Raw genomic sequence first — 48327 nt, forward strand, 5'->3', positions numbered from 1 at the left:
TGGAAAGCTCCGGGGTGATCAGCGGCTACGGGGTAAGGCTGGGCCAGCACGCACTGGATGGCGGCTTGCAGGCTTACGTCGGCATCACCGTGCAGCCGCGCTCCGGCAAGGACGTGGTACGGCGCCTGAGTGGCATGGCGCAGGTGCAGCAACTGTGCGCCGTCAGTGGCGAATTCGATTACGTGGCCTGGCTGCGCACCGATTCGCCGGAACAGCTGGATGAGCTGCTGGACCAGATCGGCAGCGTCGACGGGGTGGAGAAAACCACGACCTCGATCATCCTCAGCAACAAGGTGGACCGCCGGGGTTGAGTGCAAGTAGGCACAATGCAGCAACGACGCATCCAATCGACCGATAAAACGTCACATCGACGACACTTTGCGTCTTATTTACCGCAGCGCCCTTGCCTAGAATGAACGTGCCTTTTCTTCGTTCAGCCTCAGCCAAGGTCCCCCATGAGCCCAACTTCGCGTCACCCCGCCGACGGCAAGAAGCCCGTCACCGTTTTCGGCCCGGACTTTCCCTTTGCTTTCGACGACTGGATCGAGCATCCGGCCGGGCTGGGCGTGATTCCCGAGCATCACCATGGGGCCGAGGTGGCCATTGTCGGCGCCGGTATCGCCGGGCTGGTGGCGGCCTACGAGCTGATGAAGCTGGGCCTGCGGCCGGTGGTCTATGAAGCCTCGAAAATGGGCGGGCGCCTGCGCTCGCAGAAGTTCGAGGGCACCGAGGAGATCGTTGCCGAGCTGGGTGGGATGCGCTTTCCGGTTTCGTCCACGGCGTTCTACCACTACGTCGACAAGCTTGGCCTGAAGACCAAGCCCTTTCCCAACCCGCTGACGCCGGCGTCGGGCAGCACCGTGATCGATCTGGAGGGCGAGACCTACTACGCCCAGAGTTTGTCCGACCTGCCGGCGCTGTTTCAGGAAGTCGCCGACGCCTGGGCCGATGCGCTGGAGGAAGGCGCACGCTTCGGTGATATCCAGCAGGCGATACGCGATCGTGACGTGCCGCGCCTCAAGGAGCTGTGGAACACCCTGGTGCCGCTGTGGGACGACCGCACCTTCTATGACTTCGTGGCCACGTCCAAGGCCTTTGCGCAGTTGTCATTCCACCACCGCGAGGTGTTTGGCCAGGTTGGTTTCGGCACCGGCGGCTGGGATTCGGACTTCCCCAATTCGATGCTGGAAATCTTCCGTGTGGTGATGACCAACTGCGACGATCACCAGCATCTGGTGATCGGCGGCGTGGAGCAGGTGCCGCTGGGCTTGTGGAAACATGCGCCCGAACGCTGTGCTCACTGGCCGGCCGGCACCAGCTTGGCTTTACTGCACCGGGGCGCGCCGCGCGGCGGGGTGAAGAAGATCGCCCGCGCCGCCGATGGTCGCTTTGCGGTGACCGATCACTGGGACGACACCCGCCACTACGCCGCCGTGCTGACCACCTGCCAGAGCTGGCTGCTGACCACCCAGATCGAGTGCGAGGAAACGCTGTTTTCGCAGAAGATGTGGATGGCGCTGGACCGTACCCGCTACATGCAGTCTTCGAAGACCTTCGTCATGGTCGACCGGCCCTTCTGGAAGGACAAGGACCCGGAGACCGGCCGCGACCTGATGAGCATGACCCTCACCGACCGGCTGACCCGCGGCACCTACCTGTTCGACCATGGCGACGACAAGCCGGGGGTGATCTGCCTGTCGTATGCGTGGATGAGCGATGCCTTGAAGATGCTGCCTCACCCCGTGGAGAAGCGCGTCAAGCTGGCCTTGGATGCCTTGAAGAAGATCTATCCGAAGGTGGATATCGCCGCGCGTATCATCGGCGATCCGATCACCGTGTCGTGGGAAGCGGACCCTTACTTCCTCGGCGCGTTCAAGGGCGCGCTGCCGGGTCACTATCGTTACAACCAGCGCATGTATGCGCACTTTATGCAAAGCGCGCTGCCAGATGCACAACGCGGTATCTTCATCGCCGGTGACGACGTGTCGTGGACGCCTGCCTGGGTCGAAGGCGCGGTTCAGACGTCACTGAATGCGGTGTGGGGCATCATGACCCACTTCGATGGCTACACTCACCCGGAGAACCCTGGGCCGGGGGATGTTTTCGACGAACTGGGGCCCATTGCCCTGTCGGATTGACCGTGCCCTTGATCGCCACACTTGATCAGCAGACTTGATCACAACAGGAGCCCGCATGCGCATAGCCTTGTACCAATGCCAGTCCCAACCGCTCGACGTCGAGGGCAACCTTGCCCGTCTGCAGGCGCGCGCCCGCGAGGCCGCACAGTGGGAAGTCGAACTGCTGGTACTGCCGGAAATGTTCCTGAGCGGCTACAACATCGGCGCGGAGGCAGCGCGTACTCTGGCGCAGGCCAGTGACGGCGCCAACGCCGAGCAGGTTGCGCAGATCGCCCGGCAATTCGGCCTGGCCATTGTGTACGGCTACCCGGAACGGGATGAACAGGGCAACGTGTACAACGCGGTGCAGTTGATTGACCGCACCGGTGCGCGCCTGGGCAACTACCGCAAGACGCACCTGTTCGGCGACGCTGATCGCGCCATGTTCAGCGCAGGCGAACAGGCGAGCGAGCTGCTCGAGTTCAATGGCTGGAAGTTGGGGCTGTTGATCTGCTACGACCTGGAATTTCCGGAGAACGCGCGCCGGCTGGCTGCTGCCGGGGCCGAACTGATTGTGGTGCCCACAGCCAACATGGTGCCCTACGGGTTCATTGCCGAGGTGACTGTGCGCAGTCGGGCTTTCGAGAATCAGTGCTACGTGGCGTATGCCAACTACTGCGGCAAGGAAGTGGAGTTCGAGTATTGCGGGTTGAGCAGCATCGCCGGGGCGGACGGGCAGCAGATTGCCAAGGCCAGCCGTGACGAAGCGTTGATCGTGGGTACCTTGGACAAAGCCACGCTGGTATCGGCGCGCACTGCCTTCAGCTATTTGAACGACAGGCGGCCGGAGCTTTATTGAAGCAGCCTGTGGGAGCGGTCGTTGGCCGCGAAAGGCATGCCGGGGTACATTCGATACACCGCGGCGTTTTTTTCGCGGCCACTGGCCGCTCCTACGGAGATCTGGTGGTCTGTGTAGGAGAAATGGCGCTTGGCCAGTGATGTCAATAAACCATCATAGGGGTGTTCCTATCTCCATGGTGGTTTTTTTTTGACGACGTTAAATAGTCGGCTTCTGTAGGGATTTCGAGGTTCGGCCACGCTTGCGGAACGGCTGAGCCCAGACGCTGTGCGGGTTTGCGAGCCGTGCAGCGGATTGGCGGGAGGAAAACGTCAGAAACCCACAATTAAGCAGCAATATGCCAGCGCCAGAAATAAATTCTGATATAAATCATATACTTAGGTTATTTCAACGCGACCATCCTAGCCAGTGCACTATTTTTGACGAAAGCGATTGACAGTCCCCCTGCCAAAGCCGATATATCACCCATCTGCCGCCAACACAGCAGTTGCAGTGGTGCCAAAGAGCGCCACGCACATTCGACCCACTACCCCGTATTGCCTTGCAGTCGCTGACTTTGAATACCGGTCCGCGCTGTGTGTTCTGGCGTGTGCAGTCAGCCAGGCTCATTGCAGTACGCGGTCGTTGCGTGCAAACGAAGTTGGAAGTCGCAAGTTCAAGGGATCGTCGAGTACGAACCGGGCGGTAGCTTTGCCCAAACATATAGAACGTTAGTTATGGCGTTCAATCAATCGCGTGTCCAAGGAGGGTTCTTCCTCATGCCACATTTGTTCAACCTGGATGAAAGCACGTCGCGCCGCCTGGCGGCCGATATGAACGAACAGGGCTATGCCGTACTGGAAAACGCTTTGGCGCCCTACGTGCTGGAAGAACTTCGTGCCTATGTGGATGACCAGGCTGCGCGCCATAACAACCAATATTTCGCGTATCATGGCAATGCGCCACTCGTGGGCAGCCGATTGGCTGCCACGGCGGTGTCGAGCGAATTCCGCCAGCACCTGGCGCGCCTGCACGAGCAGGGCCAAGGCCATGCCGCCCCCAGCGACCAGGTGTTCCCGGTGCTGCGTTGCGTGCAGGGCCACAGTGGCCTGAAAGAATCCAACGCGTTTCACTTCGATGCCACTCTGCTGACCATGTTGGTGCCGATCTTCATTCCAGACCAAGGCAAGGACCGCGGCGATCTGGTGCTGTTTCCCAACCTGCGCCGTGTGCGTGGCAGCGTGCTGTTCAACGCCGTCGAGAAGGTCGTGTATCAGAACCCGCTGTGCCGCCGCCTGATGGGCTGGTGCATCGAACGCGGCTGGCTCAAGCCGCTGTTGCTGCGCATGAAGCCTGGCAATGTGTATTTCTTCTGGGGCTATCGCTCGCTGCATGCCAACCAGCCATGCGATCCGGCGCACCGTCGTGCCACCGCGCTGTTCCACTATGGCGATCCGCATGCCGGCAGTCTGACCACGCGGATGATCCTGCGGCTCAACCAGCACCGCGCTCGCCGCGCAGTCGCTCGCAGCAAAAGTCAGGCGTCCTGAGCGGACAACACCGTGTTGGACACTTCGGGGAATGGCGAGCAGCCATGGAGCAGCAAATGATCAACGTAACCAAGTCCTATCTGGGCGACATCGACAAGTTCAAGGCCTATGTGGACCGTATCTACGAGTCCCACTGGCTGACCAACCACGGTCCGCTGTGCTGCGAGCTGGAGGAGCGCCTCAAGGATTACCTGGGCGTGCGCCACCTGATCCTGACCAACAACGGCACCCTGGCACTGCAAGTCGCCTACCGCGCCCTGGGCCTGTCCGGCAGCGCCGTGACCACCCCGTTCAGCTTCGTGGCTACCAGCAGCTCACTGCACTGGGAAGGCATTCGCCCGGTGTTCGCCGACATCGACCCGCACACCTGGAACATCGACCCCGAGCAGATTCCAGCCAGCCTGCAGCCCGACACCAGTGCCATCGTTGCCACCCACGTGTTCGGCAACCCTTGCGCGGTGGAACGCATCGAAGCGATTGCCCGCCAGTACCGCCTCAAGGTGGTGTACGACGGCGCCCACGCTTTCGCCGTGAAACAGGCCGGCCAGTCGGTCTTCAACTGGGGCGATGCCAGCACCCTGAGCTTTCATGCAACCAAGCTGTTCCATACCATCGAGGGTGGCGCAATCGTCACCAACGACGACGATGTGGCTGCCCGTGTGCGCAAGCTGTGCAACTTCGGCATCACCGACGTCGACAAGATCGAAGGCCTGGGCACCAACGCCAAGCTCAACGAGTTCTGCGCCGCCATGGGCCTGAGCGTGCTCGACGACATCGACAACATCCTCGAGCGCCGCGCCGAGATGGGTCATTACTACACCCAGCGCCTGGGTGGCTACCTGGACCTGCAACGTCAGGCCGACGACAGCCAGATCAACTACAGCTACTTTCCGGTGGCGTTGCAGAACGAAGCCCAGGTGCTGGCCATGCGCACCGCGCTGCAGGCTGGCGGTATCAACCCGCGACGTTATTTTTACCCCTCGCTCGATACCCTGGACTATCTGCAACCGCAAGCGGTCCAGTACCAGTCGCGCAGCTTGAGCGACCGTGTGCTGTGCCTGCCCATCTACCCCGGGCTGGCACGCGCCACTCAGGATCAGGTCATCGATACCCTGCTGCGCGGCCACGAGCTGCATTATCCACAACCCGTTGCATGGGCCGCCGCCGTATGAACCGCCGTAACCAAAGCCTGAAAGCGTGCAACCAGGGCAATCGTCGATGAAGAAGCTTTCGGTCATCCACAACACCGCCCTCAGCTACCTGGGCCAGGCCTATGCGCTGGTGATCGGCATCTTGATCATGCCGTTCTACCTCAGCCACCTGGGCGCCGAGGCGTATGGCCTGATCGGTTTCTACGCGGTGATGCAGGCCTGGCTGTTGCTGCTCGATGCCGGCGTCTCGCCGTCGCTGGTGCGCCAGATCGCGCATCACCAGGGCAGCAGCGACAGCGCCGCAGCCAAGCGCATCGGCGGCTGGTTGATGCGTTCCTTCGAGCTGGTGTTCCTGCCCATGGCCGTGGTGTGTGCGCTGGCCGTCTACCTGGCCAGCGACTGGATGGCCACGCACTGGCTGCAGGCCCAGGCCCTGGACCCGCGCACCATCGTCAACTGCGTGATCCTGATGGGCGTGATGGTGGGCCTGCGCCTGTTCGCCACCCTGTACAAGAGCGGCCTGCAAGGCCTGGAGATGCACGCCTGGTTGAACAACGCCAACGTGGTGATCGCCACCCTGCGCTACTTCGGCGGCCTGGTGCTGGTGACCTGGGTGTCGCAGGATGCGCAGGTGTTCTTCGAATTCCAACTGTTCGTGGCGCTGGTGGAGACGTTGATCTTCGCCGCCAAGGCCTACCGCCATCTGCCCGCACCGACCCCTTTGAGCGGCTTCAACTGGGCGCTGGTGAAACCGATCCTGCCGTTCGCTGCCAGTGTGTCGCTGACCGCGGTGGTGTGGATCGTTCTGACCCAGCTGGACAAGGTGCTGTTGTCCAAGGTACTGCCGCTGGCCGAATACGGGTATTTCTCGCTGGTCGCGTTGCTGACCACCGGCATCATGATGATGATCAACCCGCTGGTGCAGACCCTGCTGCCACGCATGACGGTGCAGGTCGCCGAAGGCCGCGAAGGCGACATGCATGCCCTGTACCTGGGTGCCAGCCGCTTCGTCAGCACCTTTCTGTTTCCCCTGGCGGCGATCATCGCGTTCTATGCCGAACCCTTGCTGTTCGCCTGGAGCGGCGACACGCAGGCTGCACAGTGGGGCGCACCGATCCTGTTCTGGTACGCACTGGGCAGCGCCATCCTGGCGGTCAGCGCGTTCCAGTACCACCTGCAATACGCCTACGGCGAAATGCGCCTGCACATCTGGTACAGCGTGATTTCGGCCGCGATCAGTGTGCCGGCGATGATCATCGCGGTGTACGGCTGGGGCGCCCTGGGCGCGGCCGTGACCTGGTTCCTGCTGCGCCTGGTGTCGTTCGCACTGTGGCCGCAAGTGGTGCATCGGCGCCTGGCCCCTGGCCTGCACCGGCCCTGGCTGCACGACATCCTGCGCATCAGCCTGAGCACCGTGCTCGGCGTGCTGCTGACCCATCCGCTGTTCACGGCCATCGCCGGCGGGTCCAACAACCGCTTGGTGATCTTCGCCGCCCTGGCTTTGTGCGGCGTGTTGACGCTGGCCTTGGTAGCAGCCACCTACAAACCACTGGCCCAGCGGGTTTTCCTGAAGTTGAGCAGAGCGAGCGTCGAACGATGAACCGGACCGAACAACAGATCATGCACACCTGGCCCGAGGGCCAGGAACCACTGCTGTCGATCACGTGCCCGGCCTACAACCAGGTCGAGTACATCGAGCAGACCTTGAACAGTTTCCTGGCGCAACGCACCACGTTCGCCTTCGAGATTCTGATCAACGACGACGCTTCCACCGATGGCACCACGCAGGTGATCAGCCGCTACGCCGAGCAGTACCCGAACATCATCAAGCCGGTGTTCCACGAGCACAACCAGTACCAATTGGGCCGCTGGTGCTTCCCGGCGCTGTTCAACCGGGCGCTGGGCAAGTACATCGCCTACTGCGAGGGCGACGACTACTGGATCGATCCGCTCAAGCTGCAGAAGCAGGTGAATTTCCTCGAAGCCAACCGCGACTACGTGCTGACCTACCACGACGCCATGGCCTTCGACAGCGGGGGCGACAAGGGTATCCAGCTGACCGGCAAGTACCAGGCCGATGCCACCGCCATGGACCTGCTCAAGACCCGGCCGATCTCGACGCTCACCACCTGCTTTCGCAACGTGCTGCACGAGCTGCCCCGGGAGCTGGAACAGGCACCCGTGCTGGACCTGTGCTGGTGGTCGATGCTCGGTGCCCACGGCAAGGGCAAGTACCTGGCCGACATCGCACCGGCGCGCTACCGCCTGCACCCTGGTGGGATCTTTTCCCAGCGCCCGAACCAGAGCAAATTGCAGATGACCCTGCACACCTATGCGTGCCTGGCCAACTACTACTTCCGTCAGGGCGACCGGGTGCTCTACGAGCACTTTCTGGTCCAGGTGTCGGGCATGTGCATCGCCGCTATCAGACCGGTACAGAAGCTCAAGGCCGTACTGCACGTGTCGGGCAACGTCAGCCGCAACCTGCTGAGGCGCCTGACGCCCGCCGCGGCGAGGGGCTGAAGACAACATGATCAACAAGGTTCTGGTGATCTGCATCGGCAACATCTGCCGCAGCCCCATGGCAGTGGCGCTGTTGCGCAAGCACGCGCCGCACCTGCAGGTCGAGTCGGCCGGATTGGCCGCATGCGTGGGCAACGACATGGACAGTCTCACCGCGCAGGTATTGGCCGATAACCAGGTGCCACAGCCAGCGCACGCTGCCACCCAGCTCACCGACGAGCTGGTGCGCTGGGCCGATCTGATTCTGGTCATGGACCAGCGCCAGTTGCGCAGCATCACCAGCAAGGCCCCGCACACGCGAGGCAAGACGTTCCTGATCGGCAAGTGGCGCGACGACTTCGAAATCGACGATCCCTATCGCCGCCCCATTGCCGCCTTTCAACGGACCTACACCGAATTGACTCGGTGTATCGAAGGCTGGTTGCCCTACCTGAGATCTGAGGATCGACAAAGATGACCGCGATGAACCGTACAAACCTGGAGTATTACAAGGACACCCAGATCGATCTCGCGACGATTCTACGGACCTTGTTCGATCACAAGAAACTGATTGTCGTGGTGGTGGCCCTGTTCACCCTGCTCGGCGGTTTCTACGCCGTGATCGCCACGCCGGTGTACCAGGCCAACGCCATGATCCAGATCGAGCCGAAAAAGGTCGGTCTGGATGCCACCCCGCAGCTCAATACCAAGCCGGCTTCGGTATCGGAAGCGGTGACCGAGATCGAACTGATCAAGTCGCGCACCGTGCTCGGCCAGGTGGTCAGCGACCTCAAGCTGGACGTGGTCGCCACGCCGCGCTACTTCCCGGCGATCGGCCGCTACATGGCCCGTGAATTCACCCCCACCGGCAGCCAGAAACTGGCCGCCCCGCTGTTCGGTCTGGATACGTTCGCCTGGGGCGGCGAGAAGATCGACGTGTTCAACCTGGACGTGCCGGCCAACCTGCTGGGCGAGCGCATGACGTTGGTCGCCGGGCCCAATGCGACTTATCGACTGGTGGACGCCGCTGGTGCGCCGCTGCTCAGCGGTCGTGTTGGCGAGATCAGCCAGGGCAACGGCATCACCCTGCAATTGGCTGAACTGACCGCCCGCCCCGGCACCGAATTCCGCCTGGTGAAGAATCGCCTGCTCAACACTTCGCTGGACTACCAGCAGCGTCTGCGCGTGGCCGAATCGGGCAAGGACTCGGGCATCGTCTACCTGAGCATCAACGACACCGACCCGGTACAGGCCAACCGCGTGCTGGATGAAGTGAGCCGCCTGTACGTACGCCAGAACGTGGAACGCAGTTCGGCCGAAGCGGCCCAGCGCCTGGACTTCCTGCGCTCGCAATTGCCGGTGGTGCGCAAGGAACTGGAAAAATCCGAAGAAGCCCTGCACGCCTTCCAGATGCGCACCAAGTCGGTGGACATCACCCTGGAGACCAAGGCACTGCTCGACCAGATGGTTGCCTACGATGCGCAACTGTCCGAGCTGCGCCTCAAGCGCACCGACCTGGATCGCCTGTACACCCGTCAGCACCCTGCCTCGGCCGCACTGAGCCAGCAGATCAGCCAGATCGAGTCTCAGAAGACCTCCCTGCAGGCACAGATCAAAGGCCTGCCCGAGACCCAGCAGGAGCTGCTGCGCCTGACCCGTGACATGCAGGTCACCACCCAGACCTACACCCTGGTACTGAACAAGAGCCAGGAGCAGGACATCATCCGCGCCGGCAACATCGGCAACGTCCGGATCATCGACAAGGCCGACAGCAACATCGAAGAACCGGTCAAGCCCATGCGCGCCGTCATCGTGCTGGTGGCGATGCTGCTGGGTGCCCTGGTCGCCGTGGCGATCATCTTCATCCGCCAGGCGTTCTACCGCGGCGTGGAAAACCCGGAAGTGATCGAGAACCTGGGCATGCCGGTGTACGCCTCGCTGCCGCTGTCGCGCCAGCAGGAACGCCTGCAGAAAAAACGCGACAAGGGCGTGACCAATCGCGAATCGCGTCTGCTCAGCGTGGCCGCCCCCAGCGAGCTGGCCATCGAGTCGCTGCGCAGCCTGCGCACCAGCCTGCACTTCGCGATGATGGAAGCGCGCAACAACGTGCTGATGATCACCAGCCCCATGCCGGGCGTGGGCAAGTCGTTCGTCAGCGCCAACCTGGCGGTGATCATTGCCCAGGCCGGCAAGCGCGTATTGCTGATCGACGGCGACATGCGCAAGGGCTACCTGCACCGCGTGTTCGGCCTGCAACCCAAGCACGGCCTGTCCGATGCCCTGGCTGCACGCCTGGGCAACACCGAGGTGATCAACGCCACCGAAGTGGACAACCTGCACCTGATCGCCTGCGGTTTCGCCGCGCCCAACCCTTCCGAACTGTTGATGCATGACAACTTCAGCAAGCTGCTGCGCGAGCTGTCGCCGCACTACGACCTGGTGATCATCGACACCCCGCCGGTGATCGCCGTGACCGATGCCAGCCTGATCGGCCGCCAGGCCGGGACCACCTTGCTGGTGGCCCGCTTTGGCCAGAGTTCGGTCAAGGAGATCGAGGTCAGCAAGCGGCGCCTTGCGCAGAACGGCGTGCTGGTCAAGGGCGCGATATTCAACGGCGTGATCCGCAAGGCGTCCACCGCCGAGTACGACTGCGCCGCCTACGGCTACGACTATTCGCCGAGCAAGAAGTAATCGCCTAGCAAGGCAGGAGTCTCACGATGTCCAGAACCGTAGCAATGATGCAGCCTTACTGGTTTCCCTATTTCGGCTATTTCCAGCTGATCGCCGGCGCCGATGCCTTTGTGCTCGGCGACAGCCTGCAGTACGTACACCCCGGTTGGGTCAACCGCAACCGGCTGCTCAGCTCGGGCGCTGCAACGCTGTTCACCCTGCCGTTGAAGAAGGACCATTCGGACCTGGCGATCAATCAGCGCGAGCTCAGTGACAACGCTCCGCAGGTGCTGGACAAGCTGCTCAAGAGCATCGCCATGAGCTACTCCCGCGCGCCTTACCGCGACGAGGTGCTGGCGTTGCTCAAGCCGCTGCTGACCTACCCGGAACGCAACCTGGCGCTGTACCTGGAGTACTCGCTGCGCAAGGTCTGCGAGTACCTGCAGATCGACACGCCGATCCACGTCATGTCCACCCTGCCGGTGGATCAGCGCCAGGTGCAGGACAAGCAGGACCGTGTGGTCAAGCTGGCGCGGCACTTCGATGCGCAGCGCTACCTCAACCCTATCGGCGGCACGGCCCTGTACGACGAGGAATACTTCGCTCGTCACGATCTGGAACTGCGTTTCCACCGCATGGACGAGCTTTGCTACACGCAGTTCAAGGACCCGTTCGTGGCCAACCTGTCGATCATCGACGTGCTGATGTTCAACCCGGGATCACGGATCCGCCAGTGGCTGCCCTGCTACAGCACGCTCAAGCCGAGCGCTGCGCAGGACACCGTCAAAGTGGTCACCAGCCCTTCCGCCCACGCCATCGAGATGCGCTCATGAACGACTTCGACAGCAACGCCAACTGGTACTTGATCCAGACCAAGCCGCGGCAGGAAGCCCGTGCCGAAGAACATCTGCTGCGTCAGCAATACGACTGCTTTCGCCCGTTGCGCGCCGCCCCGGTGCTGACCCGCAGCCGCCGTGTGGCCGACGAGGACTTGTTCCCCGGCTACCTGTTCATTCGCCTGGACTGCAACGACAACTGGTACCCGATCCGCTCGACCCGTGGGGTGTGCCGCATCGTTGCCTTCGGCGGCATGCCGTGCCCGGTGCCGGACAGCCTGATCGCCAGCATCCGCCAGCGCGCGCAGGCCAGTTCGGCGAACGCGGTGCGTTTCACCGAAGGCGAAGCGGTGCGTGTGCGCAACGGCGACAGTGACGTACAGGCCATTTTCCTCTGCGAGGACGGCGATGAACGCGCCGTGATCCTGCTCAACATGCTGCAGCGCGAACAGCGCATCAGCCTGCCCCGCAGCAGCCTGCAGCGGCTTGCCGCGCACGCCTGCTGAGCGGCGCACAGACATACGATGCTTTAGGAGAGCTGTTCGATGAATGCCAAGACCACGCTGGTGACACTGACGTACGGCGATCGCTTGTGTTACCTGGAAGCGCTGATCGAGCGTTCGCTGGCCTCTGCACACATCGAACGGGTGGTGGTGGTGAGCAACGCGTCGCGCGCCGACCTGAACTCGCTGCGCACGCAGTGGCCAACCCAGATCACCGTGATCGAGTTGCCCAGCAACACCGGTTCGGCCAATGGCTACAAGGTCGGTATCGAAGCGGCGCTGCAACTGGGCGCCGAATACCTCTGGCTGATGGACGACGACAATGCCCCCACCCTGGGCGCGGTCGAGACCCTGCACCAGCGGCTGCACGAGTGCGAGCGCCTCGTGGGCATGGACAAGGCGGCCGTGATCGGCTTCCGCCCCAACCACCAGGCCGACATCGCCTCCGGCGTGCCGCATCGCTACGCGATCCAGTTGCGCTCCAGCTGCTTCGGTTTCCATGTCGCGCAACTGCCCTACAAGCTCTGGCGCCGTACGCCCTGGGGCAAGCCCGCCGGGCGCAAGGCAACCAGCAAGCCGCTGGTGCAATTGCCATTCACCACCTACGGCGGCCTGCTGGCACACCGCAGCGTGTTCCAGAAAATCGGCCTGCCGCTCGAAGACCTGCTGCTGTATGCCGACGACACCGAGTACACCTGGCGCATCACTGCCAGTGGTGGGCAGATCTTTCTGGTGACCGAAGCGCTGCTCGACGACCTGGAAGAATCGTGGAACGCCAAGGCGCGTACCAACAACATCTTCGAGAGTTTCCTGCTCGGCAACTCGGACCTGCGCGCCTACTACACCGCGCGCAACCAGGCCTGGTTCGACAAGCACGTGTGGGCCGGCTCGACCCTGCTGTACCGGCTCAATCGCTCGGTGTTTCTGCTGTTGCTGCGCTATTTCGCAAAAAGGAGCGGTTCGGACCGACGCCTGGGCTTGCTCCAGCAAGCCATGCGTGACGGGGAATCGGGTCGTCTGGGCATTCACGAATCCTACCCACTATGAAGATACTGTTCCTGAGCAGCCTGTACTCGCCGCACATCGGCGGCGGTGCTGAAATCGTCCTGCAGCGCACGGTCGAGGGCATGCACCAGCGTGGCCACGAAGTGTGCGTGCTGAGCACCGGTCCCGATGCGGGCCTCAAGCATGAATACGTGAAAGGCGTGAAGGTCTATCGCGCTGGGCTGCTCAACACCTACTGGCACTTCAGCGAACAGCGCCCCGGCGCGCTGGCCCGGCTGGGCTGGCATCTGCGCGACAAGTACAACATGGGCATGCGCACCTACCTGCGCGACGTGCTGGCGGCCGAAAAAGTCGACCTGGTGGTGTGCCACAACCTCAGTGGCTGGTCGGTGTCGGCGTGGGATGAGATCTCCGCATCCGGCGTGCCGCTGGTGCAGGTGCTGCACGACATGTACCTGATGTGCCCGAGCAGCAACATGTTCAAGAAGAACGCCGCCTGCAAGACGCCGTGCACCCTGTGCAAGCACTTCCGCCAGGGCCATGCCGAGCGCTCGGCCCAGGTCGACGCAGTGGTTGGGGTCAGCCAGCACCTGCTGGGCAAGCTCACCGACGCGCGTTTCTTCCGCAATGCTTCGCAACAGGTGATCTACAACGCCAGCCCGAAAATCGACCATGCGCCATCGCGTTTCGCCCGTCTTGATCAGGCCGAGCCGCTGCGTTTCGGCTACCTGGGCACGCTGTCCGAACCCAAGGGCCTGCGCTGGTTGATCGATCAGTTCAAGCGGTTGCCGTTCAACGCCACCTTGCAGATCGCCGGGCGCGGGCAACTGGACTACGAGCAATTGCTCAAGCAAGAGGCCGGCGGCGAGAACATCCACTTCGTCGGCTACCAGTCGCCGGAAACCTTCTATCGGCAGATCGACGTGGCCATCGTGCCGTCGATCTGGAACGAGCCGTTCGGTCTGGTGGCGGTAGAAGCCTGCGCCCACTCGGTGCCGGTGATCGCCAGTGCCCGCGGCGGCTTGCCGGAGATCATCCAGGACGGCGTCAACGGCCTGCTGTGCAACCCCGACGAGCCGCAGACCCTGGGCCTGGCGATGCTGCAGTTGTACCGCGATCCCGAACTGCGCGAACGCCTGGCCGCCCAGGCACGTGACAGCGTCGAGCATCTGCTCGACCAGGAACGGATGCTCGACAGTTACCAACAGCTGTTCCTCGATGTTCTGCAAAGAAGAAATGTCCATCATGAAATCAGCCCTGTCACTCAGTCACTTTGAGGCGCCGGCAGCGCGACTTGCGGTGAACAAGTCGACGCTGGTGGTCTGGACCGCGATCGGCCTGCTGCTGGCCGAAACGTTTTCCGGCGCCTTGCGCTATTACTTCGACCAGGCCGGCGTTTCGGCCCTGCTGTACTTGCCCAAAGTGCTGTGTGTGGTGCTGTTCGCGCTGGAACTGACCAGTTTCAAGGCGCACCGCCTGTTTTGGATAATGCTGCTGGGGCTGGTGCTGTCGGCCGGCCTTGGCCTGCTGCACGGCGCAGCGTTGGCCAACCCGCTGTTCAGCATCTTCGTGTACATCCCGCTGCTGTTCGGCCTGGTCTGCGGCGAGCATCTGGAACAGCGCCGCGTGTTGCTGGGCTGGGCGGTCGGCCTGTGCCTGGCAGCCACCATCACCGGTGTGTACGTGGACAGCATGTTCTCGGTGCCGTGGAAGGGCTACAGCTACAACCTGGGCGACCAGGAGCTGACCGGCAACATGACCTGGGCAGCGGACGGCGTCGACCGGCCTGCCGGCTTCGCCCGGATGTCGACCACTGCGGCAACGCTGACCGCGATCTTCACCCTGTACCTGAGCGCTTTCATGCGTTCCAAGGTGTTGATGCTGGGCCTGCTCGCGCTGGCCTTCGCGACCATTCTGGTGACCACCAACAAGTCGACCGCCGCGGCGTTCCTGGTGACCCTGCTGGTGATGCCGCTGTACAACCAGCGCCTGCTCTGCCGCGTGTTGTTCGCGGTGCTGGTCGGTGTCGGCGCCGCGCTGCCGCTGATCGGTTTGTGGACACCGCTGGACCCGAGCCTGGCCGCCAGTGGCGCCGAAGGCAGCCTGGTATCGCTGTACGACCGCATGATCAACACCTGGCCTCGCCTGGCCGATGAAGTGCTGCGCCGCGACTGGAACTGGACCGGCGGCGGCTTCGGCATGGTCGGCAGTGCGGTGAACATGTTCCCGGTGGACAACGTCAAGTACCCGGCCGTCGCCGACAGCCTGTTCATGTACCTGTGGGCCTGTTTCGGCCTCATGGGCCCGGTGCTGTATGCGCTGCTGCTGCCGCTGCTGATGACGCTGCGCAGCAAGAACAGCTGGATGGGCCGCGGGCTGCTGAGCATTTCCCTGTGCGTGGTAGTAGTGGGCTGGACGACCGATGTGCTCGAAGTGCCGGTCTGCGGACTTTTCCTGGGCATGGCCGTGGCCCATGCCATGCGCCGCAAGGCCATGCCCAGCCATTGGCTGATTGCCGAACGACGTCGCAGCAACCGTGATGATTACCCCGATGGCCTCCAACTGACATGAACCTCTCTATGCCCAGATTGCTGCAACGTTTGGTTTGGATACTGCTGGGGCTGTTCACCCACGGGCATGCCAAGGCCGCCGACAATTTCATCGTGGGTGTGGGTACCCACCTGCTCCACTCGACCGGGCCGGTGGCCCGGCCGACCTTGCTCATGAAGGAAGCCGGCATCGTATCGGCACGCGATGACCTGTTCTGGTCCACGGTAGAGCTGGAGCCCAAGCGCTTGAATTTCCCACTGGGCTGGCAGCGTTATCTGCAGGCCCTGCGTGACCGCCAGATCGGCAACATGCTGATCCTGGGCTACGGCAACCAGTGGTATGAACGCGATGCCAAGCCACGCAGCCCGTTCGTGCGCGATGCCTTCGCCAACTACGTGAACTTCGTCAGCCGACGTTTGCGCGGCCAGGTGGACTTCTACGAGATCTGGAACGAATGGGACCTGGAAGACCCGACCAGCGATGCCTTCAGCCGCGACTATGCCGCGCTGATCAAGGAGACCAGCGAACTGTTGCGCAGCAACGATCCGAACGTGCGCCTGATAGCCGGTGCAGTCACTACCCAGGGCTTGCAGGAAGGATTCGCCGACCGCCTGGTGGAGGCCGGGGTCATGGATGATCTGGATGGTTTGTCGCTGCATCCGTACGTGCACTGCCGCAAGGACCATGGCGGCAACACTCCGGAAAGCTGGATCAAATGGCTCAGCGACATCTCCACTCGGCTCGACACCCTGGCCCGGCGCCCGGTGCCGCTGTACCTCACGGAAATGAGCTGGCCCAGCGCCGACGAACCGTGCGGGGTCAGTGAAACCACCCAGGCGGCGTACCTGGCACGCGGGTTCTTTCTGGCCCGCATCCATCCGGCCATCCAGGGCATGTGGTGGTACGACCTGTACAACGACGGGCGCGACCCCAAGGAGCGCGAGCACAACTTCGGCCTGCTGGACAACGATCTCAACCCCAAGCCGGCGTACACCACGCTCAAGGCCATTGCACCGTACCTGTCGCAATACAGCTACGACCCCAGGCACAGCGTGATCAGCGACTCCCTGTACCAGTTGCGCTTTGCCAAGGGCGACGAGCAGGTGCTGGTGATCTGGGCCGTGGGCCAGTCGCGGCAGGTCAGGATCGAGTCGAGTGCATTGCTCAAGGGCGGTGCGCGCCTGGTCGACACCCGCCAGGCCGGCGTGGGCATGCGCGAAAGCGAGAACCCGTGGGATTGCGGTGAGCACTACTGCACCACCGTGGTAACCGCCTCCGAGTTTCCCAAGATCATCAGCCTGGGCAAGGCCAATTGGTTGTTCACGCAGTAGAAAACGCGATGCCCGCGGCAGTGGGCCTCAACCGCAGCGCATCGTGCGCCGCCATCGACCGCGCCTGTTGGACGCGGCACTACCTCTAGCAAGCGCGTGAGCCAAGGATGTTCCGATGATTGTCATCAATGCACGTTTTCTGACCCAGGAGCTACGCGGGGTGCAACGGTTCGCCGAGCAGACCTGCCTGGCGCTCAAGCGTCAACGTGACGACCTGGTGTTCGTCACCCCGCCGGGCGTGCGCATGCACGAAACCGCTCGGCTGCTGGATGCTCAGGTCGTGGGCACTCGTACCGGTCACCTGTGGGAACAACTCGACCTGCCGCGCTACCTGCGCAGCCAGGGCAATCCATTGCTGCTGTCGCTGTGCGCCACGGCGCCGCTGTTCTATGGCAACCAGATCGCCACGCACCACGACATCACCTACGTACGTCACCCACAAAGCTACACCTGGCAATTCCGCACGGCCTATCGCCTGATGACGCCCCTGCTGCTCAAGCGCTTGAAGACCTTGATCACGGTCAGCCAGTTTTCCAAGCGCGAGATCGGCGAGTTCTACAACTTTCCGGCGCAGAAGATTCTCGTGGTGCCGAATGCCGTGGGTGAAGAGTTTCAGCCCGGCGAACCGCTGCAAGCCGGCGGCCCGCGTTATCTGTTGGCGGTGTCTTCGCCCAGCGCGCACAAGAATTTCAGCCGCATGATCCAGGCGTTCCTGCAGCTCAAGGGTTTCGACCAGGTGCAGTTGCGCATCGTCGGCGGCGGCGGTGCAGTGTTCTCCGACCCCGATCTGGAAGCCTTGGCCAAGCGCGATGCTCGGGTGCGCTTTCTCGGGCGCTTGAGCGACGCCGAGTTGATCGAGCAGTACCAGGGCGCAGCGGCCTTCGTGTTTCCTTCGCTGTATGAAGGCTTCGGCATTCCGCCACTCGAAGCGCAGGCCTGTGGCTGCCCGGTGCTGGCGGCCAATGCCGCCTCGATCCCCGAGGTGCTGCAGTCCAGTGCCTTGTACTTCGACCCGCTGGATGTCGAGCACATCAGCCGGGCCATGGCCCTGGCGTTGAACAGCCTGACCATTCGCCAGCATTTACGCACCCTGGGTCTGCAGAACGTGGCGCGGTTCAGCTGGGATGCTTCGGCACGGCTGATCAGCGATCGCATCGACAGTGTCCAGGTACGGCGTCCACGCGGTGCCACCCTGAACCAGCCGTCCAGCGGCAAGGAGCACTCATGACTCGCCTGGGATATCTGGATGCCCTGCGCGGTATCGCCGCCTTGCTGGTGGTGGTCTGTCACCTGTGGCAGCCATTGCTGGGCCCCGGTGCGCTGCCGTACTTCTGGCTGGACATCGGCAAGCTGGGCGTCATCTGGTTCTTCCTGCTCAGCGGCGTGGTGATTCCGTTCAGCCTGCAACCGGGGCCCGGCGGCGCACGGCGCTTCATCGTCTCGCGGGTGCTGCGCCTGTACCCGGCCTACTGGCTGTCGCTGGCGCTGTACATCAGCATGCTGGCGCTGACCGGCGAAACCCTGCCGAGCTGGCAGCAGGTGGTCGCCAACCTGACCATGCTGCAGGCCGCCATGGGCGTCGAAGACGTGATGGGGCTGTACTGGACGCTGTTCATCGAGTGGCTGTTCTACGCCCTGTGCCTGGGCCTGATGCTGATCGGCCGACTGCGCAGCACCGGCTTTCGCGCCGCCTGCTCGCTGGCCCTGCTGGCCGCCGCAGTGGGCATGGGCCTGATGCGCATGCTGCTCGAACGCAAGCTGCCGGTGGCGTTGCCGTTGGGGCTGTCGCTGATGCTGTTCGGCTCGATCTGGCGCGACTGCCTGCTCGGCCAGGCCGATGCCCAGGTGCGCCGCTGCGTGAAGGGCCTGCTGCTGGCCTATGCCGTGGCCCTGCCGCCGACTTTCTTCGCCGCCTACGGCTTCGATGCCGGCAATGGCGAGTACTGGTTCCGCTACTGCTTCACCTATCTGTTGGCCATCAGCAGCTTCATGTTGCTGACCCAGCGCATCCGCCTGCATCAACCGTTGTTGCTGTGGCTGGGCACCATCAGTTACTCGCTGTACCTGCTGCATCCGAGCATGGAGCTGTTGTGCCGTTACCTGCTGGGCGTTCCCGGTCGTTCGTTGTCGGTGACCTTGCTTGCCACCGCGCTGTCGCTGTTGGCTGCGCACGTGAGCTATCGCTTCGTCGAACTGCCTTTCATCAAGTTGAGCAAACGACTCAACGCCCGTGCTCGTCCGAGCGCGCCCCTCATTCCCGAACTGCAGGTGCCCTATGAAAATAGCAATCGTCCATGATTGGCTCGTCACCTACGCCGGTGCCGAAAAGGTGCTGGCTTCGATGCTCAAGATCTGGCCCGACGCGGACCTGTTCTCGGTCATCGACTTTCTCAGTGACGAAGACCGCAAGCACCTGGGGGGCAAGCGCGCCACCACGACCTTCATCCAGCGCCTGCCCAAGGCCCGCACGCGCTACCAGAAATACCTGCCGCTGATGCCCATGGCGATCGAGCAACTGGACCTGTCCGGCTACGACCTGATCCTGTCGAGCAGCCACGCGGTGGCCAAGGGTGTGCTCACCGGGCCCAACCAGTTGCACATCAGCTACGTGCATTCGCCCATTCGCTACGCCTGGGACCTGCAGCACCAGTACCTGCGCGAGGCCAATCTGCTGGCCGGCCTGAAGAGCAAGGTGGCGCGGATGATCCTGCACTACATGCGCATGTGGGACCAACGCACCGCCGCCGGTGTCGACGAGTTCATCAGCAACTCGCAGTTCATTGGTCGACGCATCGACAAGGCCTATCGCCGTCCATCGACGGTGATCTACCCACCGGTGGACACCACCGGTTTCAACCTGCAGACCGAGAAGCAGGATTTCTATCTGACCGCCCAGCGCATGGTGCCGTACAAGAAAGTGCCGATGATGGTGGAGGCGTTCAGCGCCATGCCCGACAAGCGCCTGATCGTCATCGGCGACGGCCCGGAAATGGAAAAGTGCCGCGCCGTGTGCGGCCCCAACGTCACGCTGATGGGCTATCAGTCGTTCGAGGTATTGCGCGAGCACATGCAGAACGCCCGAGGCTTCGTCTTTGCCGCCGAAGAGGATTTCGGCATCAGCCCGGTCGAGGCCCAGGCCTGCGGTACGCCGGTGATTGCCTTCGGCCGTGGCGGCACCCTTGAAACCGTACGCGGGCTCAACGACGACAACCCCACCGGTGTGTTCTATTACCAGCAGACAGTGGCTGCCTTGACGGCCGCCATCGAAACGTTCGAAAGCCAGGCGTCGCGCTTTGATGCCCGCACCTGCCGCGAGAATGCCCTGCAGTTCGCGGAAAAGCGTTTCGAACGGGAAATGCGCCAGTTCGTCGAGCAGCGCTGGAACGAAGCACGCCTGGGTGACGCCTTCGACTGCAACCCGGTATTGGGCCTGGCCGACACCGGCCTGCTGCTCGCCGCGGCCCAGAAGCTCTAGGCCGCGCAGGAACATGTTGTAACGCAACACCGCTGTTCTGAACCTCCCAAATACCGTGCGAGAAGTCTGATTCTCCAAGGAAGATTGCAATGAAACGAACTGTATTCGTAGTCGCGTTGTTCGCCGTGCTGCTGCAAGGATGTGTGTTTTCCCCAGGGCAACACATGACGCCCGAGGATGCCGCCGACGACATCGGCACAACCGGACCGGTAACGGTCCTGCCGATCAACGCGCAGACGGTCGCGCAGCATCAGAGCCTGTACCGGCCCGAACCGGTACCGGCAGCGCTGTATGGCTACACGCCGGGCGACTACCGCATCGGCGCCGGCGACGGTCTGCAGATCACAGTCTGGGACCACGTCGAGCTGAATTCGCCAACCAACCAGGAGCCACGCGCCCAGGGCACGCAGATCGTGCGCAACGACGGTACCGTGTACTACCCGTTCATCAACTCCATCCAGGCCGAGGGCAAGACGGTCAGCGAACTGCGCAATGACTTGCAGCGCGCCCTGTCGCGCTTCCTGACCGACACCCAGGTGGACGTCAACGTGCAGAACTACGCCAGCCAGCGCGTGGTGTTTTCCGGTTCGTTCAAGAACGCCGGCCCGCAGGTTCTGAACAACGTGCCGCTGTCGCTGATCGAAGCGGTCAGTCGCGCCGGTGGCGACGATGGCAGCGGCAACCTGGCCGGGCTGATCCTCAAGCGTGATGGGCACGAGTACCTGCTGGATATCGACACCCTGAACCGCAAGGACTCCAAGCTCAACGGCATCTACCTGAAGAACGGCGACCAGCTGCACCTGGGCAACAACCGGGCGAACAAGGTCTACGTGCTCGGCGAAGTCAATTCGCCCCAGGTAATGACCTACGGCACCAGCACCTTCACCCTGCTCGAAGCGCTGGGCAATGCCGGTGGCCTGTCCCAGGAAACCGCCAACGCCGAGGCCATCTACGTGATCCGCGGTGCCCAGGACCGCTCCAAGCAACCGGCCACGGTGTTCTACCTCAACGCCAAGAAGCCGACCGCCTTCCTGCTCGCCCGCCAGTTCGACCTGCAGGCCTCGGACGTGGTCTTCGTCGGTCCTTCGGACATCACCCGCTGGAACCGCTTCATCAGCCAGTTGCTGCCGTCGGCCACCGTGGTTGCTACCGGTAATGCACTGGGCCAGTGATCTGACCACATAAGCGCCACTGAACGCTTTGGCAAGCGCTTGACTCCAAGTCTTGCCCAGGCGCTCAGCGTAAGCGTTTCGCGCCGATGGGCTTTCGCATCATCTGCCCACTTCAGGAATTCCCATGACTGACCCACGCAACGTTGCCCACGACAAGAAAGTCCAGCAGGAAAAGAAGAACAACGGCGAAGAGATCGCACCCAACGCCGAACACGCGCCACAGCCAGGCATGAAGCCGGCGCTCAAGCACGATGACGAGCAGCAGGACGAGCAGGACGACAAGGCCTGAGCCAGGCGCCGACCTGAGCTGAAGACGGCCTCTGGCGGCGCTGACCCACGTCGGTGACCGCCAGATCGCTTGCCAAGATGCGAATTTCTCCGCAATCCGCGCAAAAGCCTGTTTTGCCTGGGCAATCCCCGCGCGAACGGCTCCCCCACCTACCCGCAAATCCGCTACGATGTTTCCCTACAGCCTTACCGCTCAAAGGGAATTGACATGCCTCATCCTTCACTGCCGGCCGCAGAACACGTAGTGCTCGACAACGGCCTGCACGTGCGCCTGCATCATGAGCCGCGTCTCAAGCGTGCCGCCGCCTTCATGCGCGTCGCTGCAGGCAGCCATGACGTACCCGCCGCCTGGCCGGGCCTGGCACATTTCCTCGAACACCTGTTCTTTCTCGGCACCGAACGCCACAGTGGCGACCACGGCCTGATGGCCTTCGTGCAGAACCACGGGGGGCAGATCAACGCCAGCACGCGCGAGCGCTGCACCGACTATTTCTTCGAGGTGCCGGTGAGCGCCTTCGCCGGCGCGCTGGAGCGCCTGTGCGACATGCTCGGCCATCCGCGCATGACCCAGGCCGAGCAATTACGCGAGCGCGAAGTGCTGCATGCCGAGTTCGTCGCCTGGTCGCGCGACCCCGAGGCACGCCACCAGCAATGGCTGACCAGTGCGCTGGACGCCGAGCATCCGTTGCGCGCGTTCCACGCCGGCAACCGCTACAGCCTGCCGGTGCCGCGCGACTCGTTCCAGCAGGACCTGCGCAGCTTCTACCGGCGCTTCTACCAGACCGGGCAGATGACCTTGTGCCTGGTGGGCCCGCAACCGCTGGAACAGCTGCGCGCCATGGCCGAAAAAGTGGCCGGTGCGCTGCGCCCCGGCGATACCGCCGAACAGATCGCCCCGCCGCCGCTGGTAGGCACGCCGGGAGAGGCGGTCGAACGTGCGGACAGCAGCCGTTTCAACCTGCTGTTCGCCTGCGAAAACCTGCCCCGTGGTGCCACCCAGGCGCTGGAGTTCCTCGGCACCTGGCTGGGCGCCAGTCAGCACGGCGGGTTGCTGGCCGAGCTGCGCCGTCGGCAACTGGTGCAAAGCCTGGAGCTGAGCACCTTCTACAGCTTCGCCGACCAGGCATTGATCAATATCGAATTCAAGCTCACCCCGGCGGGCGAAACGGCCACGGCGCTGATCAGCCAGCTGTGCTTCGACTGGCTGGAGTTCTTCCAGGCTCACGACGACTGGCAGGGCCTTCGCGAAGAATTCCGCCTGCTCAACGAGCGCCGTCTGCAGGTTGCCAGTGCGTTGGAGCTGGCCCGCCATCACAGTGACGAAACCCCGTGCGAGTTGAGCCGACAAGCCGTGCAGGCGCTGCGCGAGGTGCTCGAACAACTGCGCCCGGAACACCTGCTGCACCCGATCGAAGCCGGTCCGGAGCGCGACCTCGCCGGCCGCTGGCGGCTGCCCCCACGCAACCGCTTCCTGCGCCCCAGCCGGCGCCCGGATCACCCCGTGGCCGACCCACAAGGTCTGGCGTACTGGCACGGCGCCTCGGCGCACAGCCACGAAGCGGCGCTGCACCTGCGCTGGCGGGTCAATGCCTCGCGCCACCAGGGGTTGTTCCGCACCCTGCATGACAGCTTGCGCAAACTCACCGAAGAAGCCCGCCAGGCCGGTGTGCAAATGGTCTTCAGCAGCCTGGGCGACGACTGGCAACTCAAGCTCAGTGGTGTGCAGGCGCCGATTCCGGCGCTGCTCGAACAGGCCCTGGAGCTGCTCGCCATACCCGCCCCGGAGGTCTGGCATCAGGCCGGGCAGGAACCGCCGAGCGCAACCCTGACCCCCATCAAGGAACTGCTCAAGCGCCTGCCCGACCACAGCCTGGGTTATTTCCACAGCCGTACCTCCGATGAAGACCTGCGCCCCCTGGCGCTGCAGAAGCTGTGGGGCGCCGCGCGCTGGGATGGCCTGGCGGTCGGCATGGACGACGGCGAACGCAGCGCGCTGAACAATGCGTTGCGCAAGATGCCCGGCACTGCCAGCCCGCATCTTGCGCAACCGCATCCGGCCCATTCGGGGCGCAGCTGGAGCCACGTGCCGTGCCAATCGAGCGAACATGCATTGCTGCTGTTCTGCCCGGTACCCAGCCAGAGCATTGCCGACGAAGCGGCCTGGCGCCTGCTCGCGCAGCTGTGCCAGACGCCGTTCTACCAGCGCCTGAGGGGCGAGCTGCAACTGGGCTACGCCGTGTTCAGCGGCCTGCGCCAGGTGGCGGGGCGCACGGGTCTGGTGTTCGGCGTTCAGTCGCCTCATGCACCGCTGGCCGATATTCTCGGCCATGTGCAGACTTTCATCGAAACCCTGCCGACGCTGGTCGAGGCCTGCAAGCCTGCGGCGCTGGACACCCAGCGCGAAGAACTGGCCAATCGTCACGAGCGCTCGCAAATGGACCTGCTGCCCCTGGCCGATCTGCTCTGGCAGGCTTGTCAGGCCGGCCATGGCGCGGACTATCTGGCTGCCCTGCAGCGGGCGGTGCGCGAGCTGCGCACAAGCGATCTGCAACAGGCGGCGCAGCAACTGGCCAGCGGCACTGGTGGCTGGCTGTGCCTGGCGACGGGCCCTGCAGTAGAAGCTTCGTGGCTGCCGGCGCAGCGATCGTTACCGGGCAGGTAACGGACTTTATCGAATAATTAACCGTAGGCGCCTATCTTATTTAGTAACATAGTCGCCCAAGGAGCATTGAACGTCCTACGGTCGGGGCGGACTAATGCTACAAGCCCATCAACCTAGAAGGAGATCTCTTATGTGGACCAAACCTGCTTACACTGATCTGCGCATCGGCTTCGAAGTCACCATGTACTTCGCAAGCCGCTAAGCTTCAGTTGCAACGCAACGCCTCGGCCAGTCACTGACCGGGGCGTTTTCATTTCCAGGCTTGATGCTGCGAGTTCTCCATGTATATCCAGATTCTTGGCTCCGCCGCCGGCGGTGGCTTTCCCCAGTGGAACTGCAATTGCGCCAATTGCAGTGGCTTTCGCGACGGCAGCCTGCGCGCCCATGCGCGCACGCAGTCGTCCATTGCCCTGTCCGACGATGGGGTCAACTGGGTGCTGTGCAATGCCTCGCCGGACATTCGCGCACAACTGCAAGGTTTTGCGCCGATGCAGCCTGGCCGGGCCCTGCGCGATACCGGGATTCAGGCCATCGTGCTGCTCGACAGCCAGATCGACCACACCACCGGGCTGCTCAGCCTGCGCGAAGGCTGCCCGCATCAAGTCTGGTGTACCGACATGGTGCATCAGGACCTGAGCACCGGCTTTCCGTTGTTCAACATGCTCAGCCACTGGAATGGCGGGCTGGACTGGCAGCGCATCGAGCTTGAAGGCAGCTTCGTGATTCCGGCGTGCCCGCACCTGCGTTTCACCCCGCTGCCGCTGCGCAGTGCCGCCCCGCCCTACTCGCCCCACCGCTTCGACCCGCATCCGGGCGACAACCTGGGCTTGATCGTGGAAGACACGCGTACCGGTGGCACGCTGTTCTATGCGCCGGGCCTGGGCCAGGTCGACGACGCGTTGCTCGAACGCATGGCCGGCGCGGATTGTCTGTTGGTAGACGGCACCCTGTGGGACGACGATGAAATGCAGCGACGTGGCGTTGGCACCCGGACCGGACGTGAGATGGGTCACCTGGCGCAGAGCGGCCCCGGCGGCATGCTGGAAGTGCTGGAAGGCCTGCCGCGCCAGCGCAAGGTGCTGATCCACATCAACAACACCAACCCGATCCTGGACGAAGACTCGCCACAGCGCGTCGAACTGGCCAAGCGCGGTGTCGAAGTGGCGTTCGATGGGATGAGCATCGAGTTGTAGTGGCGCCCCATTCCCCAGGAGAACCACAATGTCCGACACCCCCATGACCCCCGCCGAATTCGAGCAGGCCTTGCGTGCCAAGGGTGCGTATTACCACATCCACCACCCCTATCATGTGGCCATGTACGAAGGCCGCGCCAGCCGCGAGCAGATCCAGGGCTGGGTGGCCAACCGTTTCTACTACCAGGTCAACATCCCGCTCAAGGATGCCGCCATCCTGGCCAACTGCCCGGACCGCGAGATCCGTCGCGAGTGGATCCAGCGCATGCTCGACCACGACGGTGCCCCCGGCGAAGACGGCGGCATCGAAGCCTGGCTGCGCCTGGGCCAGGCCGTGGGCCTGGATCCCGACCAGTTGCGCTCTCAGGAGCTGGTGTTGCCCGGCGTACGTTTCGCGGTAGACGCCTACGTCAACTTCGCCCGCCGGGCCAACTGGCAGGAAGCGGCGAGCAGTTCGCTGACCGAGCTGTTCGCGCCGCAGATCCATCAGTCGCGCCTCGACAGCTGGCCAGCCCACTACCCGTGGATCGACCCGGCCGGCTACGAATACTTCCGCACGCGCCTGGGCCAGGCCCGGCGCGACGTGGAACACGGGCTGCACATCACCCTGCAGCACTACACCACGGTTGCGGGCCAGCAGCGTATGCTGGAAATCCTGCAGTTCAAGCTGGACATCCTGTGGAGCATGCTCGACGCCATGAGCATGGCCTACGAGCTGAATCGTCCGCCCTATCACAGCGTTACCGACCAGCGTGTCTGGCACAAGGGGATCGCCCTATGAGTTTCGATCGTCTACAAACCCCGCGCTGGCGCCAGGGCTACCGGTTCCAGTACGAGCCGGCGCAGAAAGGCCACGTGCTGCTGTACCCCGAGGGCATGATCAAGCTCAACGAAAGTGCCAGTGCCATTGGCGGCCTGATCGACGGCCAGCGCAGCGTGGCCACGATCATCGCCGAGCTCGACGCGCAGTTCCCCGGTGTGCCCGAGTTGGCCATCGATATCGAGCAATTCATGGAGGTCGCCCGTGCACAGCACTGGATCGAACTTGCCCAGCCTGCCACCCACGCCTGAAGTCGGACTGCCGCTGTGGCTGCTGGCGGAACTGACCTACCGCTGCCCGCTGCAATGCCCGTACTGCTCCAACCCCCTGGACTTCGCCGCCCAGGGCAAGGAACTGAGCACCGAGCAGTGGTTCAAGGTGATGGCCGAAGCCCGCGAAATGGGCGCCGCGCAGATCGGTTTCTCCGGTGGCGAGCCACTGGTGCGCCAGGATCTCGCGCAGCTGATCGGCGAGGCCCGGCGCCTGGGGTTCTACACCAACCTGATCACCTCGGGCATCGGCCTGACCGAACAGAAGATCGCCGACTTCAAGATCGCCGGCCTGGATCATATCCAGATCAGCTTTCAAGCCAGCGACGAGCAGGTCAACAACCTGCTGGCCGGCTCGAAAAAAGCCTTCGCGCAGAAGCTGGAAATGGCCCGAGCGGTGAAGGCCCACGGCTATCCGATGGTGCTGAACTTCGTTACCCACCGGCATAACATCGACAAGATCGACCGCATCATCGAGCTGTGCGTGGCGCTCGAGGCTGACTTCGTCGAACTCGCCACGTGCCAGTTCTACGGCTGGGCCGAGCTCAACCGTGCCGGCCTATTGCCCACCCGTGAACAACTGGTGCGTGCCGAACGCGTTACCAATGAATACCGCGCCAAGCTGGAAGCGGCCGGCAGCGCCTGCAAGCTGATTTTCGTCACGCCCGACTACTACGAAGAACGCCCCAAGGGCTGCATGAACGGCTGGGGCAGCATTTTCCTCACCGTAACGCCCGATGGCACCGCGCTGCCGTGCCACGGCGCGCGTCAGCTGCCGGTGGAGTTTCCCAACGTGCGCGATCACAGCCTGCAACACATCTGGTACGACTCTTTTGGCTTCAATCGCTTCCGCGGCTATGCCTGGATGCCCGAGCCATGCCGCTCGTGCGACGAGAAAGAGAAGGACTTCGGTGGCTGTCGCTGCCAGGCTTTCATGCTGACCGGCGATGCCGCCAACGCCGACCCGGTGTGCAGCAAGTCGCCCCACCATGGCGTGATCCTGCGGGCTCGTGAAGAAGCGGAACACGCTACCCAGACGATCGAACAATTGGCCTTTCGCAATGACCGAAACTCACGCCTCATCGCCAAAGCATGACCGCTTCAGCGCCTCCCAGGCCGTAGCTGCCGGGACCGATTTCGCCGAACTTCGGGTCGGCCCTGCTGGCGTGTTCTGGAACGAGTTCCGTCCCCAGGATGGCGTCTGCCGCCTGTGGACCGAGCAGGACGGTGTGGCGGTTTGCCTGACGCCCGACGGTTACAGCGCGCGCAGCCGGGTCTACGAATACGGCGGTGGGTCGTTCTGCCTGGCGAACGACGAACTGGTGTTCGTCAACGAGGCCGACCAGCAGCTCTACCGTCAGCCGGTGACCGGCGGCCTGCCGCAACCGTTGAGCTTCGGCCAGAAGCGCTACGGGGGGCTGGAATATGCCGCAGGCCAGGTGCTGGCGGTGGAGGAAGACGGCGACATTCATCGCCTGGTGGCCATCGACCTGGCCAGCGAGCGTCACCGCGTGCTGGCCGAAGGTGCCGACTTCTACGCCTCGCCGGTATTGAGCCCGGACGGCACCCGTCTGGCCTGGATCGAGTGGGACCGCCCGCATCAGCCCTGGACCCAGACGCGGCTGATGTGCAGCGAACTGGCGGCCGTGGCGGAATGCGTGGCCAGCGGTTTCAGCCTGCAGCAGCCGCGCTTCGATGAACAAGGGCGGTTGTATTGCCTGTCCGATGCGAACGGCTTCTGGCAACCGTGGGCAGAAGTCGACGGCAAATGGGCGCCTCTGCCCGCGGCGCCGGCCGACCATGCCGCAGCGCCTTGGCAACTGGGTGCCTGCACCTGGCTCCCGGCTGCCGATCAGGGCTATCTGGCGAGTTGGTTCGACGACGGTTTCGGCCGCCTGGGCCTGTGCGATGGGCAAGGCCATTGCCTGGATTACAGTGGCGAGTTCACGCGGTTTCGCGCGTTGGCCATGGATGCCGACCACCTCTACGCCATCGCCGGTTCACCTCTGCAGCCTTCGGCAGTGATTGCCGTCGACCGGCATGATCACAGCCTGCGCATCCTGGCGGGCGGGTATTCGCCGCTGCCGGCCGAGCAGGTCAGCCTGCCGCAGCCGCTGAGCTACCCCAGCGGCGGTGAGCAGGCTCACGGCTTCTTCTATGCCGCGCAGGGTGACGAGCGCCATCCGCCACTGGTGGTATTCATCCACGGCGGGCCGACGTCGGCGTGCTACCCGGTCTTCGACCCGCGCATCCAATACTGGACCCAGCGCGGTTTCGCCGTGGCCGACCTCAACTATCGCGGCAGCAGCAACTACGGTCGCACCTATCGCGATGCCCTGCATCTGCGCTGGGGCGTAACCGACGTGCAGGACGCCTGCGCCGTGGTCGACTACCTGGCCACGCAAGGCCGCATCGATGCGCAACGGGCGTTCGTGCGCGGTGGCAGCGCGGGCGGCTATACGGTGCTGTGCGCACTGGCGTTCGCCAAGGTGTTCCGGGCCGGCGCCAGCCTGTACGGCGTGAGCGATCCGGCCGCGTTGGGGCGCGTCACCCACAAGTTCGAAAACGACTACCTGGACTGGCTGATCGGCGACCCGGACAGCGACCGACAACGCTACGAAGAGCGCACTCCGCTGCTGCACGCCGATCGAATCACAGCCCCGGTGATTTTCTTTCAGGGAGAGTTGGATGTAGTGGTGGTGCCGCAGCAGACTCGTGACATGGTCGCCGCGTTGCAGGCGGGAGGTGTGCCGGTGCAAGCGCACTACTATGACGAGGAACGGCACGGCTTTCGCAATGCAGCCAACCTGGCCCATGCTTTGGAGCATGAATGGCGCTTCTACCTGAAGGTCATGCAGGAGGACGACCGCGGGCTATCCGATCTGCTTTGAACGGGTACCGGTGCGGTCGTCAGGCAGACGAACGCACCGGCAGCGGCATTACCTTCTGCTGGCGATGATGTACACCGCGTGGATGATGCCGGGAATGTAGCCCAGCAGGGTCAGCAGGATGTTCAGCCAGAACGCGCCGGCGAATCCGACTTGCATGAACACGCCGACTGGCGGCAGAAGAATGGCGAAAATGATACGAATGATGTCCATGATGCAGCTCCTTGAGGTCGATGCATAACAGACCTCGGGCAATCCCCGGCGTTCCGCACGCGGCTGTATCACCCAAGCCCTAGAGCTGGGCGTCGAGACCATCGAGCAGCCGCTTCAATGCACCCTGGTTGGCTCGCATCACGTCCAGCCCAGCCTGCCCGCTGCGCACCGCTTCGCGGGGCAGCTCCAGCCACCGCCGCAGCGCCGTTGCCAAGCCTTGCGCGTCGTCGACTTCGACCAGCGCCCCGGCCTCGCGCAGCATCGCGCCTATTTCGAGAAAGTTGAACATGTGCGGCCCACTCAACACCGGCTTGGCCAGTGCTGCCGGTTCCAGCGGGTTGTGCCCACCGTTCTCCACCAGGCTGCCGCCAACGAAGGCAACGTCTGCCAGGGCATAGAGGAACAGCAGCTCGCCCATGGTATCGCCCAGCAACACCTGGGTGGTCGCCGTAACTGCTTGCTCGAGCGAACGCTGCACCGTACTGAACCCTTGCGCCTGGCACAGCCCGTGGACCGAAGCGAAACGCTCCTGGTGCCGCGGAACCAGAATCAGCAAGGCATCGGCATGGCTGGCCAGCAGTTGCCGGTGGGCGGCCAATATCACCGCATCCTCACCTTCGTGGGTGCTGGCAGCGATCCACACCGGACGGTCCTGTGCCTGCCACTGCTCGCGCAAACTGGCTGCGCGCACGGGCACGGCCGGGTCGACGCTGAGGTCGAACTTGATCGAGCCCGTCACCTGCACGCATTCCGGGCGTGCGCCCAAGTTCAGGAAGCGTTGCGCCTCGGTTGCGGTCTGCACCGCCAGCAAGCTCATCTCGGCCAGCATCGGCGCGGTCAGGCCTTTGAAGCGGGCATAGCCTTTGGCCGAACGCGCGGAAAGCCGACCATTGGCCAACGCCACCGGGATGCCGCGGCGGGCGCACTGGTGAATATGATTGGGCCACAGTTCGGTTTCCATGATCACTGCCAGGCGCGGCCGCACGTGGTCGAGAAAGCGGCCGGACGCCCAGGGCAGATCGTACGGCAGGTAGCAGTGCTGGATGCGTGGCTCGCCGGCGAACAGTGCCTGGATGCGCTCCGACCCGGTCGGGGTCATGCAGGTCACGGTGATCGGCAGCTCCGGGTGGCGCAGCAGCAACTGGTGAATCATCGGCGCTGCGGCAATGCTCTCGCCCACCGACACCGCGTGCACCCAGATGCCGCCCGGCTGCATCGCCGGCAGCCGGTAGGCGAAACGCTCGCCGAGGCGCTGCCCGTAGGCCGGTGCCTTGCGCGCGCGCAGCCATAGACGCACGGCCAGCAACGGCAGCCCCAGGTGAAACAGCAAGGTGTAGAGAGTTCTGTTCATGGCGGCGAAGTTTACTCAGGTCGCCGTGCTTGACCAAGCACCGGCAGACACCGCACGAACCGATTGACCGCTGACGGTTCGAAAGGGACCCACCCCCAGCGCTCGCGCATCACCTAGAATGCCTGCATCGAAAAGGAGCTCCACCATGAACGCCTATGTTTTTCTTGCCATCGCCATCTGCGCCGAAGTGATCGCCACCGTGTCCATGAAGGCAGTCAAGGGCCTGAGCACGCCACTGCCGCTGATCCTGGTGGTGGTCGGCTATGGCATCGCCTTCTGGATGCTGACCCTGGTAGTGCGCACCGTGCCGGTGGGCATCGCCTACGCCATCTGGGCCGGCATGGGCATCGTGCTGGTCAGCGTCGCCGCGCTGTTCATCTACGGGCAGAAGCTCGACCTCCCGGCCATGCTCGGCATGGCGTTGATCGTGCTGGGCGTGGTGGTGATCCAGCTGTTCTCGAAAACCACCGGGCACTGAGGCTGTATACTCCCCCGCCTGTCCAAGCCTGCGAGGTCTGCAATGCCGTCTGAACTGTCCACTGATATCGTCATCGTCGGCGCCGGTGTCGCCGGACTCTGGCTCAACGCGCGGCTGCGCGCCCTGGGCTATTCGACGGTGCTGGTGGAGAACGCGCGCCTGGGCGGCGGGCAGACGTTCAAGGCCCAGGGGATCATTCACGGCGGCGCCAAATACGCCCTGCACGGCGCGCTGACCGGGGCATCCGAAGCGATTGCCGACATGCCGCGGCGCTGGCGTGAAGCGCTGGCTGGTGATGGCGAACTCGATCTTTCCGGTGTGCGGCTGCTGTCCGAGGCGCACTACCTGTGGTCGCCGGGCACCCTGGCGGGCAACCTCACCAGCTTCTTCGCCAGCAAGGCCGTGCGTGGTCGGGTCGATCAGGTCAAGGGCGAGCAGTTGCCACCGGCGTTGCAGGACCGCGCCTTCAAGGGCAAGGTCTACCGTCTGGCCGAGCTGGTAGTCGACGTCCCCAGCCTGGTCGCGCGGCTGGCCGAGCTGGCCGGTGATGGGCTGCTGGCCGGCGAGCGCATCGAGCCTTTGTATGACCAGGGCCGGCTGGCCGGGCTGATCGTCGATGGTCGGGTGATTCGTGCCCAGCGCGTGGTGCTCAGTGCCGGCGAAGGCACCCAGGCGCTGTTGACCGCGCTGGGTATAGAACAACCGGCAATGCAGCGTCGGCCACTGCACATGGTCCTGGCCAAGGGCGCCAACCTGAAACCGTTGTATGCCCATTGCCTGGGCGGTGGGCCGAAGCCGCGCATCACCGTCACCACCCACCCGGGGGCCGACGGCCAATGGGTCTGGTACCTGGGTGGAGAGATCGCCGAGGCCGACGGCGTGGCCCGCGAACCGGCGCAGCAGATCGCCGCCGCGCAGAAGGAAATCGCGCACCTGTTGCCGTGGGTCGATCAAAGCCAGATGCGCTGGGCCACCTTGAGGGTCAATCGCGCCGAGCCTGCGCAGTCGGGGCTGGTGCGCCCGGACAACGCCTTTCTGGCCGATCAGCCCGGTTTGCTGGTGGGCTGGCCGACCAAGCTGGCGCTGGCGCCCGACTTCGCCGACCGGGTCATCGGCGCCTTGCAGCGCGACGGCATTTCACCGCACACGCATGCGCCCCTGCCCGAACTGCCCAAGCCGGCCCTGGCCACACCTGTCTGGGATGAACTGCTGCCATGAGCCTGCCGACCCTGCACGATCTGCACCGCCCGCTGGGCGACACCGGCCTGCGGGTCTCCCCCCTGGGCCTGGGCACGGTGAAGCTGGGCCGCGATCAAGGGGTGAAGTACCCCAGCGGCTTCACCATTCCCGACGACAGTGCGGCGCGCATGTTGCTCGACCAGGCGCGTCAGTTGGGCATCAACCTGATCGACACCGCGCCGGCCTATGGCATCAGCGAAGAGCGCTTGGGCCCGTTGCTGCGTGGCCAGCGTCAGGAGTGGGTTATCGTCAGCAAGGTGGGAGAAGAGTTCGAGGCCGGGCAGTCACGCTTCGATTTCAGCGCCGAGCACACACGGTTCTCGGTGGAGCGCAGCCTGAAACGCCTGGAAACAGACTTCATCGACCTGGTGCTGGTGCATTCGGACGGCAACGATCTGGCCATTCTCGAGGGCTGTGAGGTGTACCAGACGTTGGCGGCGCTGAAAGCAGAAGGCAAGATTCGCGGCTTCGGCTTTTCCGGCAAGACCGTTCAGGGCGGGCTGAAAGCCTTGGAAACCGGGGATTGCGCCATGGTCACCTACAACCTGAGCGAGCAGTCCGAGCGCCCGGTGCTCGACTACGCCGCTACCCACGGCAAGGCCATCCTGGTGAAAAAGGCTTTGGCCAGCGGCCATGCCTGCCTGGCACCGGGGGTCGATCCGGTGCGCGCCAGCTTCGAGCTGCTGTTCGCCCACCCTGGGGTCGCCAGTGCTATTGTCGGAACGATAAATCCACTGCACCTGTCCCACAACGTAGCGACAGCCGCTGCCGTGCTACTCAGGAATTGACGCCGCCAACGCGGCCGACCCCGACGCAAGAAGGAGCCGTAATGCCGCGTACCCTGACACGAAAGAACCCTGGCAATTTCAAGACCCTGCCCCTTGCCGTCGAAGCCACGCCCGAAGCCCTGAGTTACGAAGCCGTGGGCATGCCGTTGAATTTCGCTCAGACCCTGGAACGGCGCAAACCGGTCGAGGTGAGTGACAGCGAACGCTTTCGCGTGGAGTTGGCCAACCTCGGCGTGTCGGTCCGGCTGACCTTGAACTGGCGTGGCCGCGACTACTGGGTGCTGGTGCGTCAACGCCGCGAAGACCGCGGCGATGTGGTGCTCAAGCTGATCTCCGGCTATGTGCCGGCCCATGAGGTGAATCTGCCGCTGCACACGGCCATTCAGGAAATCGCCGAGGAGTGTCTGCTGGAGACTTCGGAAGGCTGGCTGGGCGGGCGTTTCAACGACACCTGGCTGCCGACGCCGTATGACCAGGTGCTGCGCTATCACGAGCCCCTGCCCTTTCGCTTGAGCACCCGTTCCGGCGCGGCGCGCCCGGTGCGCTGTGGCAGCCTGAACCTGATCGAGCGGCCCCGGGCCTACGTGCACGTGCCGACGGCTTCGTTGCAGTTGGTCTACGACCTGCGTCTGGAGGTACCGCCCCAGGCCAAGGGGCTTAGCCTGTTCCATGTGGAGGAACGCCTGGAAAAAGGAGAGCTGATCACCCGCCTGAGCCGGAGCAGGCCCGACCTGTACCTGATACCGCTGAAGGACGGTCAGCCGGTCGCCGAGCTGTACACCCTGAAGAAGGACAAGCTGCACGCCGCAGGCACACGGGGCGTTTACCTGGCCGAGAGTTTCGCTGCGCAAGAAGGTTGGTTGGTCCGCGACGAACGCGTGCGCTGGCGCGACTGGGTGGCGGAAAAAGGCCTGGCCATCCCGAAGAAGCCGCGTACCAGCCTGCAAAAATTCAAGGTCAAGGCACGGGTGCTGGTTCGCAAGGTGCGCAGCGGTCTGCACAAGTAATCCCATTGCCCCTACCGAATACCGTCATGCGGTGTGCCTGGAAAACCGCGGTGCGGCCGGACGCGGCTTGCGCCGCTGCTACAGGGGGGCGGTGGACGCAGTCTCTGTAGCAGCGGCGCGAGCCGCGTCGCCGGTGGACGCGGTCCCTGTAGCAGCGGCGCAAGCCGCGTCGGCGGTAGACGCGGTCCCTGTAGCAGCGGCGCAAGCCGCGTCGGCGGTGGACGCGGTCCCTGTAGCAGCGGCGCGAGCCGCGTCGGCGGTGGACGCGGTCCCTGTAGCAGCGGCGCAAGCCGCGTCGGCGGTGGACGCGGTCCCTGTAGCAGCGGCGCAAGCCGCGTCGCCGGTAGACGCGGCCTCTGCAGCAGCGGCGCAAGCCGCGTCGGCGGTGGACGCGGTCCCTGTAGCAGCGGCGCGAGCCGCGTCGCCGGTGGACGCGGTGCATTTGCGGGAACGTGGTAAAACCTGACGCTTCAACGGCTGCGGATTTTCTCGACGATGGCGGTGGTCGAGCTGTTTTCCACCAGCCCCAGTACCTTTACCGTGCCGCCATAGGCGGCCACGATATCGGCACCTACCACTTGCTCCATCGAATAATCCCCTCCCTTCACCAGCACATCCGGGCGTACATGGGTCAGCAGGTTTTCCGGTGTACCTTCGGCAAAACTGATCACCCAGTCCACCGCCCCGAGCCCGGCCAACACCGCCATGCGCCGGTCGACGCTGTTGATCGGCCGACCCGGCCCTTTCAGACGGCTTACCGAAGCGTCATCGTTGACCGCCACGATCAGCCGGTCACCCTGAGCGCGGGCCTGCTCCAGATACGTCACGTGGCCCGCATGGAGGATATCGAAGCAGCCATTGGTGAACACGATGCGCTCGTTGTGCGCCCGCGCATCGTCGATCGCCAGCAGCAACTGCTCGAGGCTCAACACGCCGCGTTCCGAACCTTCCTCGCGCTGGATGGCACGGCGCAGTTCAGGTGCGCTGATCGCCGCCGTACCCAGCTTGCCGACCACGATGCCCGCCGCCAGATTGGCCAGGGCCACCGCATGGGGCAACTCTTCGCCTGCGGCGATGGCCGCTGCCAGGGTGGAGATTACGGTATCGCCGGCACCAGTCACGTCGAACACTTCACGGGCCCGCGCGGGTAAGTGCAGGGCCGGATGATCAGGGCGCAACAGGGTCATGCCGTGCTCGCCACGGGTCACCAGCAGTGCGCCCAGATCCAGCTCGCTCATCAGCGCGGCGCCTTTGGCCACCAGTTCTGCCTCATCGGCGCAACCGCCGACGATGGTTTCGAATTCGCTGAGGTTGGGCGTGATCAGGCTGGCGCCTCGATAGATCGAGAAATCCTTGCCCTTGGGGTCGGCCAGCACGGGAATATTGCGCGCGCGCGCCGCCTGAATCAGCGCCTGATGGTTTTTCAGCGCGCCCTTGCCATAGTCCGACAGCACCAGCACCTTGACGCCTTCGAGCAACGCTTCGACTTCGTTGCCCAGCGCTACCGGGTCAGTGGCAAACGCTTCTTCGAAGTCGATGCGCAACAGTTGTTGATGGCGGCTCATGACCCGCAGCTTGACGATGGTCGGCTGGTGGGCAATGCGCTGGAACACCGCCGTGACGCCAGCAGCCTTCAAGCTGTTGCCCAGGCTGTCGGCGGCCTCGTCGGTACCGGTCACACCCACCAGGGAAGCCGGCGCACCCAGTGCGGCGATGTTCAACGCAACGTTGGCGGCACCACCAGGCCGATCCTCGATCTGTTCGACCTTGACCACCGGCACCGGTGCTTCCGGGGAGATGCGCGAAGTACCGCCATGCCAGTAACGGTCGAGCATGACATCGCCGACCACCAATACAGGGGCCGACTCGAATCGCGGCATGGATAACTTCATGGGCAACCCACATACAAAATGAACAGGGCGGCGATATTAACACGCAAGCACCCGATAGGCCCCCCACCCCACCTCGGGAGCAGTGATCCCCGTAGGAGCGGCCAGTGGCCGCGAAGGGTGCGCCGCGGATTACCATGTGCGAGCAGTGATCCCCTGTAGGAGCGGTCAGTGGCCGCGAAGGGCCCGCCGCGGTTCACCCGACACACCGCGCCACCCATTCGCGGCCGATGACCGCTCCCACAAAGGGACCGCAATTACGGGGTACTCAGGTGATGTCGGTTTTCGCAGGTTCGTCCAGGCCCATGGCGTGCAACCTGGCGTAATAGCCGTTCTGCGCCAGCAACTGCGCGTGCGTGCCGCGCTCGACGATGCGGCCCTGGTCCATCACCAGAATCTGGTCGGCCTTTTCGATGGTCGACAGTCGGTGAGCGATCACCAAGGTGGTCCGCCCTTTCATCACATGGTCCAGCGCAGCCTGGATATGCCGCTCCGATTCGGTATCCAGCGCCGAGGTCGCTTCATCCAGTATCAGCACAGGGGCATTCTTGAGCAACGCCCGGGCAATCGCCAGGCGTTGGCGCTGGCCACCGGACAACAGCACGCCGTTCTCGCCCACCTGCGTGTCGAAACCCTCGGGCAGACGGTCGATGAATTCCTTGGCATAGGCATCGGCCGCCGCCGCCACCACATCTTCGCGCGGCGCACCGGCCAGGTCACCGTAGGCAATGTTGTTGGCCACGCTGTCGTTGAACAGTGTCACGCTCTGGGTCACCAGCGCGATATGGCGGCGCAGGTTGCGCAACTGGTAGTCGGCAATCTCCACGCCATCGAGCAACACTTCGCCTTGATTGTGGTGATAGAAGCGCGGGATCAACCCGGCCAGGGTCGACTTGCCACTGCCCGAACGCCCCACCAGCGCAATCATCTGCCCCGGCTTGGCGGTGAAGTTGATGTCACTGAGCACTTGGCGATCGGTGCCGGGGTAAGTGAAGTTCAGGTTGCGCACTTCCAGCGAACCGCCAACGCGCTCGCGCTCCACTGTGCCGGTGTCCAGCTCGGGGGGGACGTCCAGCTGCTCGAAGATGCTTTCGGCACCGGCCACGCCCTTCTGCACCGTGGAGCTGACTTCCGACAGCTGGCGGATCGGCTTGGGCAGCAAACCGGCTGCGGTGATGTAGGCCACCAGATCACCGGCCGTGGCATCGCCACGCATGTACAGCACCAGGAACATCAGCACGGCCATGGCGGTGTAGATCACCAGCTGCAACATCGGCGTGTAGATCGCGCCGGTCTTGGTCATGCGCAGTTGCTTGTCGGTGTTGCCCTGGCTGGCTTTGGCAAAGCGGTTCTGCTCGTAGCCTTCACCGCCGAAGCTGCGCACCACCCGATAGCCCTGGATGGTCTCGGATGCCACGTGGGTCACATCGCCCATGGCGACCTGAATCTTCTTGCTCTGCTTGCGGAATTTCTTGCTGGTACTGCCAACCATGACGGCGATCAGCGGCAGAATGGCCAGCATGACCAGGGTCAGTTGCCAGTTCATCCAGATCAGGTAGATGAACAGGAACACCACCGTCAGGCCTTCGCGGATCACCACCTTGATGGCATCGGTCGCAGCGCCGGTCACCATGGTCACGTTGAAGGTGATGCGTGAGATCAGGTGGCCGGAGTTGTGCGTGTCGAAGTAGCGGTTGGGCAGTACCAGCAGCTTGTTGAACAGCTCCACGCGCAGGTCGTGGACCAGGCCCAGCGATACCTTGGCCAGGAAGTAGTTGCCCAGGTAGGAGCCCAGGCCCTGCCAGGCGGCGATCAGCACGATCAGTATGGGTACCGCCTGCAGCAGTTGCAGGTCGCGCAGGTAGGGCACATTGGGGAACAGTACCGCTTCGGGATTGCTCAGGCCGTCGACGAAATACTTGAGGATGCCGGCCAGCATGGGCTGGGTCGAGGCGAAGATCACGAAACCTATGATACTGATCAGGAACATGCCCACGTAGGGGCGAACGTAGCTGAGCAGCCGCAAATAGATTTTCAGGCTTGAATCCTGTTCCGCTGGGCGCGGTGAATCACTCATCGTCTAACTCACTGTTGGCGTAGAACGGGAATTTTATCACAGGGGGCCGATCGGGGATCGCGGTGCTGCAGCCAGACCGAGTCGCACCCTTCGCGGGCAAAGCAATCCCCCGTAGGAGCGGTCCGTGGCCGCGAAAGCCGCGCCGCAGTTCGGCCTGACACACCGCAGCGCCTGTTTCGCGGGCAGAGCCCGCTCCCACAAGTACCGCGCAATCCCCCGTAGGAGCGGTCCATGGCCGCGAAAGCCGCGCCGCGGTTCGGCCTGGCGGTAGAACATGCCGGCGCTTTTGGGCATCATGCCACCCGCCCTCTTCAATCAAGGCCTCATCACGATGCAATGCACCCGCCTTCCTTTGGCCGCTTTTGACACGCTGATCACCGGCGCCAAGGTGTTGGAGGCCGACAGCCATGGCGCGAAAGTGTACCTGCTCGCAGACGGCAAGATCCTGAAACTTTTCCGCCGCAAACGGCTATTTTCCTCAGCCCTGCTGCGCCCGTATTCGGCGCGTTTCATCGCCAACGCCCAGCGTCTGCAGCAACTGGGCGTGCCGACCTTGAAGGTGCTGCAGCATTACCGCTTGGACAAGCCCGGCATGACGGCGGTGCTGTACGAACCGCTACCAGGCAGGAACCTGCGTCAGTTGATGGACACCGCCGACTTCACCTGGCAACACAGCCTGGAGCCGCTGATCGCCATGATTCGCCGGTTGCATCGCTCAGGGGTGTATTTCCGCTCGCTGCACCTGGGCAATGTGATCGTCACGCCCGAAGGAGAGCTGGGCCTGATCGACATGGCCGACATGAGCTTCACCCGCGGGCCTTTGTCGAAGCGCCTGATCAAGCGCAACCTCGAGCATTTCTCCCGGTATCTGGAGCGTGAACAGTTGACCGCCTGCTTCCCCTTGGCCGAGCTGAACAAAGCCTTGCTCAAGTAGCACCGTGGACTATCCCCCGTAGGAGCGGCCAGTGGCCGCGAAAGCCGCACCGCGGTTCGGCCTGACACACCGCAGCGCCTGTTTCGCGGCCGATGACCGCTCCTACGGGTACACCACAATCCCCCGTAGGAGCGGCCAGTGGCCGCGAAAACCGCACCGCGGTTCGGCTTGACACACCGCAGCGCCTGTTTCGCGGCCGATGACCGCTCCTACGGGTACACCGCAATCCCCTGTAGGAGCGGCCAGTGGCCGCGAAAGCCGCACCGCGGTTCGGCCTGACACACCGTAGCGTCTATTTCGCGGGCAGAGCCCGCTCCCACAGGACTTGCGCGCACCCCTTTGTGGGAGTGGGCTCTGCCCGCGAAGGGCGCGACGCCGTTGCTAGGACAAGGCCAACCGCAGGCGTTGCCACACCGTCAATGGCGGATGCGGGCGAAGTGCCGGCTGCATGGCCTGCACGATACGCGCGCCAATCCGGTCGAAACCGTATTCCCCCAGCACCAGCGCCTGCCCCGCCGCAGCGATGCGCTCGGCCAGCGCCGGCTCGCGGCGCAGCTGCGCCAGCTTGGCCTGCAAGCTCGCCACGCTGTCGTAAAGCACCACCGTGTGCATGTCCACGAACCCCAGCGCGCGGTTTTCCGCCTCGCCCTGATCGAAGGTGAACAGCACACACCCACACGCCATGGCTTCGAAATTCTTGATCATGTACTCGCCCATGCCCACATCGGCACTGACGAAAAAACGGATGCGGTTCAGCGTATCGCCATACTCCTGGCCGCTGTTGGTCCGCGTCACCAGCAACGGTTCCACCTGGCCGATCGCATCGAGCATCTGCTTGCGGCCGCTGTAGGCCACGCTCTTGGTGCTGCCCACGAAAGCCAGCTCGATATCGCGCTCGCGGGTCTGCGGCGTCAGCAGGGCCTGGTCATAGCCCTTGGGCACGAAATGCGCATCGAAGCCCTCGGCGCGCAAGCGTTCGCTGACCATGAACCCCGAACTGATCACCCGCACCCACGGCAACTGCTGGTAGTGCGCGCTGAACTTACCGGTGTACTTGCACGCAATGTAGTTCTGGTAGGCGTCATGCTCCAGGATGACCAGATTGGGCACCGAACGAATGAACGCCACCTGGCGAATCTCCTGCTTGAAGCGCAGGAAAAACAGAATGCGGTCGTACCGGGCAACGTCCACTTCGCGCTTGAAATACCCTTTCAGATCGCGCTGCTGCGCGCCGTCCAACCAGCGCAGATCGCACTCGCAATGCGCGGCGATGCCTTCATATAGACGATCGAGAATGGCGCGCTGCTCTTTCTGCACCAGGAACAGTACTTTCATCATTGTGCTAACGGCACCTTATAAGTCTTTGCGCCAGAACAGTTCGTGGCGGCGCACCGCCTTGCGGAAAAATTCGTTTTCACCCGTCGCCGGCCAACGTCGACCGGCCAGCAACCATTGCAGCCAACGCCGCACGCGACGCTTGAACGGCGCCGGCGGTTGCAGGTCGTGCATCATGCCCAGCGCCATGGCCTTGTCCATCAGCACCGCCGCACCCACCGGCAGGCTGCACGGCAGCAGCCGTTCACGGGCATCGAAAAACGGCGGCAGGGCCACGCCTTCGCCAGCACGGCCCATGGGCCAACGGTCGTTGTCATGCAAATGGTTGGCATAGCCCAGCAGGTAGCGTGGCTGGTGCGCCACCCCTTGCAACGCCTGCAGCACCGCTGCCTGCGCGCAGATGTGGTCCGGGTGCGGGTCGATGCTCGCGTGGGGCATCACCAGCACATCCGGCTGCGCCCGTTGCAGCAGCTCGCGCAGGTCGGCGAGCAGATTGTTCCAGGTCGGCGCGCCATCGGCATCGGCCGGCAGGGCGAACGGATTGAGCTGGCGGAACGGACGGATGTCAGTCATGTCCGCCTCGCGCGAGCCACACGGCTGCTCGGGTGCCGCCTGCATCGCTGGCAGTTGCAGGCAGAAATACCCCAACTGCACGCACTGCTCGGCCGGCACCCCGGCCCAGCGCGGCACGGCCAGGCTGTCCCAGGCGCGCAGGCGCCCCTTCAAGCGAGCGGCGTCGGCCGGCGCCAGGCCCATCGCCTGATAGTGCTCGGCTTCGATCTCGCCTGCCGTCAAGGTCACGATCCAACTGCTCGCCGCGCGGCTGTACAAACCATAGGCCGCCAGCTCGGCATCGTCGGCATGGGGCGCAATGACCATGACCGTGTGCCGGGTGAAATCCGGATGCTGAAAGCGCCACAAGCGCGGCTCGCCAACGATGCGGCAGAACCGCCCGCGCAAGCGAAGGCGCCCTTGATTGAGCTCATCGGCAAAGCCGCTCAGATTCAGGTAGCGCAGGCCATCGACACCGCGCTCGAACGTCTGCCGGTCGTTCAGCTCGCCCCCGAGCAACTGCACATACGGATCGAACAGACGCCCCAGCCAGGACGCCTTCACATCCAGCGCCAGGATCAAGGTATCCGCCGCCTCGACGTGCTCTGCAACCTGCAGCACCTCGCCGTTCAGGCTGACCTTGGCCAGCTCCGCTTCGCTGTCGAAGCTGTAGGCGTAATCGTCGCCCGGCGAATAGAACAGATGGTCGGCAAACCACGCCTCATGGGCCACCCAGGCCAACAACAACAGGGGCAGCGGCAACCACCAGGCGACCAGCACACCCGCCAGCAGCATCGCCACCAGCCCGGCCAGCAGCACGCGACGCTTGTTGCGCCGGTGCCGGGCGAGCAACGCCTGTTTGCGGCTCATGCCTGAAACACCGGAACGGGGTTGCACCAGCGGTCCTTGTACTCGCGGTCGGCCCGGCCGAACGAGAAACGCAGTGGCTTGTTCACCGCGCGGGCCTGCTCCCAGGCGCTCTGGGTATTGAGGAAACTGAGCACGCTGCCAGGGCTGAACGCGCGGTTCTCCGGATCCACCCCGCCATTGACGTACTCAACGCTGACCCAGTCTGGGGCCTCGACGCGGTACACCAGTTGAATGGCAACGGGCGCATCGCCCAGCAGCAGCACCGAGCCGATCATCAGCTCGCGCAGCAGGTCGATGACCTCGGCCATCCGCTCGGCGCCGGTCGCGGGAAAGCCCCAGCGGCGCTGGAACAGGTCACAGTAGATCGCTGCCAGCTCGGCGCTGGTGAATTCACTGACGGGCTTGGCCACGCCGCCGGCTTCTTCCAGCAGACGCAGTTCGCGGCGCTGGTTGTAGCGAAATTTCTTCGACAGGTCTTCCGGCGTGCGGGCCATGGCCAGGCTCTCGGCCTGCGCCTTCAAGCCGCTGAAACGCCCCTGGTTCAGCTCCGACAGATAACGCCCATGGTGGCGCAGCGGTGCCTGGACATCGGCAGCCGCCGGCAAAATCAACTCGGCGTTGCCCAGATCGTACAGGCCCTTCTTGCCGGCCTGCTTGAGCACGTCCTTGGACAGCGCCAGGTAGCGCCCCCAGGTGGGTATCGCTGCGACCAGTTCGCCCGCCTGCTCCCACCCCAGGTAGCGCACCGGAATGCCGGCCAGCGCAGCCAACCGCTCGACCACCAGCGGGTGCGTCGCCACACTGCCGCCGAACTGCGTCCAGGCCTGGGCATAGGTGGCCGCGTCTACAGTTTGCCAGCCCCGTTCGCGCACGCTCTGCAATCGGTTGAGCATCATGTGGCCGCCGTCAGTGCGGTGACCATCGGCAGTTGCCAGAAAGCCTTGCGCACCGCGCGGTCGCAGAAGCGCGTCTCGAGATGTTCGGCCATGTGCGCTTCGCACTGCGCGCGCTGGTAGCGATCCATCCCGGCCATGTGTTCCAGGCCCTGTGCCAGGCGCTCGGCGTCGCCCAGCGGAAACAGGATACCGACGCCCTCGACGATCTCCGGTGCGCCACCGCAGGCCGTGGCCAGCAGCGGCACATTGGCCGCCATCGCTTCAAGCAGGACCATGCCGAACGGCTCGTGGTCGGAGCTCAGGGCGAACACGTCGAACGCCTTGAAGTACAGCCGCGCCTGGGCCACCTGGCCAAGAAACCGCACCCGCTCGGCAATGCCCAGCTCCACGGCCAGGTCCTTGAGATTCTGTTCCAGGCGCCCAGAACCGATGATCACCAGCAGCGCTTCCTGAGGCAGTTTTGCCCAGGCCAAAGCGAAGCCGCGCAGCAAGGTGGCCTGGTCTTTATCCGGGTGCAGGCGACCGACGTTGCCGACGATCCAGGCATCGGGCGCCAGGCCCAGCGCCTGGCGGGCTTCGGCCGCAGGCAGCAATTGTTGCTGCAAGGTAAAGGTGTTCAAACGGTTGTACAGCGTGGCGATGCGCTCGGGCGCCCAACCGGGCAGGCAGCGGCGCATGTCGTCGCGCACCGCATCGGACACGCCCAGCAGGCTCAAGCGTTTGCGGAACAACTGCGCAAACACCCGGCGCGAACGACGCTGATAGTCGCCGAATGCATGGTGCACGCCGATCACCGGCAGCGAAGTGCCGAGCAGGGCAACATAGATAGGCTTGAACCGGTGCGCGATGCAGAAGGCGAATGTGCGCGCAGCAGTGATCTTGCGCAGCTCGCGAATGGCACCCAGCTTCAAGCCACGGATGTCCTTGGAACTGAACTCCATGAACAGCACTTCGTCGCTCTCGCAGCCAGCGGCCACCTGGGCATCGGCCGCGCCGGTCAGGAACACGGTGGTCACCCGGTAGCCACGGCCCACGAACAGGCTGGCGTACTGACGGGCACAGTCGAGGAACGGCCCGTCATAGCCGTGGCAGAACTGCAGCACATGACGCTCAGTCGAGCGCGTCATAGGCTTGAGCACCCTCTTTGACCACCAGAATGTCTTCCATGACCAGGTACTCGAGGTCCGAGCCGTAGAACATGTTCAACGCATCGGTGGGCGAGCAGATCATCGGCTCGCCACGGCGGTTGAGCGAGGTGTTCAGCGACACGCCATTGCCGGTCAGCTCTTCGAGGGCTTTCATCATGTCGTAGTAGCGCGGGTTGTATTCGCGCTTGAGCACCTGGGCGCGCGAGGTGCCGTCTTCGTGGACCACTTCCGGCACGCGGGTCTTCCATTCCTCGGCCACCTCGAAGGTGAACGTCATGAACGGCGCCGGGTGGTCGATCTTGATCATCTGCGGCGCGACAGTGTCGAGCATCGACGGGCAGAAAGGCCTCCAGCGCTCGCGGAACTTGATCTGGTGGTTGATGCGGTCGGCCACGCCCGGCACGCTCGGGCAACCGATGATCGAACGACCACCCAACGCGCGCGGGCCGAACTCCATGCGCCCCTGGAACCAGGCCACCGGGTTGCCGTCGACCATGATCTGCGCGATCTGCTTGGGCATGTTACCCAGCATGCGCCCCTTGGGCTTGTTCGGATGACGCGCGCAGGCAGCGATCACGTCTTCGTTGGTGTAGGACGGGCCGAGGTACACGTGTTCCATTTTCTCCACGGGCACGCCGCGGGCATGGGAGACGTAGGCCGCCGCCCCGACCGCCGTACCGGCGTCGCCGGAAGCAGGCTGCACGAACAGCTCCTTTACGTCCGGGCGGGCGATGATCTTCTGGTTCAGCTTGACGTTCAGCGCGCAGCCACCGGCGAAGGCCAGCTTGCCGGTCTGCTTGAGCACGTCGCCCAGGTAGTGGTCGATCATCTGCAGGGCGAGTTTTTCGAACAGCGCCTGCATGCTGGCCGCATAGTGGATGTACGGCTCGTCGGCGATGTCGCCTTCGCGCTTGGGGCCCAGCCATTCGATCAGCTTGGGCGAGAAGTAGAAACCCTTGCCCTTCTCTTTATAGCGGCGCAGGCCGATGACGTTGGCGTAGTCGGTGTTGATCACCAGCTCGCCGTTCTCGAATGAAGCCAGGCGCGAAAAATCGTACTTGCTGGCATCGCCATAGGGCGCCATGCCCATGACCTTGAACTCGCCGTCGAGCATCTCGAAGCCGAGGAATTCGGTGATCGCGCCATACAGGCCGCCCAGCGAATCCGGGTCGAAGAACTCCTTGATCTTGTGGATCTTGCCGTTCTCGCCGTAGCCGAAAAACGTAGTGGCGTACTCACCCTTGCCGTCGATACCGAGGATCGCGGTTTTTTCCTGGAAGCCCGAGCAGTGGTATGCACTTGAGGCATGCGCCAGGTGATGCTCGACCGGTTCGATCTTGATCTTCTTCGCGTCGAAGCCCAACTGTTCCAGGCAGAAGACGATCTTGTTGCGGTAGCGCTTGTAGCGACGGTTGCCCATCAGCAGCGCATCGAGGGCGCGGTCCGGGGCATACCAGTAGCGCTTGGCGTAGTGCCAACGGGCCCTGCCGAACAGACTGATGGGCGCGAACGGAATCGCCACCACGTCAACGTCCGACGGCTTAATGCCAGCTTGCTCCAGGCAGAACTTGGCCGATTCATAGGGCATGCGGTTCTTTGCATGTTTGTCGCGCACGAAGCGCTCTTCTTCGGCGGCGGCAATCAGCTTGCCGTCGATGTACAGCGCCGCGGAAGGGTCATGGCTAAGGGCGCCGGACAGGCCAAGAATCGTCAATGCCAAGGGTCTAGCCTCTTTGAGCGGAATGGGTGCGCGCGCGGTGATCGGGCACGGCGGGCGGCGAAAGGCGGGGATTATAGCGTAATAAGCGATGGCTCAACCAACACCCCTGTGGCGGTGGTGCTGTGGCGAGCGATCATTTTCATTCACCGCCGAAAAACAACAATCCTCGATTTGTCCGTAAGCAAGGCCGAACATATGTGATTGAAACGGCTGGCGCCAGTAGTGGTTGAGGCGCAATGGACACTGAGCGTTATAACATGTCAACCAAGGCGCAAAAAAATTCTGCACAAAGCATGACTGGCGTGGAAACACCAGCGCCGTATGGAAAATCTCAGTCGCTGAATGTCCAGCGACCGAGCAAGCCCTTTAGTCCCTCATGATGACTGCACTTGCAATACACGGATTTCGGTGGCTAAGAAGCCAGTACTACCACTGTAATTTTCGTTTTTTTCAAAACCAAATCCTGCATCCTACTAAACACCAGCTTCCGCAACGCAGATGTTCCTCAATTGAATGCAGAATTCTGTCGACCTCCGTGCTTATGCAATTTCCACAGGGCAATGCCCTGTCATCGCTTGGCCAAGCAAGCACGCCTCTTCAATACATGGCTAGCCGTCTGAACGGATAGCCAATGATATCGAAAACTCTCTAAAACTCCGAATCGTACTCAATCAAAACATTATCCAGGTAGTGTATGCCGCCCCCCTCAAAAATTTGCACCTCCGAAATCCGCATTGTAGGGTTATCTCTCACATCTATCCTCGCCCACCCTGGGCGCACAGTCATATTTTTTCGACCCTGGCTTCCATAATATATAGTAAGAGAAAGAAAACCGTCTGGCGCTGTTACTCCAAACTCTATTGCTATACAGCTATGCTTTGGGCGCAAAACTATACTGGCACCTTTCGTAGCACTATAAAATTGCAAGGCATTGCCCGTGATGTACGGTTGAAAAGCGATAGGAGGATTCTGAGTAATAAAAGCCCTACTAAAACTGTTCGATTCTATCGCGAATTCATCCAGCTCTAACCGCCTTTCAATAAAGCCTATTGGAGCGTTATCAAACCCTTCTTTCACTGGGGGGGCTGGCTTGATTTTCGACAACTCAAACTGCACAGCCTCGGACGTTTTCACTAGTCCATTCTCAACGCGTGCCACCGTGTACGCCACTGACACCGCCTTGTCTCGACTCAGCTCCGCCACCGCCTTGGGCACCGTGAACTCCAGTGGCTGCGCTGTCGTTAGTCGCCGAGCGGGCAATATCAGGGACCCCGCTGGATCCACCGCCGTCCATTCCAACCCTACCCATTGGCCCGCTTCGATCCCCCCATACGCCGGTGTCGTGATCTTCACACCTGTACCAGGAATAACCGCAGGATCCAAATGCCCGTTGGCTTCATTTTCCACAATTGGGGCAGGTAGCATCAATGCCAACTGAGTAATGCTTAGCACTCCTTCAGGAAATGTAACCGCTTCACTTTCACTCACGCTCTTGCCCATACCTACTTTCAGTTCCAGGGTCAGTGGCAGGGTATTCTCCAGTCGCAACAGGAAACTGCGAGGCAGGTTGATGTGCAGCCCTGAGTTCACTTGCGCGGCCGTCACTGCGGCTCCCATCGCCAGCTCTTCGCTGCGCGTCGTGCCGTCATCGAGGGTCCCTCGCGCGCAGCCAGTAGGTTTGGCCTGTGGTCATCAACGGCCACGGCACCGCCACTACCGTGGCATCTCCCGCGAATGTGTTGAGATCCAGCACTGCCGGTGAACTGCTGGCCTGGGCAACGCTTGGCGCTACCAGTTGTCCCGAAGTAAATGCCAGCACCTGCAAACTCAACACCTCGGACACCGGCCTCACCACCCCACTCTGATTGGCCGCATAAAACACCTCCGCCGTCTTGCCCAGCGAAGCCGCCAGAATCGGCGCAGGAATGGCCCCCTGTGCCTCACCCGCAACGCTGACGGTGATGGGCGGGATCGCCTGGTCGGCATTCCCCGCCACACGCCAGAACGGCA

At 63.3% G+C, this 48327-nt stretch carries 42 protein-coding genes and 1 pseudogene (1 of these 43 running past the window's edge); 32 read left to right on the forward strand and 11 right to left on the reverse strand.

All coding sequences use genetic code 11. The annotated features are described in order from the left end of the window. From IFU31_RS20850 to IFU31_RS20980, 27 genes are all read left to right on the forward strand, one after another. A protein-coding gene (locus IFU31_RS20850; RefSeq protein ID WP_185795339.1) for an Lrp/AsnC family transcriptional regulator crosses the window boundary here: on the forward strand, positions 1-311 show its 3' portion. Its footprint begins 157 nt before the window's first position; the window shows 311 of its 468 coding nt (coding positions 158-468); its start codon lies beyond the left edge, outside the window; it ends in the stop codon at positions 309-311. Between the two features lie 144 nt (positions 312-455). Next, positions 456-2138, forward strand: coding sequence for a flavin monoamine oxidase family protein (locus IFU31_RS20855; RefSeq protein ID WP_192104484.1), 1683 nt, complete (start codon positions 456-458; stop codon positions 2136-2138). Between the two features lie 55 nt (positions 2139-2193). Next, positions 2194-2976, forward strand: a complete 783-nt coding sequence (locus tag IFU31_RS20860) for a carbon-nitrogen hydrolase family protein (RefSeq protein ID WP_192104486.1) — start codon at positions 2194-2196, stop codon at positions 2974-2976. A gap of 758 nt (positions 2977-3734) precedes the next feature. Then, the gene (locus IFU31_RS20865; protein WP_122477118.1) at positions 3735-4505 is read left to right on the forward strand and encodes a hypothetical protein; all 771 of its coding nucleotides are present in this window, start codon (positions 3735-3737) and stop codon (positions 4503-4505) included. A 56-nt stretch (positions 4506-4561) separates the two neighbouring features. Next, positions 4562-5677: a DegT/DnrJ/EryC1/StrS family aminotransferase gene (locus IFU31_RS20870; RefSeq protein ID WP_192104488.1), complete on the forward strand. Its 1116-nt coding sequence runs from the start codon at positions 4562-4564 to the stop codon at positions 5675-5677. 46 nt (positions 5678-5723) lie between these two features. After that, positions 5724-7256: a lipopolysaccharide biosynthesis protein gene (locus tag IFU31_RS20875; RefSeq protein ID WP_192104490.1), complete on the forward strand. Its 1533-nt coding sequence runs from the start codon at positions 5724-5726 to the stop codon at positions 7254-7256. Further along, positions 7253-8179, forward strand: coding sequence for a glycosyltransferase family 2 protein (locus tag IFU31_RS20880; protein WP_192104492.1), 927 nt, complete (start codon positions 7253-7255; stop codon positions 8177-8179). Before IFU31_RS20875 ends, IFU31_RS20880 begins: the two co-directional genes overlap by 4 nt. A gap of 7 nt (positions 8180-8186) precedes the next feature. Continuing rightward, on the forward strand, positions 8187-8636 hold the full coding sequence (locus IFU31_RS20885; RefSeq protein WP_185795345.1) for a low molecular weight protein-tyrosine-phosphatase: 450 nt from the start codon (positions 8187-8189) through the stop codon (positions 8634-8636). Next, the gene (locus IFU31_RS20890) at positions 8633-10849 is read left to right on the forward strand and encodes a polysaccharide biosynthesis tyrosine autokinase (protein ID WP_185795346.1); all 2217 of its coding nucleotides are present in this window, start codon (positions 8633-8635) and stop codon (positions 10847-10849) included. Before IFU31_RS20885 ends, IFU31_RS20890 begins: the two co-directional genes overlap by 4 nt. Before the next feature lie 26 nt (positions 10850-10875). Next, positions 10876-11661 (forward strand): WbqC family protein, encoded by a 786-nt coding sequence (locus tag IFU31_RS20895; protein WP_192104494.1) that lies wholly within the window; start codon positions 10876-10878, stop codon positions 11659-11661. Further along, the gene (gene rfaH / locus IFU31_RS20900) at positions 11658-12170 is read left to right on the forward strand and encodes a transcription/translation regulatory transformer protein RfaH (RefSeq protein WP_192060076.1); all 513 of its coding nucleotides are present in this window, start codon (positions 11658-11660) and stop codon (positions 12168-12170) included. Before IFU31_RS20895 ends, rfaH begins: the two co-directional genes overlap by 4 nt. Before the next feature lie 39 nt (positions 12171-12209). Continuing rightward, positions 12210-13214, forward strand: a complete 1005-nt coding sequence (locus IFU31_RS20905; RefSeq protein ID WP_192104496.1) for a glycosyltransferase — start codon at positions 12210-12212, stop codon at positions 13212-13214. Continuing rightward, a complete protein-coding gene (locus IFU31_RS20910) occupies positions 13211-14449 on the forward strand; it encodes a glycosyltransferase family 4 protein (protein ID WP_192056478.1) in 1239 nt (412 codons plus the stop codon). The genes IFU31_RS20905 and IFU31_RS20910 overlap by 4 nt, the downstream gene beginning before the upstream one ends. Continuing rightward, on the forward strand, positions 14418-15743 hold the full coding sequence (locus IFU31_RS20915; RefSeq protein WP_192104498.1) for a hypothetical protein: 1326 nt from the start codon (positions 14418-14420) through the stop codon (positions 15741-15743). Before IFU31_RS20910 ends, IFU31_RS20915 begins: the two co-directional genes overlap by 32 nt. A gap of 8 nt (positions 15744-15751) precedes the next feature. Next, positions 15752-17053, forward strand: a complete 1302-nt coding sequence (locus tag IFU31_RS20920; RefSeq protein WP_192060079.1) for a hypothetical protein — start codon at positions 15752-15754, stop codon at positions 17051-17053. A 115-nt stretch (positions 17054-17168) separates the two neighbouring features. Then, entirely contained in the window at positions 17169-18281 is a 1113-nt protein-coding gene (locus IFU31_RS20925; protein ID WP_192104500.1) for a glycosyltransferase family 4 protein, read from the forward strand. Continuing rightward, positions 18278-19351 carry an acyltransferase family protein gene (locus IFU31_RS20930; RefSeq protein WP_122477098.1) on the forward strand — a complete coding sequence of 358 codons (1074 nt, stop codon included), beginning with the start codon at positions 18278-18280 and terminating at the stop codon, positions 19349-19351. Before IFU31_RS20925 ends, IFU31_RS20930 begins: the two co-directional genes overlap by 4 nt. Continuing rightward, a complete protein-coding gene (locus IFU31_RS20935) occupies positions 19329-20528 on the forward strand; it encodes a glycosyltransferase family 4 protein (protein ID WP_122714906.1) in 1200 nt (399 codons plus the stop codon). Before IFU31_RS20930 ends, IFU31_RS20935 begins: the two co-directional genes overlap by 23 nt. A gap of 89 nt (positions 20529-20617) precedes the next feature. Continuing rightward, positions 20618-21700 (forward strand): polysaccharide biosynthesis/export family protein, encoded by a 1083-nt coding sequence (locus IFU31_RS20940; protein ID WP_122477095.1) that lies wholly within the window; start codon positions 20618-20620, stop codon positions 21698-21700. A gap of 124 nt (positions 21701-21824) precedes the next feature. Beyond that, a complete protein-coding gene (locus tag IFU31_RS20945) occupies positions 21825-21989 on the forward strand; it encodes a hypothetical protein (RefSeq protein WP_122477093.1) in 165 nt (54 codons plus the stop codon). A 207-nt stretch (positions 21990-22196) separates the two neighbouring features. Then, entirely contained in the window at positions 22197-24650 is a 2454-nt protein-coding gene (pqqF, locus tag IFU31_RS20950; protein WP_192104502.1) for a pyrroloquinoline quinone biosynthesis protein PqqF, read from the forward strand. Between the two features lie 130 nt (positions 24651-24780). Further along, positions 24781-24852, forward strand: coding sequence for a pyrroloquinoline quinone precursor peptide PqqA (gene pqqA, locus IFU31_RS20955; RefSeq protein ID WP_008365141.1), 72 nt, complete (start codon positions 24781-24783; stop codon positions 24850-24852). Between the two features lie 79 nt (positions 24853-24931). Then, positions 24932-25843 carry a pyrroloquinoline quinone biosynthesis protein PqqB gene (pqqB, locus tag IFU31_RS20960; protein ID WP_122477090.1) on the forward strand — a complete coding sequence of 304 codons (912 nt, stop codon included), beginning with the start codon at positions 24932-24934 and terminating at the stop codon, positions 25841-25843. A gap of 28 nt (positions 25844-25871) precedes the next feature. Further along, a complete protein-coding gene (gene pqqC, locus IFU31_RS20965) occupies positions 25872-26624 on the forward strand; it encodes a pyrroloquinoline-quinone synthase PqqC (RefSeq protein ID WP_192104504.1) in 753 nt (250 codons plus the stop codon). Then, complete coding sequence (pqqD, locus tag IFU31_RS20970; protein WP_192104506.1) at positions 26621-26914, forward strand: pyrroloquinoline quinone biosynthesis peptide chaperone PqqD; 294 nt, start codon at positions 26621-26623, stop codon at positions 26912-26914. Before pqqC ends, pqqD begins: the two co-directional genes overlap by 4 nt. Next, the gene (pqqE, locus tag IFU31_RS20975; protein WP_122477084.1) at positions 26868-28028 is read left to right on the forward strand and encodes a pyrroloquinoline quinone biosynthesis protein PqqE; all 1161 of its coding nucleotides are present in this window, start codon (positions 26868-26870) and stop codon (positions 28026-28028) included. Before pqqD ends, pqqE begins: the two co-directional genes overlap by 47 nt. Next, complete coding sequence (locus IFU31_RS20980; RefSeq protein WP_192104508.1) at positions 27994-29823, forward strand: S9 family peptidase; 1830 nt, start codon at positions 27994-27996, stop codon at positions 29821-29823. Before pqqE ends, IFU31_RS20980 begins: the two co-directional genes overlap by 35 nt. A gap of 48 nt (positions 29824-29871) precedes the next feature. Here the strand turns inward: IFU31_RS20980 and IFU31_RS20985 are convergent, their stop codons facing one another. Continuing rightward, entirely contained in the window at positions 29872-30033 is a 162-nt protein-coding gene (locus IFU31_RS20985) for a YqaE/Pmp3 family membrane protein (protein WP_122477081.1), read from the reverse strand. A gap of 79 nt (positions 30034-30112) precedes the next feature. Continuing rightward, positions 30113-31384 carry a lipid IV(A) 3-deoxy-D-manno-octulosonic acid transferase gene (waaA, locus tag IFU31_RS20990; RefSeq protein ID WP_192104510.1) on the reverse strand — a complete coding sequence of 424 codons (1272 nt, stop codon included), beginning with the start codon at positions 31382-31384 and terminating at the stop codon, positions 30113-30115. 145 nt (positions 31385-31529) lie between these two features. On the opposite strand from waaA, the gene IFU31_RS20995 reads away from it, so the two are divergent. Genes IFU31_RS20995 through IFU31_RS21010 form a run of 4 tightly spaced genes read left to right on the forward strand, consistent with a single transcriptional unit; the run spans position 31530 to position 34896 of the window. Then, positions 31530-31862 (forward strand): DMT family transporter, encoded by a 333-nt coding sequence (locus tag IFU31_RS20995; RefSeq protein WP_122477078.1) that lies wholly within the window; start codon positions 31530-31532, stop codon positions 31860-31862. A gap of 42 nt (positions 31863-31904) precedes the next feature. Beyond that, positions 31905-33080 carry an NAD(P)/FAD-dependent oxidoreductase gene (locus IFU31_RS21000; protein ID WP_192104511.1) on the forward strand — a complete coding sequence of 392 codons (1176 nt, stop codon included), beginning with the start codon at positions 31905-31907 and terminating at the stop codon, positions 33078-33080. Next, positions 33077-33889: an aldo/keto reductase gene (locus tag IFU31_RS21005; RefSeq protein ID WP_192104512.1), complete on the forward strand. Its 813-nt coding sequence runs from the start codon at positions 33077-33079 to the stop codon at positions 33887-33889. Before IFU31_RS21000 ends, IFU31_RS21005 begins: the two co-directional genes overlap by 4 nt. A 41-nt stretch (positions 33890-33930) precedes the next feature. Continuing rightward, positions 33931-34896, forward strand: coding sequence for a metal ABC transporter ATPase (locus IFU31_RS21010; protein WP_185795359.1), 966 nt, complete (start codon positions 33931-33933; stop codon positions 34894-34896). Between the two features lie 470 nt (positions 34897-35366). On the opposite strand, the gene hldE is transcribed toward IFU31_RS21010, so the two are convergent. Both hldE and msbA read right to left on the reverse strand, forming a co-directional pair. Continuing rightward, positions 35367-36788, reverse strand: coding sequence for a bifunctional D-glycero-beta-D-manno-heptose-7-phosphate kinase/D-glycero-beta-D-manno-heptose 1-phosphate adenylyltransferase HldE (gene hldE / locus IFU31_RS21015; RefSeq protein ID WP_122477071.1), 1422 nt, complete (start codon positions 36786-36788; stop codon positions 35367-35369). Positions 36789-37053: 265 nt separating this feature from the next. After that, positions 37054-38862, reverse strand: a complete 1809-nt coding sequence (msbA, locus tag IFU31_RS21020) for a lipid A export permease/ATP-binding protein MsbA (protein WP_122477070.1) — start codon at positions 38860-38862, stop codon at positions 37054-37056. 331 nt (positions 38863-39193) lie between these two features. Here msbA and IFU31_RS21025 point away from each other — a divergent pair, with 331 nt between their 5' ends. Next, the gene (locus IFU31_RS21025; RefSeq protein WP_185795362.1) at positions 39194-39796 is read left to right on the forward strand and encodes a lipopolysaccharide kinase InaA family protein; all 603 of its coding nucleotides are present in this window, start codon (positions 39194-39196) and stop codon (positions 39794-39796) included. Between the two features lie 381 nt (positions 39797-40177). On the opposite strand, the gene IFU31_RS21030 is transcribed toward IFU31_RS21025, so the two are convergent. The 7 genes and pseudogenes from IFU31_RS21030 to IFU31_RS21060 form a co-directional block, all read right to left on the reverse strand. Beyond that, positions 40178-41131, reverse strand: coding sequence for a glycosyltransferase (locus IFU31_RS21030; RefSeq protein WP_192104521.1), 954 nt, complete (start codon positions 41129-41131; stop codon positions 40178-40180). Positions 41132-41149: 18 nt separating this feature from the next. Beyond that, on the reverse strand, positions 41150-42553 hold the full coding sequence (locus IFU31_RS21035; RefSeq protein ID WP_192104513.1) for a PIG-L family deacetylase: 1404 nt from the start codon (positions 42551-42553) through the stop codon (positions 41150-41152). Next, positions 42550-43446, reverse strand: a complete 897-nt coding sequence (locus tag IFU31_RS21040; RefSeq protein ID WP_192104522.1) for an antimicrobial resistance protein Mig-14 — start codon at positions 43444-43446, stop codon at positions 42550-42552. Before IFU31_RS21040 ends, IFU31_RS21035 begins: the two co-directional genes overlap by 4 nt. Beyond that, complete coding sequence (locus tag IFU31_RS21045) at positions 43446-44576, reverse strand: glycosyltransferase (protein WP_192104515.1); 1131 nt, start codon at positions 44574-44576, stop codon at positions 43446-43448. The genes IFU31_RS21040 and IFU31_RS21045 overlap by 1 nt, the downstream gene beginning before the upstream one ends. Next, positions 44560-46317: a carbamoyltransferase family protein gene (locus IFU31_RS21050; RefSeq protein ID WP_192104517.1), complete on the reverse strand. Its 1758-nt coding sequence runs from the start codon at positions 46315-46317 to the stop codon at positions 44560-44562. Before IFU31_RS21050 ends, IFU31_RS21045 begins: the two co-directional genes overlap by 17 nt. 648 nt (positions 46318-46965) lie before the next feature. Further along, positions 46966-47934 carry a hypothetical protein gene (locus tag IFU31_RS21055; protein WP_192104519.1) on the reverse strand — a complete coding sequence of 323 codons (969 nt, stop codon included), beginning with the start codon at positions 47932-47934 and terminating at the stop codon, positions 46966-46968. A 28-nt stretch (positions 47935-47962) separates the two neighbouring features. After that, positions 47963-48327: pseudogene (locus tag IFU31_RS21060) on the reverse strand (hypothetical protein); the annotation flags it as partial.

Source organism: Pseudomonas sp. CFBP 13602 (genome assembly GCF_014842725.1).
Lineage (GTDB): Bacteria > Pseudomonadota > Gammaproteobacteria > Pseudomonadales > Pseudomonadaceae > Aquipseudomonas > Aquipseudomonas baltica.

Bases quoted from the DNA above. Each gene is read 5' to 3' on its own strand.
- IFU31_RS20860 (WP_192104486.1), top strand. From the start codon at position 2,194: ATGCGCATAGCCTTGTACCAATGCCAGTCCCAACCGCTCGACGTCGAG.
- IFU31_RS20945 (WP_122477093.1), top strand. From the start codon at position 21,825: ATGACTGACCCACGCAACGTTGCCCACGACAAGAAAGTCCAGCAGGAA.
- msbA (WP_122477070.1), bottom strand. From the start codon at position 38,862: ATGAGTGATTCACCGCGCCCAGCGGAACAGGATTCAAGCCTGAAAATC.
- IFU31_RS20880 (WP_192104492.1), top strand. From the start codon at position 7,253: ATGAACCGGACCGAACAACAGATCATGCACACCTGGCCCGAGGGCCAG.
- rfaH (WP_192060076.1), top strand. From the start codon at position 11,658: ATGAACGACTTCGACAGCAACGCCAACTGGTACTTGATCCAGACCAAG.
- pqqC (WP_192104504.1), top strand. From the start codon at position 25,872: ATGTCCGACACCCCCATGACCCCCGCCGAATTCGAGCAGGCCTTGCGT.
- pqqF (WP_192104502.1), top strand. From the start codon at position 22,197: ATGCCTCATCCTTCACTGCCGGCCGCAGAACACGTAGTGCTCGACAAC.
- IFU31_RS20985 (WP_122477081.1), bottom strand. From the start codon at position 30,033: ATGGACATCATTCGTATCATTTTCGCCATTCTTCTGCCGCCAGTCGGC.
- IFU31_RS21045 (WP_192104515.1), bottom strand. From the start codon at position 44,576: ATGACGCGCTCGACTGAGCGTCATGTGCTGCAGTTCTGCCACGGCTAT.
- IFU31_RS20885 (WP_185795345.1), top strand. From the start codon at position 8,187: ATGATCAACAAGGTTCTGGTGATCTGCATCGGCAACATCTGCCGCAGC.
- IFU31_RS21005 (WP_192104512.1), top strand. From the start codon at position 33,077: ATGAGCCTGCCGACCCTGCACGATCTGCACCGCCCGCTGGGCGACACC.
- pqqD (WP_192104506.1), top strand. From the start codon at position 26,621: ATGAGTTTCGATCGTCTACAAACCCCGCGCTGGCGCCAGGGCTACCGG.
- IFU31_RS20995 (WP_122477078.1), top strand. From the start codon at position 31,530: ATGAACGCCTATGTTTTTCTTGCCATCGCCATCTGCGCCGAAGTGATC.
- IFU31_RS21010 (WP_185795359.1), top strand. From the start codon at position 33,931: ATGCCGCGTACCCTGACACGAAAGAACCCTGGCAATTTCAAGACCCTG.
- waaA (WP_192104510.1), bottom strand. From the start codon at position 31,384: ATGAACAGAACTCTCTACACCTTGCTGTTTCACCTGGGGCTGCCGTTG.
- IFU31_RS20855 (WP_192104484.1), top strand. From the start codon at position 456: ATGAGCCCAACTTCGCGTCACCCCGCCGACGGCAAGAAGCCCGTCACC.
- IFU31_RS20920 (WP_192060079.1), top strand. From the start codon at position 15,752: ATGCCCAGATTGCTGCAACGTTTGGTTTGGATACTGCTGGGGCTGTTC.
- IFU31_RS20915 (WP_192104498.1), top strand. From the start codon at position 14,418: ATGAAATCAGCCCTGTCACTCAGTCACTTTGAGGCGCCGGCAGCGCGA.
- hldE (WP_122477071.1), bottom strand. From the start codon at position 36,788: ATGAAGTTATCCATGCCGCGATTCGAGTCGGCCCCTGTATTGGTGGTC.
- IFU31_RS21000 (WP_192104511.1), top strand. From the start codon at position 31,905: ATGCCGTCTGAACTGTCCACTGATATCGTCATCGTCGGCGCCGGTGTC.
- IFU31_RS20875 (WP_192104490.1), top strand. From the start codon at position 5,724: ATGAAGAAGCTTTCGGTCATCCACAACACCGCCCTCAGCTACCTGGGC.
- IFU31_RS21030 (WP_192104521.1), bottom strand. From the start codon at position 41,131: ATGAAAGTACTGTTCCTGGTGCAGAAAGAGCAGCGCGCCATTCTCGAT.
- IFU31_RS20865 (WP_122477118.1), top strand. From the start codon at position 3,735: ATGCCACATTTGTTCAACCTGGATGAAAGCACGTCGCGCCGCCTGGCG.
- IFU31_RS20890 (WP_185795346.1), top strand. From the start codon at position 8,633: ATGACCGCGATGAACCGTACAAACCTGGAGTATTACAAGGACACCCAG.
- IFU31_RS21055 (WP_192104519.1), bottom strand. From the start codon at position 47,934: ATGGGAGCCGCAGTGACGGCCGCGCAAGTGAACTCAGGGCTGCACATC.
- pqqB (WP_122477090.1), top strand. From the start codon at position 24,932: ATGTATATCCAGATTCTTGGCTCCGCCGCCGGCGGTGGCTTTCCCCAG.
- IFU31_RS20895 (WP_192104494.1), top strand. From the start codon at position 10,876: ATGTCCAGAACCGTAGCAATGATGCAGCCTTACTGGTTTCCCTATTTC.
- IFU31_RS21025 (WP_185795362.1), top strand. From the start codon at position 39,194: ATGCAATGCACCCGCCTTCCTTTGGCCGCTTTTGACACGCTGATCACC.
- IFU31_RS20940 (WP_122477095.1), top strand. From the start codon at position 20,618: ATGAAACGAACTGTATTCGTAGTCGCGTTGTTCGCCGTGCTGCTGCAA.
- IFU31_RS20925 (WP_192104500.1), top strand. From the start codon at position 17,169: ATGATTGTCATCAATGCACGTTTTCTGACCCAGGAGCTACGCGGGGTG.
- IFU31_RS20980 (WP_192104508.1), top strand. From the start codon at position 27,994: ATGACCGAAACTCACGCCTCATCGCCAAAGCATGACCGCTTCAGCGCC.
- IFU31_RS20905 (WP_192104496.1), top strand. From the start codon at position 12,210: ATGAATGCCAAGACCACGCTGGTGACACTGACGTACGGCGATCGCTTG.
- IFU31_RS20930 (WP_122477098.1), top strand. From the start codon at position 18,278: ATGACTCGCCTGGGATATCTGGATGCCCTGCGCGGTATCGCCGCCTTG.
- IFU31_RS20910 (WP_192056478.1), top strand. From the start codon at position 13,211: ATGAAGATACTGTTCCTGAGCAGCCTGTACTCGCCGCACATCGGCGGC.
- IFU31_RS21035 (WP_192104513.1), bottom strand. From the start codon at position 42,553: ATGAGCCGCAAACAGGCGTTGCTCGCCCGGCACCGGCGCAACAAGCGT.
- IFU31_RS20870 (WP_192104488.1), top strand. From the start codon at position 4,562: ATGATCAACGTAACCAAGTCCTATCTGGGCGACATCGACAAGTTCAAG.
- IFU31_RS20935 (WP_122714906.1), top strand. From the start codon at position 19,329: ATGAAAATAGCAATCGTCCATGATTGGCTCGTCACCTACGCCGGTGCC.
- IFU31_RS21040 (WP_192104522.1), bottom strand. From the start codon at position 43,446: ATGCTCAACCGATTGCAGAGCGTGCGCGAACGGGGCTGGCAAACTGTA.